Origin of the sequence: Polynucleobacter sp. IMCC 29146, assembly GCF_021395195.1 — a bacterium.
In the GTDB taxonomy this organism is placed as follows: domain Bacteria; phylum Pseudomonadota; class Gammaproteobacteria; order Burkholderiales; family Burkholderiaceae; genus Polynucleobacter.
In genome coordinates this window covers 1-57,671 of sequence record NZ_JAJVCR010000008.1, presented here as the reverse complement: position 1 = coordinate 57,671, position 57,671 = coordinate 1, and the positions used below count along the sequence as shown (strand labels likewise).

Below are 57,671 nucleotides of genomic sequence, written 5' to 3'. Positions count from 1 at the left end.
GCTGCAGTTTGGTACCCGAAGGACGTGGCGTATTTAAACGTATGAACGTCTTCGAGAATTTACAAATGGGCGCTTTTCTACAGGAAAATCCAGCTGAATTTAAGCGCCTTTTAGATCAGGTTTACACTTTTTTCCCGCGCTTAGAAGAGCGCAGCACGCAAATGGCTGGCACGCTTTCTGGCGGAGAACAGCAGATGGTAGCAATGGGCAGGGCGCTAATGGCGCAACCGAAATTATTATTGTTAGATGAACCATCAATGGGTCTAGCACCACTGATGGTGGAAACCATTTTTAATGTGATTCATTCTTTAACTAAAACTGGAATCACCATTTTATTGGTAGAGCAAAATGCGCGTTTAGCCTTGCAGCTTGCCCAACGAGCTTATGTCATGGAAAGCGGACTGATTACCTTGACTGGATCTGGTGCAGAGCTCATGGCCGATACCAGAGTCCGCCAGGCCTACTTGGGCGAATAAGGGCTTAAGCTAATTGCTTGAGTAATCCGCGTAGCATTGAAGCCATTAAGCGAATGTCGTCGTCACTGGTATTGAGGGCGGGCATAAAGCGCAATAAATCAGGCTGTGGAGAATTAATCAACAGTCCTACTGGATTTTGATCACGAGCCATTTCTACTAATTTAGGGCCAATCTCACGGCCCAACATTAAGGCCCGTAACAGACCCATGCCGCGCTCACCTTCTAACTGAAATTCTGCAACGAGTTGACGCAATTCATTACGCAATAACTCGCCTTTGGCCTGTACTTGCGCTAAAAATTGGGGAGCTAATAGTTGTTCAACCACACTAATACCTACCGCTGTCATTAGGGGGTTGCCATTGTAGGTGCCACCTTGATTGCCAGCGACAAAGCAAGCTACGGCATCGGTCGCCAAGAGGGCAGCAAGGGGTACACCACCACCAATCCCTTTACCCAAAGTCATGATGTCGGGCTTAATGCCAAATTGTTCATAAGCAAATAAGCTGCCGGTTCGCCCGCTGCCCGATTGCACTTCGTCTACTATCAATAAGATATTGCGCTCTTGCGTGAGTTGGCGTAAATTTTGCATAAATTCAGGCGTACAGGGAATCACGCCACCTTCACCTTGTACCGGCTCTACCATTACTGCCACGGTATTATCGGTAATGCAGGCAATGACCGAGCTCAGATCATTGAGATTGGCCTTCGGAAAGCCAGCGACCTGGGGAGCAAACATGCTATCCCAGCCCGGTTTGCCAGAAGCACTCATCGTAGCTAGAGTGCGCCCATGAAAGCCATGATCAAAGGTAATAATTTCAAAGGCGCCTGCTTTATTGAGTTGCCCCCATTTACGCGCTAGCTTAATCGCGCCTTCATTTGCTTCAGCGCCACTATTGGCAAAAAAAACTTTATCAAAACAACTATGTGCAGTGAGTAAATTTGCTAAACGCAGCATGGGTTCGTTGTAAAACGCCGGGCTAGGACTAATTAATAATTTGGCTTGGGTATTTAGCGCCGCAATCATGCCAGCGTTAGCATGCCCCAAGCAATTTACGGCCCAACCTTGCATAAAGTCGAGATAGCGCTTGCCGTTTTGATCGGTTAGCCAAGACCCCTCACCTTGCACCATCACCAATTCTGGGCGTGGGGTGATAAACATAACGGCGGCTGTATTAAGCGGTGTATTGGTCATGAGGCGAGAGCAGTAATTGAATTAAATAAAATTGAATTATGAAACGGTTTCATCTAAGCTGCGCGATAAATCGGCGGCACTGGTGAACGAGTCGGCAAAAAATTCGGCTTCAGGTAATTGGCATTGGGTAATAAAGTCACTTCGCGCTGCATTGACCATGATTGGTGCCCCACAGGCATAAACCTGCATGGCCTTCAGACTAGGATAATCAGCCATCACCGCACGGTGCACAAAACCCGTTCGCCCTTGCCACTGGTCGGTTGGTATTGCATCTGAAACAACGGGAATATAGTGAAAGTCGGGGATGGTGCTTGCCCAGCTTTTACACAGTGCATCAAGATAAAGATCGGTGGGTCGCCGGCCACCCCAATAGAGGCTGATAGGCCGCTGAATTTTTTTGGCAAGCATATGTTCAATGATGGCCTTAATGGGGGCAATACCGGTGCCTGCTGCTAAAAAGAGGATGGGTTTAGTCGATTCTTCACGCAAAAAGAAACTACCTAAGGGCCCTTCAAAACGTAAAATGGCTTTCTCTTGCAAAAATGGGGTAGGCAAGGCGCTGGAGCTAGTGGCGCCGCTACTAGGCTGATTGTGTCCAAACACAAAATCAGTAAAAATGCCGCCTGGCAAATGTCGAATTTGCACTTCAAGCGGTCCATCGTGTTCGGGAGCAGTGGCTAAAGAGTAAGCGCGGCGCTGACCATCTTTAAGTAAAAATTCAATATATTGGCCAGCTAAATATTGAAAGCGTTCAGCTGCCGGCAGTTGTAATTGCAAAATTGCCACATCAGTGGTGGGGCGGGTAATTGTGTTAACGCGACAGGGCACTTTACGAACGGGTAAATCACTACCCCCTTGTACTTCACGTACTTCAATCATGAGATCGGCTGTAGCTTGTGCACAGCAAAACAGACTCATACCCGCTAATTCTTCAGCGCGACTCAAAGCGCTCTCACTATGTTCGCCATGCTGTACTTGGCCTGAAATCACTTTTCCCTTACAAGAACCACAGGCACCATTCTTGCAGCCGTAAGGTAAGTTAATTCCTTGGCGTAGGGCGGCCTCTAAAATAGTTTCATCTTGGTTGACCATAAACTCCTTACCGCTAGCTTTCAGTGTGACGCGATGCCCCAAAACCCATTCCTTTCAATAAATCGGTACGATATAACTCATGCGTAAGGCCACCCACCCATTTGCTAAGCCTAGACTCCTGATCGTGGGATGTGGAGATATAGGGCTAAGAGTTGTTAAGCAGTTAGCACCGGCTTTTCATATTTTTGCGCTAACTTCTCAGTTAACGCGTTTTCCAGCATTGCGAGAAGCAGGAGCACTGCCTATTTTGGGTAATCTTGATCAGCCTGAGAGTTTATGGCGTCTGAGTGGATTAGCAGAAACCGTCATTCATTTAGCACCACCGCCTAACTCAGGTAATCAAGATCGCCGAACCCGCAATCTACTGCGAATTTTAGCCCAAGGTGGCGGTGTCGTCAGGCGCTTGATTTATGTCAGTACCACAGGGGTATACGGTGACGCCAATGGCTCTTGGGTGCATGAAACAAGCCCTATAGACCCACAAAGTGAGCGGGCTAAGCGCCGCGTCGATGCGGAGCAGGTATTGCGGACTTTTGCTTTAACTCAGCGGGCAAGGTTGACGATTTTGCGGGTGCCTGGTATTTACGACCTCAACCGATTGCCCATCGAGCGCCTGAAGGCGGGAACCCCCGCTTTATTAGCCGCTGAAGATGCTTATTCAAACCATATTCAGAGCGATGATTTAGCCCGCCTGATTTGCGCGGCAGTATTTCGTGGGCGTCCCCAGCGCATCATCAATGCTTGTGATGGTGAAGAGCTGAAAATGGGCGATTATTTTGATCAAGTTGCTGATGCTTATCAGCTTGAGCGGCCGCCTCGTTTAACCGCTGCCGCCGTTAGGGAAAAAGTAAGCCCAATGCTCTGGTCGTTTATGCGTGAGTCACGGCGGGTGAGTAATTCCCGGCTGAAAGAGTTAAGGATAGCCCTGCGCTATCCCAACGTCGCCAGTTTTATTTCCAAGTATCCTTTAGTGCCACCGTCCGATTAAAGACAGGCTTTCCAACTTGTGAGTCGATGGCATCCGCTATAAAGTAGCCATGACGTTCAAACTGAAAGCGCTCGCCGGCTTGTACATTTTTCATGCTCGGTTCGAGGTAAGCGGTAATAATCTGTTTTGAATGTGGGTTAAGGTAGTCGAGGAAATTATTTTCACCGCTGTCGGGTTGGGGGGTCGTAAACAGGTGATCATACAAGCGCACTTCAACTGGTAGGGCATCAAGCACACTGAGCCAGTGGATATTACCCTTCACTTTATAGTTGTCTGAGCCTGGGGTACCACTCTTGCTATCGGGAAAATAACGCGCGTTCACTTGTTTTACCTGGCCATTGCTATCCAATTCAACTCCAGTACATTCAATCACAAAACCATGGCGTAGTCGCACGCGCCCACCAGCTTGGTCATTGCTGGGCGGATAAAGTCGAAAAAAGCCCTTCACGGGTTCGAGCATAAAGTCATCGGCCTCGATCCAAACTTCACGCGTAAAGTTAAATTCACGTTTACCCCATTCAGGATGATGCGGATGACGTGGGGCCGAGCAGGCTTCAGAACCATTTTCAGGAAAGTTTTCGATCACTAGTTTTAACGGTTTTAGTACCGCAGTAGCCCGCGGCGCCTTGGCATCTAGGTCATCTCGTAAAGCCTGTTCTAAGGTACTCATATCGATCCAGCTGTCGGCTTTCGAGACGCTAATTCGTTCACAAAATAAGCGGAGACTTTCAGGGGTATAGCCGCGCCGACGAATACCCACAATGGTTGGCATCCGTGGATCATCCCAGCCATCGACACATTTTTCTGCGACTAATTGCAGTAATTTACGTTTACTAGTGAGGGTATAGGTTAAATTGAGGCGCGCAAATTCGTGCTGATGCGGTAGTGGATCACTAAAGACGCCGGCTTCTTTTAGGGTGTTCAGAATCCAATCATAGAGCGGTCGATTATTTTCAAACTCTAAGGTACAAATCGAATGTGACACGAATTCAAGGGCATCAGAAATGCAGTGGGTAAAATCATATAAAGGATAAATACACCATTGGTCACCAGTTCGATGGTGGTGCGCATGGCGAATGCGGTAAATGACTGGATCGCGCATGACGATATTGGGGTGTTGCATCTCAATTTTTAGACGAAGCACATGCTGTCCATCGCTAAACTCACCCGCCCGCATCGCGCGAAAAAGTTGCAAATTTTCTTCTACACTGCGATTACGATAAGGACTATTTTGTCCCGCTTGATTAAAATTGCCCCGTTTAGCATGAATTTCATCGGCTGTTTGGCTATCAACATACGCTTTGCCATGTTCGATTAAAACTTCAGCAAATTGATAGAGCTGTGCGAAATAATCACTGGCGTAATGCAAATGGGTTTGACCATTTGCCTCCCAATCAAAACCAAGCCAGCGTACCGCATCTAAAATGCTATCGACGTATTCAACATCTTCTTTTACTGGATTAGTGTCATCTAAGCGCATATTGCAACGCGCACCCCCTGCGCGTGCTTGATATTCAGCAGCTAGACCAAAATTGAGACAAATACTTTTAGCATGCCCAATATGTAAATAGCCATTAGGCTCGGGAGGAAAGCGGGTAATCAGTGGGGGTAAGGCATTACCGTCAGCATCGTTACGAAGTGGACGCTGTTGGTATAAGGGTTGCGCTAAATCGTGCTCGATAATTTGGCGCAGAAAATTAGAGGGTTCAGCGGCTATCGCTTTTGTCTTATTAGAGGTGGTATTTTTAGGGCTTTCTGGTGACATTCGCTAATTGTAGAGAAGATCGCTACTCGAGAAAGAAAAAAGCCCGCAGATGGCTGCGGGCTTGATGAGAAGGTAAGGATAAGTCAAAGCTCTTCGACGAAGACTTTTTCACGTCCTTTTTTGATCGCAGGTAGAGCAACAATCACGACCATTAAAGCTGCTGCCACCAAGAGGCCCAGCGAAAGTGGACGGGTAATAAAGGTTGAAAAATCCCCTCGCGAGAGTAATAAGGCGCGGCGGAAATTTTCTTCCATCATCGGGCCCAATACAAAGCCTAATAAAAGCGGCGCGGGTTCGCAACCCAATTTAAAAAATAGGTAGCCAATAATGCCAAAGGTGGCGGTGATGTACACGTCAAAGACTGTATTGTTAACGGTGTAAACCCCGATACAACAGAAAACCAAAATAGCGGGATAAAGAAAACGATACGGAATTTTCAATATCTGTACCCACATACCAATGAGCGGTAAATTGAGCAGAATTAACATCAAGTTACCAATCCACATCGACGCAATCAAGCCCCAAAATAAAGCAGGGTTGCTGGTCATCACTTGTGGACCTGGTTGAATATTGTGAATGGTCATCGCGCCCACCATTAATGCCATCACCGCATTGGGTGGAATACCTAAAGTCAGCAAAGGAATAAAGGAAGTTTGAGCTGCAGCATTATTCGCGCTTTCTGGGCCAGCAACACCTTCAATAGCACCTTGCCCAAATTCAGCTGAGTGTTTTGAGGTTTTCTTTTCAACCGAATAGGCTCCAAAAGCAGCTAAAGCAGCACCGCCGCCTGGCAAAATTCCCAAGACCGAGCCTATTGTCGTTCCCCGTAAGATTGACGGCACCATTCGCTTAACATCATCCCATGTTGGAATAAGGGTAGTCACTTTATTTAAAAAACTTTCCCGCTTTTCTTTTTGCTCTAAGTTCATCATAATTTCAGCAAAGCCAAATACACCCATGGCAATACTGACAAAGCCAATACCATCGCTCAGTTCAGGCACATCAAAGGCATAGCGTGACACGCCTGAATTTACGTCGGTACCAACTAGGCCCATGAGCAAACCCAAAATAATCATGCCAATCGCTTTAAGAAGTGAGCCCGACGCCAAAACCACTGCACCGATTAAGCCCAACACCATTAATGAAAAGTATTCAGCCGGGCCAAACTTAAAGGCTAGTTGTGAAAGGGGTGCGGCAAAAGTAGCCAAAATAAAAGTCGCTACGCAACCGGCAAAAAATGAACCCATACCAGCAGTAAAGAGCGCTACTCCAGCTCGCCCTCGTCGCGCCATTTGATAGCCATCAATTGCAGTTACAACCGAAGATGTTTCTCCGGGAATGTTCAATAAGATGGCTGTAGTTGAGCCGCCATACTGCGCGCCATAATAAATACCCGCCAACATAATGAGGGCAGCAATGGGGGGTAATGCATACGTTGCTGGCAATAACATGGCAATAGTGGCAATTGGGCCAAGGCCAGGCAAAATGCCGATTAAGGTGCCCAACAAGCATCCCAGAAAACAGTAAATTAAATTTTGAAAGGTTAATGCGGTTGAAAAACCCAGCGCTAAATTATTCAGCAGATCCATATCAGTGTCCTAGGCTTTTGCGGTTAATTATTAAGGAAGAAAGGCCACAGCGGAAACTGTAGCTTGAGCCCAACTACGAAAGCAAGATACGTGAAGACCAGTAAGATAAGGGCATTAATAACGGTACCTTTCCACTTAAATTCATGGCTAGCCGAGGCCGAAACAAAAACAAGGGCCAAGAGGGCAACAAAAAATCCCATAGTGCTTAGTAGTACGCCGTAAAGAACTACTGCACCTGTAATCCAAATGACGCTTTTCAGATCCCATTTTTTTAGTTTGACGTCAGCTGCCTTTTTGGTGACAGCACTCAGCAAAACGACTAAGCCAATTAAAGCCAAGAGCATGCCTAAACAAAAGGGGAAATAACCAGGCCCCATTTTGGCGGCAGTTCCCATTTGATAACCAGTAGCGAGGCTGGCAAAAAATAAGCCGACGACGATATACATAAAGCCAGCGGCAAAATCTTGTTGATTGTGTATTTTCAAAGTGCGCTCCAAGTTGGTCTAATTATCAAGTAACCATTTTTTATATATTGATGAGCGATTGTAAGGCACGCTGATGGGCGTTGCTAGCCAAAACATCTAGGGTTTGCCCTAATTTAGGGCGCGCGTGAACGCCAATGCGATAATTATTGTCATGAAAGTTTCCCAAATTCGCCAAGCCTTCCTTGATTTCTTTGCCAGCAAAGGGCACCAAATCGTTCCTTCTAGCCCGGTGGTGCCCGGAGATGATCCGACCTTACTGTTCACCAATGCCGGCATGAATCAATTTAAGGATGTTTTCTTGGGCTTTGATCAGCGCTCCTATAGTCGGGCAACTACCGCCCAAAAGTGTATTCGGGCGGGGGGTAAGCATAACGATTTAGACAACGTGGGTTACACCGCTCGGCACCATACCTTCTTTGAGATGCTCGGCAATTTTTCTTTTGGTGATTACTTTAAGCAGGATGCAATCCAATTTGCCTGGGAATTATTAACTGTAGTATTTAAGTTACCAAAAGAAAAATTGTTAATTACGGTTTATGCCGAAGATCAAGAGGCCTACGCTATTTGGCATCAACAAATTGGTGTCCCTGCAGAACGCATTATCCGCATTGGCGATAACAAGGGTGCGCGCTATGCGTCCGATAATTTTTGGATGATGGGAGATACCGGCCCTTGTGGTCCGTGTACAGAAATTTTTTATGATCACGGCGCACACATTCCTGGCGGGCCGCCTGGTAGTCCCGATGAAGATGGCGATCGCTTTATTGAAATTTGGAATAATGTTTTTATGCAATTTAATCGCGATGAAGCGGGCAATATGCATCCTCTACCCAAGCCAAGTGTTGATACGGGCATGGGTCTGGAACGGATTGCAGCGGTGTTGCAGAAAGTCCATTCTAATTATGAAATCGATTTATTTGTTAATTTACTGAAAGCGGCGAAAGCCGCAGTCGATGGGGCTGGCGGCCAAAATTGCGCTGCCAATAGCCCTTCACTGAAGGTTATTGCCGACCATATTCGCGCTTGTAGTTTTGTGATTGTCGATGGCGTGATACCCGGAAATGCGGGTCGTGGGTATGTGTTGCGCCGCATTGCGCGGCGGGCAATTCGCCATGGTTTTAAATTAGGTGCGCGGCAACCATTTTTATATCAGTTGGTACCTGCCTTAGTTGCTGAAATGGGCGATGCATACCCCGAGTTGCGTAATGCACAAGATAAAGTCAGTGATGTTCTCAAACAAGAAGAAGAACGCTTTTTTCAAACGATTGCCAATGGCATGGAAATTTTAGAAGCCGCTTTAGCAAACAATGCCACCAATATTGACGGTGAAACTGCTTTTCGTTTACACGATACCTTTGGTTTCCCCTTAGATTTAACTGCCGACATCTGTCGGGAGCGTGGCGTTACTGTCGATGTCGCTGGCTTCGAGTTGGCCATGCAGGCGCAACGTAATCAAGCCCGTGCGGCAGGGCAATTTAAAATGACGCAAGGTCTGACGTATGCTGGAAAGCCAACCGAATTTCATGGGTATGAGCAACTCCAACGTGATAGCAACACCATTACTGCCCTGTATCTTGATGGGGTTGCGGTGCAGTCTGTCGCTGCTGGCGATAACGCTGTAGTAGTGCTCGATCACACCCCTTTTTATGCCGAGTCGGGCGGTCAAGTTGGCGATCGTGGTGAGTTACGGAATGAACGTTCTCGTTTTGAGGTTACCGATACGTTTAAGATTCAAGCTAATGTATTTGGTCATCAAGGTGAGGTATTAGAGGGGCAATTGTGCGTTGGCGACTCGTTAAAAGCGCTAGTCGATATTGTCCATCGCCAAGACACCATGCGCAATCACAGCGCCACCCATTTATTGCACAAAGCATTGCGTGAAGTCTTAGGTGACCATGTAATGCAAAAGGGTTCTTTGGTTGATGCTAGCAAAACCCGTTTTGACTTCACTCACCATGCACCTATAAGCCCAGCTCAGTTAAAACAAATTGAAGCGCTCGTGAATCGAGAAATTCTTGCCAATACCGCAACCTCAGCACAAGTGATGTCACTCGAAGATGCGCAAAAAACCGGGGCGATGATGCTGTTTGGTGAAAAATACGGCGCTGAAGTACGGGTGTTGGAAATTGGTAGCTCAAAAGAGTTGTGCGGAGGCACCCACGTGGGCCGCACTGGTGATATTGGAAGCTTAAAGGTAACCTCAGAATCGGGTGTGGCCGCTGGAATTCGCAGGGTCGAGGCAGTCACCGGCAATAACGCACTCCACTTTTTACAAAACTTAGAAGATCAAATGTTCGCGGTAGCGCATTTATTAAAGACCAATCCCAATGAGCTTGCAACTCGGGTAGCACAACTGCAAGATGCTTTACGGCAAACCGAGCGCGAGCTTGAGCGAGTGAACTCTAAGCTGGCTGCTAGTCAGGGCGATGAACTTGCGGCCCAGGCAATTGAGATAAATGGCCTGATGGTTTTAGCGCTCCGCCTCGATGGTGCCGATGCGCAGGTATTACGTGAAACCTTAGATGCTTTAAAAGCCAAATTGAAAACTGCTGCGATCGTTTTAGCCTCGGTGCAAGGGGATAAGGTCAGTTTGATCGCGGGGGTCACAGCCAATACAATCAGTCGCATTAAAGCCGGCGATTTAGTGAATTTTGTGGCTCAGCAGGTGGGCGGAAAAGGCGGCGGTAAAGCCGAAATGGCGATGGCAGGCGGTACAATGCCAAGTGCCTTGCCGGCGGCCTTAGCCAGCGTACAACAATGGATTAGAGAGAAAACTGCAGAAAAAACTGTAGATTAAATAGTATGAGCGAAAATCAAGCCACTTTTAATGAGCTAACCCTCAATGAGCTGCCGATTGCCAATCGTGAAGTTGATGCCATTGGGATGAATTGCCCATTACCCATCTTACGCACTAAAAAAGCCCTGGCCGATATGCAGTCGGGAGAAGTCCTCAAAATTACCGCCACCGATGCCGGAGCAAAACATGATTTCCCAGCGTTTGCCAAACAAACTGGCAATCAATTAATTGCTACAGAGGTAGTTAACGATACTTTTGTTTTTTACCTCAAACGCCGCTAAATTATTTACCAGTCGCAGTGAAGCAAGAAGCCCTGTGTGAAGCTTAGCGTTGTTTAAGAAAGGCGGCAAACTCGCTACTGACTTCAGGATGGCGTAGAGCAAAATCTACCGTTGCCTTGAGATAGCCTAATTTGCTACCGCAGTCGTAACGTACCCCTTGATATTCATAAGCATATACGGGTTCCGCTTTTAATAAGGCAGCAATCGCATCAGTGAGTTGAAACTCACCACCAGCTCCAGGCTGAAGATTACGAATGTAATTAAAAATATTGGAAGAAAGTACATAACGGCCCACTACCGCTAAATTTGACGGCGCATCTTGCGGTAGCGGTTTTTCCACAATGCCCGTTAAGCGATGTACGCCAGGGTCAGTAAGAGTGCCAGCCACAATGCCATAAGAACTACTTTGCGCGGGATTAATTTTTTCTACTGCTAAAACAGAGCCCTGATATTTATCATGCACTGCCAACATTTGTGCCAATACGGCTGGCTCACCAACCAGTAAATCATCTGCCAAGATCACCGCAAAGGGCTCATCGCGTACTAATTTTTCGGCACATAGTACCGCGTGACCTAAACCCAAAGCTTCAGGTTGACGCACATATACACAATCGACATGACTCGGTTTCACATTACGTACGATTTCGAGTAAAGCAGTTTTATTTTTAGCCTCAAGTTCGGCTTCAAGTTCATATGCCTTATCGAAGTGGTCTTCAATAGCGCGCTTGCTGCGGCCAGTGACAAAAATCATTTCGGTAATGCCAGCTGCAATGGCTTCTTCAACCGCATATTGAATTAGTGGCTTATCGACAATATTGAGCATTTCTTTAGGACTGGCCTTAGTAGCGGGTAAAAACCGCGTGCCCAAGCCGGCAACTGGAAATACTGCTTTGCTAACGGGTTTTAACTTGGCATTGCTCATAAAGTTCGCTTCTAAAAAGTATTTAAGATGATTTTAAACGCAGCAGTTGGGCAGCCAATTTTTCATGGTTGAGTTCAAAGGCGGCAAGCCGCTGTTTTTCTTGCGCAACTACCTCGTCTGGCGCCCGCGCAACAAAACTTTCATTATTCAATTTTTGGTGACATTTATGAATTTCATTAGCAATGCGCACCAATTCTTTGCTAATGCGTATTTGCTCCGCAGCTAAATCAACTTCAATTTTAAGTAGTAATTTAATTTCACCAACTAAGGCAATAGGCGCACCCGCCCCTTCGCGTTCGAGACTAGCTTCATCAGCAAAGATGCGCACTTCTGATAATTTAGCGAGGGCCATTAAATAGGGGGTTGCTTGGTTTAAAAAAGCTGACGGTCCACAAATCCACAGGGGCACTTTTTGTGCCGGTGATATTTGCATTTCACCGCGCAGATTACGACAGGCATCCGTAATAGCTTTAACTTGCGCCATCCACGCTTCACTAGTGGCATCAATTTTTTCTGGCTGACTGATGGGATAGGGCTGCAAAGCAATCGATTGGCTGGCTTGCTGATTCAGTTCCTTACCAGCCTTTGGAGCAACGGATTGCCAGAGGGTTTCGGTAATAAATGGAATGAGCGGGTGGGCTAAACGCAAGATTGTTTCCAGCACCCGTAGGAGCGTACGGCGCGTAGCGCGTTGTTGGGCAGGCGTGCCAGTTTGTAACTGAACTTTTGCGAGCTCTAGATACCAATCGCAATATTCATCCCAGACAAATTGATAAATCGCGCTGGCGACATTATCAAAGCGATATATCGTGAAACCTTTAGCAACTTCTGCCTCTGTCTTTTGCAGTAACGAGACAATCCAGCGATCGGCGGGAGAAAAATCGAGATAGCCTTCGGGACCACATTGATTATCACAGGGCGCAAAACCATTGGCTGCGTCATCGCCAGGGCAGTTCATTAAAACAAAGCGGCTGGCATTCCAGAGTTTGTTACAAAAATTACGGTAGCCTTCGCAGCGTTTTTGATCAAAATTAATATTCCGTCCCAGCGACGCAAGCGAGGCAAAGGTAAAGCGTAAGGCATCAGTACCAAAGGCTGGAATACCATCGGGAAATTCCTTTTGGGTTTTTTTAGTGATGCTTGCTGCTTGCTTTGGGTTCATCAGGCCAGTAGTTCGTTTATCGACGAGGGCAGCCAATTCAATCCCATCGATGAGGTCGATTGGATCTAAGGTATTCCCTTTCGACTTACTCATTTTTTGGCCTTCAGCATCGCGCACTAAGCCATGCACATAGACCGTATGAAAAGGTACTTGCCCAGTAAAGTGGCAAGTCATCATTACCATGCGCGCAACCCAAAAGAAAATAATGTCAAAGCCAGTAACCAAGACCGAGGAAGGTAAAAAGTGCTTAAGCTCTGCGGTTGCTTGCGGCCAACCCAATGAACTGAAGGGTACTAGGGCTGAACTAAACCAGGTATCAAGTACATCGGAGTCGCGCTGCAGGGGTCCGGTGTAACCAGCAGCGCTGGCTTTGGCTTGCGCATCAGTAGCATTGCGCGCCACAAATATTTGCCCTTCAGAACCATACCAAGCAGGAATTTGGTGGCCCCACCACAACTGCCTAGAGATACACCAATCTTGAATATTTTCCAGCCACTGGGTATACGTGCTCTTCCAATTTTCAGGCACCAACTGAATTGTTCCGCTGGTGACGGCATGCAATGCGGCACTGGCCATTGACGCACCAGGTTGATAGAGGTTGTCAGCGCTCGGTTTAGAGACTGCAACAAACCATTGGTCGGTCAGCATCGGCTCAATAATGGTTTGGGTGCGATCACCACGGGGCACCATTAAGGTGTGCGGTTTCACTTCGGCCATTAAACCTGCAGATTCTAAGTCGGCAATGATTTGCTTGCGGGCGGCGAAGCGATCTAGGCCTTGGTAGATTTTGGGAGCATTTTCATTAATCTTGGCATCGAGCGTCAGAATCGTAATGAGCGGTAGTTGGTGGCGTTGGGCCACGGCGTAGTCATTAAAGTCGTGCGCAGGAGTTACTTTGACAACGCCAGTTCCAAAGGCAGGGTCAACATAGCTATCAGCAATGATGGGAATGGTTTTGTTACACAAGGGTAAATTCACCATTTGCCCAATGAGGTGACGATAACGTTCATCCTCTGGGTTAACCATCACCGCAACGTCGCCCAGTAAAGTTTCTGGTCTAGTTGTAGCGACGATTAATTCGCCCGACCCATCACTTAATGGATAACGAATATGCCACAGACTGCCAGCTTCTTCTTCACTCACAACTTCGAGATCGGAAACGGCGGTACCTAGAACCGGATCCCAATTCACTAAACGTTTGCCACGATAAATTAAACCTTGCTCATGAAGGCGAACAAAGACCTCAACTACAGCGGCCGACATTTTGTCGTCCATGGTGAAATATTCACGCGACCAGTCAATAGATGCGCCAAGACGGCGAATTTGCCGAGTAATGGTTGAGCCAGAGGTATCTTTCCATTCCCAAACTTTTTTTAGAAAGGCCTCGCGCCCTAGTTCATGACGTGAGATTTTCTGTGCCTCTAGTTGCCGTTCAACCACAATTTGAGTGGCAATGCCAGCATGATCGGTACCCGGTAGCCAGAGTGTATTTAGACCTTGCATACGGGCATGGCGAATGAGGCTATCCATCATGGTTTGGTTAAAAGCATGACCCATATGCAAAGTACCAGTGACATTGGGCGGTGGCAGTTGGATGCTGAAGTTGGGTTTCTGATCGTCTAAAGTGGTTTGGGAAATACCCCGGCGCTCCCATTCAGGGCCCCAATAGGCTTCGATGGGGCCAGGCTCATAGGATTTAGCCAACTCTAAATCAGCGGTGGGGTTGATGGGGCTTGAAGCAGAGGGATTTAAAGGGTTTGGCATAAGAGGCAAATTATAATTGGGCTAATGTACTCTGACTTGCTCGCCAACCTGAATCCCGAACAATGCGAAGCAGTCACACTGCCGCCAAGCGATGAAAAGGGCCGTTCACGCTCCGCTTTAATTTTGGCGGGCGCTGGAAGTGGCAAGACCCGCGTGCTCACCACGCGCATTGCTTGGCTGATTCAAACGGGTCAAGCTTCGCCCATTAGCGTGCTGGCAGTCACTTTTACCAATAAAGCAGCCAAAGAAATGATGATTCGCCTAGCGGCGATCTTGCCCATTAACACCCGCGGGATGTGGATTGGTACTTTTCATGGCTTATGTAATCGTTTATTGCGCGCCCATCATCGTGATGCGGGCTTGCCATCGACCTTTCAAATACTCGACACCCAAGATCAATTGTCAGCGATTAAGCGCCTGTTAAAGGGGCTTAAGGTCGATGATGAAAAATACCCGCCCAAACAATTGCAATACTTCATCGCCCATGCGAAAGAGCGCGGCATGCGGGCTAAAGATTTACATTCAGGTGACGCCTTTCAAGATCGGATGGCTGAGCTTTACGCGGCTTATGACGAGCAATGTCAACGCGAAGGTGTAGTTGATTTTGCTGAATTGTTATTACGTAGTTATGAATTATTACAGCACCACGAGCCAATTCGTACCCATTATCAAGAGCGCTTTCGCCATATTTTGATTGATGAGTTTCAAGACACTAATGCTTTGCAATATGCGTGGTTAAAGCTCCTTTCTGGCCATGAAGGTGGTCGTGCTAGCGCTAGTGCAAGTTCGGTCTTTGCGGTTGGCGATGATGACCAAAGCATCTATGCCTTTCGCGGTGCCGATGTAGAAAACATGCGTTTATATGAAAACCAATTTCATCCATTCATGGTGAAGTTAGAACAAAACTATCGCTCGCATGGCAATATTTTAGATGTCGCGAATCACTTAATCGCTAATAATACTGCACGCTTAGGAAAAAATTTACGCACGGATGCAGGTCATGGGGAGCCAGTGCGGATTTACGAAGCAGCGAGCGATGGTATGGAAGCCGCTTGGCTCATTGACGAAATCAAGGGGCTGATTAATGGCGGTATCAGTCGCAGCGAGATTGCTTTGCTTTACCGAAGTAATGCTCAGTCACGCATTATTGAACATAATTTGTTTTCTGCTGGTTTGCCCTACCGAGTTTATGGTGGCTTACGGTTTTTTGAGCGCGCCGAAGTGAAGCATGCGCTAGCTTATTTACGCTTACTTGAAAACCCCAATGACGATACCTCATTTTCTCGCGTAGTGAATTTTCCCACGCGGGGAATTGGTGCGAGAAGTATTGAGGCGCTACAAGATGCAGCGCAATTGCAACAATGTTCCTTGTACTCGGCCGCTAGCACCCTCGAAGGCAAGGCTGGCGCGGCCTTGGGTGGCTTTGTGCGCCTCGTCGATCACATGCGCGAAGCAACTCGGCACAACACCCTTCCAGAAACAGTCGAGTTTGTAATTCAACATAGCGGTTTAATTCAGCACTACTTAAGCGAACGCGAAGGTCAAGATCGAGTTGAAAACTTACAAGAATTAATAAATGCAGCCACTGCTTTTATTGCCGAGGAGGGTTTTGGGCAAAATGCGAAGGCCGCTTCACCGCCAAGTGAAAACGATGCCGGCACTTTAGAGATTTCGCCTTTAGCCGCTTTTTTAGCGCACGCTTCTTTAGAGGCTGGAGATAACCAAGCGCAAGCTGGGCAAGATGCTATTCAACTCATGACCGTCCATTCTGCCAAGGGCTTGGAATTTACTGCGGTTTTTATTACTGGGCTTGAAGAGGGTTTATTTCCTCATGAAAATAGTATTAATGAAAATAATGGTTTAGAGGAAGAGCGGCGCCTCATGTATGTGGCAATTACGCGCGCTAAAGAACGCTTATATTTATCACATACCCAATCACGCATGCTTCATGGTCAAGTACGTTACAACATGCCGTCACGTTTCTTAGAGGAATTACCGACAGCGTGTTTGAAATGGCTTACCCCCAAAATGAAAGATGCACGTTGGGGTGGAGGACGGAGCGGAGGGGGTACCTGGAAAAGCGGTTACTCGCATGATAGTGATGACAGTCAGGTGTTTGATTACGAAGAAAGCCCTACTGCGCGTAAGCCTCGGCTAGCGCATAGCGCTTTGAGTAGCAATATTCCCCGCATGACTGCACCAGCAAGAGATATTTATCCCTTTCGGGTTGGCCAGCAGGTTTTCCATACAAAGTTTGGTGAGGGGCGTATTACTGCCCTCGAGGGCCTAGAGGCTGATGCGCGTGCTCAAATTAATTTCAAGCGTCACGGTGTGAAATGGTTGCAATTGAGTATTGCCAAGTTAGCAGCGATTGATTAAGAATTCATGGCTAATGCTACGTTGCCGTTAGTTAAGCACCAATCTCATCGGGGTTAGCGGTAGCTGCACTATCAGTAAAACAATTTTTCCAAGTAGCAAATGCTGAACAATACAGCACTGTCATACAAGCCATTGAAATTGGGGCAATCACGAATGAGCCGACTTCTCTAATATTGAGCGCCTCAAACACGGTACTGAGAAGTAAAGGAACTGCCACTAGAAGCGCGCCCCAAATAAGCAGATAAATGATAAATGCGTAGCGATTACTCCAGCAAGCAATCCAACTCGAAAAAAGTGCTTGCGTTACAGGCATATCTTCCCATCCCACCAAAATTGGTGAGAACCACATCAGCATCCCAATCGGAATATAGAGAGCCACCACAATACCTAAGACGACATACATCTGCTTGATAATCTCGATGCCCAGAGGTTTATCGCCAGTAAGCGCAGGTAAGAGTAATTGAACGTCTACAAAGAAGCTGGCAATAAAACTCAAGACTAAAATTAAGCTAGTGTGAATCAGCCCAAGCTGTAAGAGTCTTTTTCGTACCACGGGCCCCGAAGAGCGCAGCCCAACTAAATAAACCAAAGGCGAAAGCCGAATTTTTTGAATTGTTTGGCGACAGCCGGTCATGAAACCAAACTGCAAGGAGGGGGTAATCAGTAAAATTGCAAAGACGCCAATAATCGGAATCAAAATAGCTAGCTGGACTAAGAAAATATATAAAAAAACTAGCATTAAAAAACCCAAGGGGTTTTGTTTAAACAGCCAAATGCCTTGACGAATCCAGACATAGCCTTGCTGGGCATTAACACGATTTAGTTTCATAAGAGATTATTTGTTTGCTTGCGACGACTATGTAAGATCAACTCAAAGTGATTAGGATTATGTGCGGTAAGCATTTGCGCGTTGCGGGGTAAATACAAATCCCATAAGCGCGAAATCCAAAAGCGTAATGCAGCAGCACGAAGCATAGCAGACCAGCTGCGCTTTTCGCCTGCACCCAAGGGGCGAATAGTTTGATAGGCATTCATCAGGGCAGTGAGGCGCTGTTCATCTAAATCGGCATGGTCGGGGCCAAGACACCAGTCGTTGGCGGTAACCGCAAGATCAAATAACCATTTATCAGTACCTGCAAAGTAAAAGTCAAAGAACCCACCTAACTGCGTTTCTTGTTGTTGCTCGACAAACAGTACGTTATCGCGAAATAAATCGCAATGGCTAGCACCCTGAGGTAATTGCGCATAATCAGTGCTGGAAAAAAATTCCTCTTGAAATTGCAATTCAGTTTTTAGTAGCATTTGCTGTTGAGCAGTAATATGCGGCAGTATTGCTGGCACAGTCTCTTGCCACCAAACTAAGCTGCGTAAGTTGGCTTGCTCTAGCGGAAAATCCACCCCAGCTAAATGCATCTTAGCAAGCATCACGCCCACCATTTCACAATTTTCAACAGTGGGCTGTAAGTGGGATTGACCGGCTAATTTAGTCACAATGGCAGCGGGTTTGTCATGGAGAGTCAAAAGCAGTTCTCCGGCGCGATTGGCGATAGGTTTAGGTACCGGAATGCCTTTGTTAGCCAAATGCAACATGAGCTCAAGATAGTAGGGTAATTGCTGAGCAGTTAAGCGCTCAAAAATCGTCAGTACATATTCTTGCTGATGCCCTGCTTGTGCCACTTCCAGAAAAAAATTAGAGTTTTCTATCCCCCCATGAATTCCGCGTAAACCTGTTACCTTGCCAATCGACCAATCGCGCTCGATTCTAGGTGCGATTTCTGTCATGGTAAGGGGGGTATAAACGGCCATAGTGACGAACGAATTTACTTTAGCGGCAGACTCAAGCTTGGCACACTGAGGATGGTGGTGGCAGGCTCGCGTGCGCCCGGCATTAATGAGGACGGGTGAGACATATCGTAGGTTCCTAAAGCGCCTTTAACCTGAACGCTGGTAGGGCTATGTGCGTCACGAAATTCGGTAATTTGCGTGCCATTTGAACTGGTATGGGTAAAAGCAGGCTGGTGGCTGAGCTTACCGCCAGTATTACTCGTATTTTTTGCATTGGCAGAGATGGGTTTTTCATTAATCTGCTGTAAATCATCAGCGCTAAGCGCTTGAGCAGCGTTTGGCTGCGCTAAAACTAGGTTTGGCACTACAAAGAACCCACCACAGAAAAAGCCTAAAAGGCATGCCAAGCTTGCTAGAAGGCGGGTCAAGCGATGTTGGCGCATCTTTAAAATCCTCTATTTATGAGTGTTAGGCAACTAGATTGTACGATTGCGGTATGACTAAACACAGACTCCTATTAATTGACGGTTCTAGCTACCTCTATCGGGCTTTTCATGCCATGCCCGATTTACGCAATGGGGCAGGTGAGCCAACTGGGGCTATTTATGGCATGGTCAATATGCTGCGGCGGGCGCGAACAGATATTGCGGCCGATCATCTGGCTTGTGTCTTTGATGCCAAGGGCAAAACTTTTCGCGATGAAATGTATGCGCAATATAAGGCCAACCGCTCACCGATGCCCGAAGACTTGGTAAAGCAAATTGAGCCAATCCATGCGATGGTGCGGGCGATGGGTTGGCCTATCTTGATGGTTTCAGGCGTTGAAGCTGATGATGTAATTGGTACGTTGGCAACCCAAGCCAGTGCAGCTGGTTGGGAAACAATTATTTCTACTGGCGATAAAGATTTAGCCCAATTGGTGAATTCTTCCGTCTCATTAATTAATACCATGACCAATGAAAGTTTGAATATTGCTGGCGTGATAAATAAATTCGGTGTTCCGCCGGAACGCATCGTTGATTACCTCACGATCATTGGTGATAGTGTGGATAACGTCCCTGGGGTCCCCAAAGCAGGCCCGAAGACTGCCAATAAGTGGTTAGCAGAGTATGGCGATTTGGATAATTTAATGGCTTCAGCCGATTTAGTTAAAGGCGTGGTCGGTGATAATTTACGCGCTAGCTTACCGTGGTTATTGCGAGCCCGTGAATTGCTTACGATTAAAACCGACTGCGATTTATCACCCCATTTACCAGGTTTAGATGATCTTCATGCAGGCACAGAAGATGCGTCAAAGTTACGGGAGTTGTTTGAGCGCTATGCTTTTAAAACGTGGTTAAGAGAGGTGGCCCCAGATACTGGCAAGTTAAGCGGCGAAGCCCTTGAACTTGCTGAGGGTGTGGTGGCTACAACTAAGACAGTGCGTGCCGATATTTTGCAAGGTCAGTACGAATGCGTGGTTGATAAAGTTCATTTTGAACGCTGGTTAGCCAAGCTTCAACAAGCTCAACTCGTTGCGGTCGACACAGAAACTACCAGCTTAGATGCGCTTGCAGCAGAGCTAGTAGGAATTTCCTTTTCAGTTGAGGCGGGGAAGGCTTGTTATATTCCCGTTGCGCATCGCACTGGCGAAACCCAACTCGACCGGGCTTGGGTATTAGAGCGATTATTGCCTTGGTTAGAAGATGCCAGCAAAGCAAAGGTAGGGCAGAACCTGAAATACGATGCACATATTTTTGCTAACTATGGCATTACCTTGCAGGGAATTGCATTCGATACCTTGTTGGAATCCTATGTATTGGAATCGCACTTACCCCACAATATGGATAGTATGGCCGAGCGGCATTTAGGCATTAAGACCATTCGCTATGAAGAAGTTTGCGGCAAAGGCGTACATCAAATTGGCTTTGATCAAGTCGATTTAGCCACGGCTTGCAACTATGCTGCTGAAGATGCTGACATCACCTTGCGCTTACACCAATTTTTATGGCCCCAAATTGCTGAAAATGCAGGGCTTTGCTATGTGTATCAACAAATCGAATTACCGGCGATGCGCGTGCTCGGCATTATGGAAACTAATGGCATCAAGGTCGATACAGCCTTATTGGCCAAGCAAGGGCAAACCGTGGGTAAACGCCTTTTATCCCTCGAGACAGAAATACACAAACTAGCAGGGCAGCCATTTAACATTCAGTCACCCAAACAAATTGGCGAGATTTTATTTGGCCAGTTGCAATTACCTGTGATTAAAAAAACGCCGGCAGGTGCACCATCAACCGATGAAGAAGTGTTGCAAAAATTAGCTGAAGATTATCCTTTGCCTGCACGTATATTAGATTACCGCAGTTTAGCGAAGTTGATGTCGACCTATATTGAAAAATTACCACGTATGGTCAATCCTAAAACTGGACGGGTACATACCAATTTTTCTCAGGCGGTGGCTGTCACAGGGCGCTTGGCCTCGAGCGAGCCCAATTTACAAAATATTCCGGTGCGCACTGAAGAGGGTCGACGTATTCGAGAGGCTTTTGTTGCTGCCGAAGGTTGCAAGTTGGTTTCTGCCGATTATTCCCAAATTGAATTGCGCATCATGGCGCATATTGCGCAAGATAAAAACTTACTCGCTGCTTTTGCTGCTGGCTTAGATGTGCATCAAGCCACTGCAGCCGAAATCTTTGGTATTCCCTTAGATACGGTTACCGCAGAACAACGGCGTTATGCCAAGGTGATTAACTTTGGGTTAATTTATGGCATGAGTGCCTTTGGCTTAGCAGGTAATCTTGGTATTGAGCGGGCAGCTGCGCAACAATACATTGATACTTATTTCGAGCGCTACCCAGGAGTAGCACAATATATGGAACGCACACGACTTGAGGCGCGAGAAAGCGGCTATGTAGAAACTGTCTTTGGTCGGCGCTTATGGCTACCTGAAATAAAAAGTTCAGGGCCGCGGCGACAGGGTGCCGAACGCGCTGCGATTAATGCACCAATGCAAGGTACTGCTGCCGATTTAATTAAATTAGCGATGATTGCCGTACAACAGTGGATCGAAACAGAGCAATTACAAACTCGTATGCTTTTGCAGGTGCATGATGAATTGATATTTGATACGCCATATGCCGAATTAGATCGTTTACGTGAAGCATTGCCAGATTTAATGGGCTCAGTGGCACAATTACGCGTACCCCTAGTGGTCAGTATTGGTATGGGCAATAATTGGGAAGAGGCGCATTAGGGAAGAGGCGCATTAAGTAGATAGATCAAGATAGTTGGTAACTAAATTTAAGGAAAGAAAATGCAAAATCAACGGCGGCAATTTATGCAAACTTCAGTAGCTTCTGCTGCTTCAGCAGTTTCAGCTGTATCCATCAGTGGTCTGGGTGTCGGTTTTGTGACCGCATCGCAGCCTGTGTTAGCGGCAGCGATTCAAACAGACTTTACGGGGATTGAAGCCAGCGAGCAAACAATTTTGGTTGCTGGTGCAAAGGTACCGCTCTATGTCGCACGCCCATCTAAATCCTCCGCTCCATTGCCGATTATCATCGTGACTAGTGAAATTTTTGGTGTGCATGAGCATATTGCTGATGTGGTGCGGCGCTTTGCCAAGCTGGGATACCTCGCGATTGCGCCAGAATTTTTTGCTCGCGCAGGTGATCCCAATACCTTTGGTACCGTAGCCGAAATTATGAGTAATATTGTTGCCAAGACGCCGGACGCAGAAGTAATGGCTGATATTAAAGCGGCTATAGCTTGGGCAGGAGCCCATGGTGGCGATGTGAAGCGAGTTGGTGTTACCGGTTTTTGTTGGGGCGGTCGCATTACCTGGCTCGCCGCTACTTTGCCAGAGGTGCGCGCTGGCGTTGCTTGGTACGGGCGCTTAGTCGGTGTACCCACGCCTAATAGTCCGCGTAATCCAGTGGATATTGCTGCTGAATTAAAAGCGCCTGTACTCGGCTTATATGGTGGTGCAGACACCGGCATTCCTCTCGATACGGTAGAAAAGATGCGTGCTGCTTTAACTAGAGCGGCAGCGACAAATGCCGCAGCTAAGGCTTCGCGAATTGAGGTCTATCCCGATACGCCACATGCCTTTCATGCTGACTATCGTGAGTCGTATCGCGCTGGGCCCGCTACCGATGGGTGGGCCAAATGTTTGGCTTGGTTTAAGCAAAACGGCGTGGCATGAATGGGTTGAGTACCCTCCAACTCATTATTGCAGTTACTGCTTTAGCGGGTTTAGCCAGCGTTTTAATTGCCGCTAGTTTGTCTTTAGGTTTTTTAAGCAAGATGATCGACACCATGGTCAGTTTTTCGGTCGGCATTTTATTGGCTACTGCATTTTTGCATTCTTTGCCAGAAGCCTTTGCCATGCCAAACAGTAACCCATCTATTTTATTTGCTGCCTTGCTAATGGGCTTGCTCGGGTTTTTTTTGTTAGAAAAAATTGCCTTATTACGGCATAGTCACCACCATGAAGGTGATGGGCATCATCATCATCAAGGTCATGATGCGGAAATGGCGGGTAGTAGTGGTTGGACCATTTTGGTGGGCGACGGTTTACACAATTTTGTCGATGGCGTGCTAATTGCAGCCGCTTTTATGGCGAACATGCAAGTCGGCATTTTTACAGCGCTAGCCATCATTGCTCATGAAATTCCGCAAGAGGTAGGCGATTTTATTGTCTTGCTCAATGCCGGTTTCTCTAAAGCTCGCGCTTTACTTTATAACTTAATTAGTGGTTCACTCGCAGTGTTAGGCGGGGTCTTAGCCTACTTTTTTTTAGAGCGTGCACACCATATCATGCCCTACCTTTTGGTGATCGCTTCGAGCAGTTTTATTTATATCGCTGTCAGTGATTTAATTCCGCAAATGCATCGCCGTCCATATTGGCGAGAATCCCTACGGCAAATTATGTTAATCGGCTGCGGTATTGGGCTTGTTATTCTGTTGTCGCGATAGGTCGCCGTGAATCTGCACACCATTCACTCCAACTACCAGCATAGAGTTGGGAGCCTCTTATGCCAGCTACTTCCATGGCTAAGAGATTATGACAAGCAGTGACGCCAGAACCGCATTGGTGAATAATACTTTTCGCTGATCTACCAGCCAATAAAATACTAAATTCGCGATACAGTTCATCCGCTGTTTTAAATTGTTTGGCCCGTAAGTTTTCTTTAAAGCAACGATTAGTGGCGCCTGGAATATGCCCACCCACGGGATCAAGGGTTTCATTTTCCCCACGAAAACGATCGGGTGTACGGGCATCTAAAACCAGGTGCGCCGCCGCAGATTCTGTATTAGCTAGATTTGCTACAAGCTCATCAACTAGCACTAAATCGCTATACGGTACGGCACTTGGCATACTTCCTAACGCAATGGGTTGGCGTGGCTTGCTGCCAATCGCACCATTCCAAGCGTCGAGACCGCCATCAAGTACTTGTACTTGAGTATGACCAATTGCTCTTAACATCCACCAAAGACGACTGGCGAACACTGAGCCCTGATTGTCATAGGCAACAACCTGAAGATTTGACTTAATGCCAAGGCGTTGGCGGGTTTTGGCCCAGACCTCAGGAGTAGGTAAGGGATGCCGGCCATTGGTACCAGTTTGCGGACCAGATAAATCCTGATCGAGATCAACATAGATAGCGCCAGGGATGTGACTCATTTGATACGCTTCACGTCCTGCAGTGGGCTTAGTGAGATCAAAGCGACAATCGCAGAGTAAAACGTCTGCCCCGGTATTGAGTAATTCTTCTAATTGATTGGCAGTAATTAAGGGTTGGCTCATGTTGGATTCTCCAAATTCATAGTCCGGCGGTACCATTCGTGAAAGTGTTGCATGCCATCTTCCATCGGGCTTTGATAGGGCCCAACCTCATTTATTCCGCGCGCCATTAAAGCCGCGCGACCTGCATCCATACGCTCAGCAATTTCGTCATCTTCAAGGCAGGTTTCCATATAGGCGGCGCGTTCAGCAGTAACAAATTCACGCTCGAATAAAGCAATTTCTTCGGGATAATAAAACTCGACAATATTGCGCGTGCGCTGAGGTCCAAGCGGTTGTAGGGTGGAAATACACAACACACCCGGATACCATTCAACCATCACGTTGGGAAAGTAAGTAAGCCAAATTGCTCCATATTGCGGCAACTTACCGTGGTGATAGCGCAAGACCGCTTCATGCCAGTCGCGGTAAGTTTGAGTGCCAGGAGTGCTGAGATTTTTATGAATACCAACAGTTTGTACGCTATGCCAATCACCAAATTCCCATTGCAAATTTTCACAAGCAACAAATTTTCCAAGCCCTGGATGAAACGGGGCTACATGGTAATCTTCAAGGTAAACCTCGATAAAGGTTTTCCAGTTGTAATTACATTCGTGTACCTCAACATGATCGAGCAGGTAGCCGCTGAAATCGAGATCAGCAGCGACGCCAAGACGGCCTAAATCGGCATGCACATCGCGTGGCCCTTCAAACAACAAGCCCTGCCAATTTTGCAAGGGTGATTTACCTAAGTGTAAACATGGCTTATTTTCAAAATGGGGTGCGCCTAAAAGCTCACCCTCTAAATCGTAAGTCCAGCGGTGCAAGGGGCATACGATCGACTCTACTCGACCTGCACCATTGAGCATCAGCGCTTGGCGATGGCGACAAACATTTGAAAGAAGTTCAACGCCATTAGCATTCCGCACTAACAAGCGACCTTCATTTTCAGCCCGTAAGGTTTGATACGAGCCTAGCTCGGGCACCATTAATTCGTGACCTACATATGCAGGCCCTTGCTTAAATAGCAAGTCGATTTCACGTTGATATAAATCAAGGTCAAAATAGGCCGTTACAGGCAATTGCAGTTTGGACGGCGCAAGTTGCTGCGCGGTAGCCAGATTAGTCATTCTCCCCACCCCCGAAAAAGTCAGCCGAAGCTAAGCGGAACAACCAATCCAACCATCGACGAATCGATATTGGAAAGGAAGGCATGGATTATACCTACGACTTTAGGGGCTTTGGTTTGGTTTACCTTTAAGATGGGGGTTTATTCACCATTATTTGCCTTATTTCATCAAGGGGAGCAAGTCATGCCTGCTAAAAAACCGGCTCATGCAAGTGCAGCATTGCAGAGTCCAATTGATCCCAATTTGCGCTACGAACAGGCCTTGAAAGATTTAGAAAAACTCATTGCCGATATGGAGTCTGGCAAGCTTTCTTTAGAGGAAACCTTGTTGGCTTATCAACGGGGTGCCGCTCTTCTTAAGCATTGTCAAGCTGTCTTGACGCAGGTAGAGCAGCAGGTGCGGGTTTTTGAGGACTAGAAACGAGTCGCATGAACCCATTTAATTTCGAGGCGTGGGTACAAACATACTCGGCTCGTGCTGAAGCAACACTAGTACAGCATTTAGTGGTTGCTCAAACCGTGCCACAGCGTTTACATGAAGCGATGCTATACGCCAGCTTAGGGGGTGGCAAGCGCATGCGACCACTATTGGTCTATGCTGCTGGTGAACTTGGCAAGCCTAGCGCGAGTGCAAGCGGGACTCAAGCCAATAGCGAACGCGCAAATCTGCTCGATGTTGCAGCTGCAGCGATTGAAATGATGCATGCCTATTCTTTAGTGCACGATGACTTGCCCTGTATGGATGACGATGATTTACGTCGGGGCCGACCTACAGTGCATAAAGCTTTTGATGAGCCTACCGCTCTTCTAGTGGGTGATGCTTTGCAAACCCGCGCTTTTGAAATATTGGCTCAAGCACCTGGCGATTGCGAGATGCGTCTGGCGTTAATTACTAGCTTAGCTAGTGCCGCTGGATCGCGCGGCATGGCTGGTGGACAAGCAATTGATTTAGATAGTATTGGCGCTAAACTCGATTTAGCGGGTTTACAGAATATGCATCAAATGAAAACGGGTGCATTACTTATTTGCGCGGTACAAATGGGGGGATTGGTTGCAAATTTATCTCAAGCTGAAATGGGTGCTTTGACGACATTCTCTAGCGCCTTGGGTTTAGCTTTTCAAATAGTTGATGACGTGCTTGATGCCACCGCAGATAGTCAAACCCTTGGTAAAACGGCTGGTAAAGATGCTGCGAACGATAAGCCGACCTATGTAACCCTGATGGGTTTAGACTACGCTCAAAGACAGGCTCAAGAGCTGCACCAACAAGCTTTAGCAAGTATTGATGCTTTCGGCTCGGCAGCAGATGCTTTACGTGGCTTGGCTGAATTCGTTGTAAATCGTAGAAAATAGACTAATGAAGATGATTTTGCCCACTATTAATGACCCCAGCGACCTGAGAAAATTGTCGCGCGAAGAACTGCCCCTAATAGCCGAGGAATTACGGCAATTTATTGTTGAGTCAGTCTCTAAAACAGGCGGACATTTTTCATCTAATTTGGGCGCAGTTGAGTTAACCGTAGCGTTGCATTATGTTTTTAATACTCCCGAAGATCGCTTGGTATGGGATGTGGGTCATCAAAGTTATCCCCATAAAATTTTAACGGGGCGCCGTGAGCGCATGCATTCATTGCGGCAGTTTAGTGGCCTATCGGGTTTTCCTCGGCGCGCTGAGAGTCACTACGATACCTTTGGCACTGGCCACTCTTCCACTAGCATTTCTGCTGCTATTGGCATGGCAAGGGCAGCGCAAACCAAAGGTGAAAAGCGCGTGGTAGTCGCGGTAATCGGCGATGGCGCAATGAGTGCAGGCATGGCCTATGAAGCGATGAACAATGCTGGTATTTATGAAGATTTACCCTTGATCGTGATTTTGAACGATAACGATATGTCGATTTCACCAGCAGTTGGCGCTTTAAATCGATATCTAGCGCGCCTTCTCAGCGGCCAATTTTATTCAGCTACAAAAAAGGGTATTGATCGCGCGCTTTCATCAATGGCGCCACCTTTACGGCAATTTGCCAAGCGACTAGAAGATCACGCTAAGGGAATGGTTTCTCCCTCGACAATTTTTGAAGAATTTGGCTTTACCTATTTCGGCCCAATTGATGGACATGATTTAGATACCTTATTACCGATGTTACAAAATCTGCGACGCTTAGCCCTAGAGGGCGGCGGCCCACAGTTTTTGCACGTGATTACGCGCAAAGGTCAAGGCTATGAATTGGCCGAGGCCGACCCCGTGATGTATCACGGCCCAGGAAAATTTAATCATGAAGAGGGCATTAAGCCGGCTGCGGTAGGCAAGCAAACCTTTACCCAAGTATTTGGTGAATGGCTCTGCGATATGGCTGAGGCTGACTCGCGCTTAGTGGGTATTACGCCAGCGATGCGCGAGGGCTCGGGCTTAGTTGAATTTGAAAAACGCTTTCCATTGCGCTATTACGACGTGGGCATTGCTGAGCAACATTCGGTTACCTTCGCTGCTGGTATGGCATGCGAAGGACTGAAACCGGTGGTAGCAATTTACTCAACCTTTTTACAACGGGCCTATGACCAGTTGATTCATGATGTTGCCATTCAAGATTTACCAGTCGTGTTTGCTTTAGACCGAGCAGGTTTAGTGGGTGCAGATGGTGCGACTCATGCGGGGGCGTACGACATTCCATTTTTACGCTGTATTCCGAACATGCTCATCATGACACCTGCTGATGAAGCCGAGTGCCGTGACTTACTAACAACGGCTTTTCATCAACCTCATCCTAGTGCCGTGCGTTATCCAAGAGGCGCTGGTGTCGGGCGTACGCCGCCGCAAGAGTTGCGTAGCTTGCCTTTGGGTAAGGGCGAGATTCGTCGGCAAACTGGCGCAGCAGTTGGTAATCGGCTCGCAATTTTGAGTTTTGGTACGTTGCTGTATCCAGCCCTGACAGCCGCAGAAGACTGTGATGCAACTGTAGTGAATATGCGTTTTGTCAAACCTCTAGATACTGAATTATTAAAAAAAGTCGCACTTGAGCATGATTTTCTGGTCACACTTGAAGATGGTTCAATTCAGGGGGGCGCAGGTAGCGCTTGCTTGGAGGCCTTAACCGCCATGGCAATCAATAAACCCTTATTGCAACTAGGCCTACCAGATGAATTTATTGAGCATGGCGACTATAACTTGTTAATGGCGAAGTGTGGCCTTGATGCAGCAGGCATTGGCGCAGCTATTGCCAAGCGCTTTCCCAGTACCATTAGGGCACAAATTCAGCCATTGGCACAGTCGCTTAGTAAGTAATCTGACGCCAGAGATGGCAAAGAACCCAATTTTCCTTGAAAATAGTGCAATGAATGATTTAAACCTCTCTTTCCTCAAAAATCGCACCATGCCTGATGTGCAGTCAACTGCTGATGAGCGGGCGATGCCGATTGAGCAAGTTGGCATTCGGGGAATTCGCCATCCCTTAACGATTCGTACTGCTAGCGGCACCTTTCCTACTGTGGGAAACTTTACGATGAACGTCGCGTTGCCAGCTGCTAGTAAGGGCACGCATATGTCACGTTTTATTGCGCTCTTACAAACCCAAAATACCGCGATGGATAGTAGCGCGTTAGTAACGATGACGCAGCAAATGTTACCGTTATTACAAGCCGAACAAGGCATGATTCAATTTACCTATACGCACTTTGTACAAAAACAAGCACCCGTTTCTGCCGTTGAGAGTCTGATGGATTATGAGGTGACGTGGACTGCACAAATCCAAAAAAATCAGTTGGGTACGCAAGCGGGCGCAGTAACCACGACTTTAATATTGCATGTCATCGTGCCAGTGATGAGCTTATGTCCGTGCTCAAAAGAAATTTCCGATTATGGTGCTCATAATCAACGCTCGCATGTCACCATGACAGTGGCACTAGATCCGCAAGCCATCATGACAGTAGAAGAGTTAATTACGATCGCCGAGACCGAGGCCTCGAGTGAGTTGTGGGGTTTATTAAAACGTCCTGATGAAAAGTGGGTCACCGAGCACGCTTACGATAATCCGAAATTTGTAGAAGACCTAGTTCGTGATGTGGCTGGGCGTTTGCAACAAGATGCGCGCATACGTGGTTTCACTGTTGACGCAGAAAATTTTGAATCGATTCACAATCACAGCGCTTTTGCCCGCATTACTTGTGTTGAGCCAAGTCCCAGCGCGGCTTAACGTTAAAGGCTCCAGCAAGGTCAGTTTGCGTTTCTGAGTGGGGCTGAGTGAGTAAGCGCATCGCGCCAGCAAAAGCAATCATCACGCCGTTATCAGTGCAAAGCTCAAGGGGGGGATAGAAAACTTGAAATTGCTGGTCCTTTGCTGCCGTCTGCAGAGCCATGCGCAGTTGGATGTTCGCGGCCACTCCGCCAGCTAAGACCAAATCACGACAGTTTGTTAACTCCATTGCTTTGGCAGTTTTACTAACCAAGACGCTGACTGCCGCTTCCACAAACGCATAGGCTAAGTCAGCTCGAAAGTCGTCTGCAGCAGTTGCACTTGCAAATTGTGAATGTTGTTTTATTTGATTAAGTACTGCAGTTTTAAGTCCTGAAAATGAAAAATCTAAATCACCTGAATGAAGCATGGGGCGCGGCAAGTTAAAGCGACCCGCTTTACCTAGTGTGGCTAATTTAGATACTGCAGCTCCTCCGGGGTACTCTAATCCTAAAAGAGTAGCTGTTTTATCAAAAGCTTCACCAACAGCATCATCGAGAGTTTCGCCTAGAAGTTCGTATTGCCCCACGGCTTTAACCCACATTAATTGAGTGTGCCCACCCGAAACTAAGAGGGCTACGAAGGGAAAGTTTGGTACGCCATCACTAGCGGCGCCCAAAAGAGGGGAAAGTAAGTGGCCCTCTAAATGGTGGATGCCTAATGCCGGCTTTTGTAGTGCCTGTGCTAGCGATTGACCAAAGGCGCTGCCCACTAAAAGTGCCCCCGCTAAGCCAGGCCCTTGGGTATATGCCACAGCGTCTATGGCCTTTAAATCTAGCTTAGCCTGCTCTAGGGCTAGTTCTAGAAGGGGCAAAATACGCCGAATATGGTCGCGCGAGGCTAGTTCAGGCACTACCCCACCATAATCTCGGTGCATGGCAATTTGGGAATGCAGCGCTTGCCCCATAATGCCCAGCGCCGCGGGGAGCCCGGCTTCGAGGGGGGCCGTGTCATAGACGGCTAGACCCGTTTCATCACAAGAGGTTTCGATACCCAAAACAATCATTTTTATGCCTAGTCGTGCTAGAATCCGTGATTCTGTAAATTTTCAATCATTTTCGAGCATAAACGAGTTAAACAGCATGACAACAGTCCGCCTCCGCGAAAACGAGCCATTTGAAGTGGCATTGCGCCGTTTTAAGCGCACCATTGAGAAAAATGGCCTCTTAACCGATTTACGCGCACGCGAATTTTACGAAAAGCCTACAGCTGAGCGTAAACGCAAAAAAGCCGCCGCCGCTAAACGCCATTACAAGCGTTTGCGCAGTCAAATGTTGCCCAAGAAGCTGTTCTAATAAGTCTTTATTCATCCATTTATTTGCTGAGTTAATTCTTCAAGTCGATGTTTTAAGCCCGCTGACGGTCATACGCAGCGGGTTTTTGCTTTGTAGTGCACTGGTATTACTATATTCATAGGTATTTAGGAGAGTGACAGCATGAGCCTTAAAGAACAAATTACCGAAGATATGAAAAACGCGATGCGGGCTAAAGAAACGGCTCGCTTAAATACTATCCGTCTTTTATTGGCAGCCATTAAACAGCGTGAAGTCGATGAGCGCGTCGTCGTTGATGATGCTGGAGTGGTGGCAATAGTGGAAAAATTAATCAAGCAAAGAAAAGATTCGATTGAACAGTTTCAAAAAGCGGGTCGCTCTGATTTGGTAGCAATAGAGGCGTTGGAGCAAACAATTTTGCAAGGCTATATGCCAGCTCAATTATCAACTGATGAAGTGACGGCAATTGTTCGAGCCACAATTGCCCAACTAAACGCCAGCAGTCCGCAAGAAATGGGCAAGGTGATAAGTGCACTCAAACCGCAATTAGCCGGTAAGGCTGATATGGGTGCAGTTTCGGCAATGGTAAAGGTCGCCTTAAATCCATCATGACCCTAGGCTAAACCGTGGGCTTAATTCCACAATCGTTTATCGCCGATTTACTTAATCGAATCGATATCGTTGATGTTGTTGGTCAACATGTGCAATTAAAAAAAGCGGGTGCAAACTATCAAGGTTTGTGTCCGTTTCATCAAGAAAAATCACCCTCGTTTTCTGTCTCACCTACTAAACAGTTTTATCACTGCTTTGGTTGTGGTGTTCATGGCTCGGCGATTGGTTTTCTGATGGAATATTCGGGTCTTGGCTATATCGAAGCGATTGAAGAGTTGGCACGCTCAGTTGGTTTAACGGTGCCACGTGAAGAACGCACATTGCTGGATGTAGCTAGACAAAAACAAGCGCTGGCCTTAAGCGAAGTGATGACTTTGGCTGCTGATTGGTATCAGCAGCAATTAAAAGTTGCTCCTCGTGCCATCGATTATTTGAAGGGCCGCGGCTTAACCGGTGAAATTGCCAAACGGTATGCGATGGGGTATGCACCTGATGGTTGGCAGGGCCTAGAGGCAGTATTTGGTGTGTACTCCAATGAAGAGATTGCCAAAATATTATTAGAGGGCGGTTTAATCATTCAAAGTGAAGGCGATGATAGTAAACGTTACGATCGCTTTCGCGAGCGCATTATGTTTCCCATTCGCAATCCGAAGGGACAAACTATTGCATTTGGCGGGCGCATCTTAGATCAAGGCGAGCCTAAATATCTAAATTCACCTGAAACGCCTTTGTTTTCGAAGGGTAATACCTTATACGGCCTATTTGAAGCGCGCCAAGCGATTCGTGCAAAAGAATTTGTATTAGTTTGTGAAGGCTATATGGATGTAGTAGCTTTAGCGCAATTAGGTTTTGGTAATGCTGTTGCAACCTTAGGAACGGCTTGTACTGCTAATCACGTGCGGGCTTTATTGCGCCAAACCGACCGCATTGTTTTTTCATTTGATGGCGATGCTGCTGGTCAGCGCGCAGCACAACGCGCACTCGAAGCTTCTTTGCCGCTGATGTCTGACGATAAAGAAATTCGTTTTTTATTTCTACCGACCGAGCATGATCCTGATAGCTATGTCCGCACCTTTGGTGCTGCAGCTTTTGATAAGGCGATTAAAGAGGCAATGCCTTTATCGAGTTTCTTTTTTAAAACAGTGAGCGAAGAGCAAGATCTGGGTACACCCGAGGGTCGGGCAAAAATACATCATGCTAGTAAACCATTGTTGTTATCGATGGCGCCGATTGCTTTACGTACGCAAATTTTACGTGAAGTTGCTTTACGTACGGCGACCACCCCACCTGAATTAGAGGCCTTTTGTGGTTTAGCGCAAGTTTCTAAAACAGCCCAACAAAATTCTAGTCAAGCGCAAGGTAATGCCCAAAGTCGCCCGCCTTATTGGCAGGCCAATATCTCAGGCACGAGACCAGGGCGCGACTCATTTGCCCCCTGGCAATCAGGTAAAGGTGGACAGCGCAAAAATGTTGCGCAAGCAGTGATGCCGCCACAAGCACCAACTGATTTAGCAGAGCAAATTTTGCGGGTCTTAATTCAGTTTCCGCACTTGGGTAAAGGGCTTGATTTAAGTCGTAGACAATTAATCCTTAAGTCAGCACAGCAACGCTCAGCGAAAACTTTAGGCTTAATGGAAGATCTACTGAAGCAATGTGATTTGGTTGAGTTCTTAGCGCAGGGCGACGCGGCTCCCGCTGCAGGTGCTGCGGCTTTTGCATTATTTCAGGAGCAGTTAGCTAGTAGTGAATTAGCCCCTTTATATGAAATACTGCGGCAGCGAGTAATGGGTTCTGACCTTGATTTAGAGGGAGCAAATGCCGATTTAAATGGCGCCGTGAAAAAATTGGAACTGCTGCACCTGAAAGAAGAAATGACCGAAATTGCCCAAAAAATTGCGCAGAATGTGGCGAGTGAGGATGACCGTAAACGCTACCGCGAGTTAGGGGAAAAACTGAGATTTGCGTAGGAAGATAGGCAAAAACCCGTCAATCGACTATAATGTAAGGCTCCCGAAAAAATTATTGTTGTAATTCAATGACTTGCATTGTAGTTTGATGAAATTTGGATATTTGCCCGCCGTCAGAGCCAATGGGTTACTGGCATCCCCTAACAGAATTGTAAGTAAACGCTAACCTATGCCAACCACTAAACCCAAAAAAATAATTAAAGCTACTGTCGCTAAAAAGTCAATTACGAAGAAGGCAGCAAAACCAGCAGCCAAATCGGTCAAGACTGTAGCAAAAACAAAACTGCAGAAAATCAGCCCAAAGGCTAAAAAGCCAGTGGGAAAGTCGCCTGTAAAGTCTGGCGTCAAAGCCAAGGCTAAAACACCATCAAAGGCTGTTGCTAAGGCCCCGATTAAAGGTAGCAGCAAGTCAAGTGCTAAGCCACACCCGAAGAAGCTGCTGGTAACAGCGAAGAAACCAGCAAGTAAGGTAGCTGTTCCCAAGGGTGGTGCGAAAGTAATTGCGAAGGGCGCAGCCAAGACGGCGAGCAAGGCTATTGCAAAACCGGCTGGTAAGGCTGTCGCTAAGGCAGTAGAGCCAGTAAAAAAAGGGAAGGCGGTTGCTGCAGTCGCTGTAGCAGCTTTGCCTGAAGTAGAGGCCGAGAAAAAAGTCCGTGGCCGCAAGCCTAAAATTGAAGAGGTAGTTGAGCCTGGTACTGATGTTCGCACAGACCGCCAAAAAGCGCGCGATCGTAAGGCAAAAGAAAAAGCCTTATTAAAAGAATTTGCCGCCCAACAATTAGGTAGCGAAGAGCAGCAGGAACTGCGGCGTGCACGCTTAAAAATGTTAATTAAGATGGGTAAGTCGAAAGGCTACCTCACCCATGGCGAAATGAATGATGTGATGTCAGATGAGTTATCTGACGCTGATGCTTTAGAAACCTTAATTGGTCTCTTAAATGATATTGGTATTACGGTTTACGAGCAGGCACCTGATGCAGAAACACTTTTATTAAATGAAAACGGCGTTGCAGGTGCATCTGAAGAAGAGGCTGAAGAAGAGGCTGAAGCCGCTTTATCAACTGTCGATTCAGAATTTGGACGAACAACGGACCCAGTACGGATGTATATGCGTGAAATGGGCACCGTAGATTTGTTAACTCGTGAAGGCGAAATCGTTATCGCGAAAAAAATTGAAGCCGGGTTAAAAGATATGGTCATGGCTTTATCAGCCTGCCCAGTAACCATTGGTGAAATTTTGGCAAATGCCGAAAAAATTGCTGCTGGCGAAATGGAGATTGATCAATTTGTAGATGGATTAGTAGATCCAAATGCCGAAGATATCAAGCTTGGCCCCGAAGAACCTGAAGTTGATCTCGATGCCATCGAGGGCGAGGAAGAGGGCGAGGAAGAAGGTGCTGGGGGCGCAAGTACGGCTAACACCAAACAGCTTGAAGAACTCAAAGAAATTTCATTAAAGAAATTTGCCATTATTCGCACGCAAACCGATAAAATGCGGCGCGCTTTTGATCGCGATGGTTATAACAGCCCAGCCTATATTAAGGCGCAAGAAAGTATCCGCAATGAAATGCTCGGTTTTCGCCTAACAGCCAAGAGTGTAGAAAAATTATGTGACACCATGCGTTCACAAGTAGATCAAGTATGGAAGCTAGAGCGGGGTATCGTTAGCCTCTTGGTTGATAAAGTCGGCGTTAATCGAGGTGAAGTGATTAATGCATTTCCAAAAATGGCAATGAACCTGAAGTGGACAGCAAATTTATTAAAAGAATCTAAGCCATATAGTGCACTGCTTGAACGTAATGTTCCCGCAGTACAAGAGTTACAGCAAAAGTTAATTGATATTCAAACGCGCGTGGTCTTGCCGCTGCCTGAGTTAAAAGAAGTTAATAAAAAAATGACTGCTGGCGAAAAACGTGCGCGTGAAGCAAAGCGTGAAATGACAGTAGCTAATTTACGTTTAGTTATTTCTATCGCTAAAAAATATACCAATCGTGGCTTACAGTTCTTAGATTTAATTCAAGAAGGCAATATTGGTTTAATGAAGGCGGTAGATAAGTTTGAATACCGCCGTGGTTATAAGTTTTCAACTTATGCCACTTGGTGGATCCGTCAGGCTATTACACGTTCTATCGCTGATCAAGCGCGCACAATTCGCATTCCTGTGCATATGATAGAAACTATCAACAAAATGAATCGTATTAGTCGCCAAATCTTGCAGGAGACTGGCCACGAGCCTGATGCTGCAACTTTAGCCCTGAAGATGGAAATCCCTGAGGATAAGATTCGTAAGATTATGAAAATTGCGAAAGAGCCAATCTCCATGGAAACCCCAATTGGTGACGATGAGGATTCTCATCTAGGTGATTTCATTGAGGATGGCAATACACTTGCGCCAGCTGAGGCGGCTTTGCATGATTCAATGCGTGATGTAGTGAAAGATGTGCTTGATTCTTTAACGCCCCGCGAAGCAAAAGTTTTACGTATGCGCTTTGGTGTTGAAATGAGCACCGATCACACGCTTGAAGAAGTGGGTAAGCAATTTGATGTGACCCGTGAGCGTATTCGGCAAATTGAAGCGAAGGCTTTACGTAAGATGCGCCATCCAAGCCGTAGCGATAAACTTAAAACCTTCCTTGAGGAAGATTGATCGTTTTCAAAGAATGATCGTGAATTCTTTAGGCAAAAGGATTCACGATTTGCAGTCTCTTATTGATGATTTGTCGATGCTGCATATCCTCTGAGTAAAGCCTCTCACATCCTGCCTGGAGTGCTGCAGCGATAATCATTGAATCGTAGTGTTGATAACCATATCGCCTGGAAATCATTAATCCTGTGTTGAAAGTTTCCACATCAAGCGTCATCACATTGAATGTGGATGTGAATAAATCTAAAAATTCATCTAGCTCGGCATTGGATATTTTTATTTTTCTGAGACTGGCAGATGTAAATTCATTTAGAACTTGAACGCTAATCACATTAGACTGCTGTAGATTTGAACTAATCCAATCTGCTTTTTTTGAATCAGATGAAAGTAAATACAGTAAGGTATTGGTATCAAAAAATATTTTCTTAGCGTTCATTTAGTTCAGATCTATCAAAGTGAAAATCAGCGGGCATACGACCACGAAATTTTCTCAAAGCTTGAAGCCTATCCTGTAATGAAGGTTTTTTCTTTACTTGGAAATGTTTTTTATCTGCAACATGAATTTCAATGTCATCACCTTCTTTAAGTTCTAAAAACTCAATCACTTGAGCAGGTAAACGAATTGCGAGACTATTACCCCATTTGGACACGATCATGATTTTTACTCCTGTAAGATATACATATTCTAATGTATATCTTTTTAAATGCAAAACTCATCAAGTCCTTCTGGGTTGAGTATTTAAAAGGCCTCTTCAATTACAATGGCAGGTTAGGGCCCATAGCTCAGTTGGTTAGAGCAGAGGACTCATAAGAAAGAAGCCCAAGGGGTGTTGTAACAAAGACCTCAATGATTTCAAGAGCTTAGTGGTGAAATAGGTGGTCAAAATTGCTTACACACCGCTTACACACCAGAGCAAAAACCGAGGTGTGTAGTAAATGCGGTTTTTATGTGGTTTTAACTAGTTAAGAATTGTAAAAAACACTGTGTATTAAGGTGTGTAGTAAATAAGATTAATGTACGAGTTTTAGGGCCCATAGCTCAGTTGGTTAGAGCAGAGGACTCATAGCGAAAGTTGTGCCTTATGCGTGGAAACTGCATAAGGGATGGTGTCAAATTCGGAGAAAGCTAAATCGCAAGACATGCTAACGCCGAGCCAAGCTTCAGTATGAAAGTGCTGTTGAAGGTGTAGAGACTAGACGGCACCCACCTAAGTTCAGAAATGAATACGGTGAAGGCATAGTCCAGGGAGTTAGGAAACTAACACAAACCGGAATCCTTTGGTCCCAGGTTCAAGTCCTGGTGGGCCCACCAAGAATCCAATACCAACTCTAGGGTTGGTATTTTTTTGAGCGTTACTTTAAGTACCACTAATAGAGGGTGACGGATGTTGACCGCAATGAGATGCTAAACCAATTAAAAATCTAGTGAAATTCCACCTTTTTATTCTATGATTACTATGCTAGGATTTAGTTATGGATCTTACATATTTCATTAAACCAATAACTAAGGGTGGGTGTATGAAAGTTAAATCAAAGGCTGTTGCATTAATAGGTTTTAGCTTTAGTGTATGCACTTTAGCGCAAACCAGCTCAGTTTCAATCGTGCCGCAATCAGCTTTTTTTGTTGGCTTAGGCGTTAGTGAAAATACGATTGGTTTTAGTAATCAAAATACTTATGGCAGAGGAACGTCTTATACACCTCCCACCCAAGATAAATTAGGAATTCCACAGGCCTCAATTACTGGATCAGCCGCAGGATCAACCGGAGTTACTTTAGGAAATCAAAATACAGCAGCCCCATCATTACAAGCTGGTTACTTTCAGCATTTTTCTGGAAGTAATTGGATGTGGGGTGGAAAATTTGCTTATAGCTATTTAGGTACAACCTCCACTGTAAATAATATGTTGATTCCTCAATCTGGGGGCTACTATCAAGCAGGCACATATACACCGTTTAATGGCAATTATGTTGTTCGTTCTTATCAGCAAACCATCAATCATCAGATGTCTCTAATGCCATTTATTGGTCGATCTTTTGAGAAAAGTTATGTCTACTTTGGCGCAGGCCCTACATTGGCTCAAACCAAATACAACATTAATCAAATTACTGGGTTTGCTGACATGAATGGTTTAACAACCAGCGTTACAGGACTTAGTACACCATCAAGTTATTCAGCTTCACAATGGGTGTTTGGGGCGGGTGCAGTGATTGGAGCCACATACTTTATTGACCCAACTTGGTTTTTGGATATGAGCTATACCTACTCGGTAACAGGAAATCAGACCAGTAATTGGGGCGGTGCGTGGGCCGATAATCCTGCCATTGGCGGAACAAGAACTGGAACAAATACTGGTACTAGTTCAGGCAATGTTACAACCCAGGCATTAACAATTACACTGAATAAAGCTTTTTAAATTGAAATCAATGATTAGATATGCGTTGCTGTTAATTGCAATTGCTACCTTAGGTTCTTGTGGAGGCGGATCATCTGGCTGCAATGTAAACTGCACGTCATCTTCACCGACATCGAGTTGGACTTGGGTGGGAGGCAGTAATCAGACGGGCGCCCCAGGTGTTTATGGCACTAAAGGGTCATCAAGCGCGACCAATATCCCAGGAAGTCGTTACATCTCTATTAGCTGGACTGATAGTAGCGGTAACTTATGGATGTTTGGAGGCTGGAATGGCACCACGACTTTTCTAAATGATTTATGGAAATATTCTCCAGGCACGAATTTATGGACTTGGGTAAGCGGCTCTTCTGCAGCCAATGCATCAGGTATTTATGGAATCCAGGGAATCTCTAGTGCAAGGAATGTTCCAGGCGCCCGGATGGGGGCAGTAAGTTGGCATGATTCCAGTGGTAATTTGTGGCTATATGGGGGATATGGTTTTGATGAGCTAAATTTGTTACCTGGCACATTAAATGATCTATGGAAATTTAGCATTACGACAAATGAATGGACTTGGGTATCTGGAAGTAAATCAACTGGCGCATCCCCAGCTTATGGCGCCAAAGATGTTGCTAGCACTTCTAATACACCAGGTGGATTACTTGGCGCAATTGGTTGGACCTCAAAGGATGGCCATCTTTGGTTTTTTGGTGGCGCAAGTGATCTTGCAACTACAACGACTTATAACAACTTATGGGAATTTAATCCAGGCGATAGCACCTGGACATTTAGATCGGGCGCCGGTAAGACAGGTTCTAGCTACAGTACAAATGTCTCGGGAACTTATGAGGTTCAGGGTATAGCAACTAGCACTACTGTGCCTGGCTCAAGATTAGATGCGATTAGTTGGCTCGACAGTAGCGGTAACTTGTGGTTATTTGGCGGTTCAGGCTTTGATGGTCTCGGTAATCCTCAAGGCATTTTGAATGATTTATGGAAATATAGCCCAACTACGAAACAATGGGTGTGGATGAGTGGAGATAGGAGATATAAGGCATATGGTGTATACGGATCTCAAGGGGAGGCTTCGCCTAATAACGTGCCAGGTGCTAGATTTCACCGCACCCCGTTTTCGTGGATAGATGCAGGTGGAAGCTTATGGATGTTCGGCGGGGATGGCAACGGAGCATCAACACCTCCACCACCTGTTCTTCCAGGTACTGCTAGCTATTTAAATGATTTATGGAAATACACTCCCACCAACAATCAATGGACTTGGATGGGTGGTAGTAGTGAAATCAATGGGGTCGGAGTTTATGGAAGCATGGGGATGCTGGCTTCAACTAACCAACCTGGCGGCAGAAAAGACAGTATCGGTTGGACAGATTTGAGTGGCAACTTATGGATATTTGGCGGCTTTGGGTATGACGCAACCAATAGCGCAGGTTACTTAAATGATCTGTGGAAATATACACCCTAAAGCAAGAGCATTTTAGTGGCAGTAAGACGGTATAAATTATTGCTTATTTAAATGCACTTGGGAGCCTAAGCTTGCGCCTTACGGATGAGAGCTATTAGGAATTTATTTTCTATTGGCCGTTCATTAAGAGTGGGACTAACAATCCAACCTTCTAGATTCCAGGTTCAAGTCCTCTTGGGCCCACCAATAATCTAATACCAATCTTCGGGTTGGTATTTTTTTGAGCGTTACTTAAAGTAACGCTTAGGTAGTAATGACACTTAATTAATTACTAAAGCAAGGGTATACCAGCACACCTTAAGTCATATATGTGTTGATTTGCATCTAAAACTGATCCACCATTTGTATCTAACTTTAATCCATCCAAATGATATTGTTATCTTTGACTGACAGCCTATATTGAGCGGATGTTGGTCTGAAATTGGTTGCAAATTAGGGCGCTAATTGGGTTAGTTTTGCGTACAAATCAACAAAGCAGGCCCAAAAACAGGAATTGGCTGCATACAATGAATAAAATGGTCTTTTATAAAGGTTCCCAAAAGGAACTTATTGCGCTATAATGGAACTACCTAATGGAGAACCATCATGTCTATTAACGTGAAATTGTCAGAAAACCTAGTTGAGCAAGCCAAAGTGTTTGGAAGTGTTGAGCATCGCTCAGTACCCAAGCAGATTGAGTATTGGTCGCAAATTGGCAAGATCGCTCAAGAAAACCCAGATTTACCGTTCTCTTTGATTCGCGAGATCTTGATTGCCGATCAAGAGCCAGTAGTTGGCGAGTACGTTTTTAGTTAATGCGCTTACTGGTTACGGCCACCTTTGCAAAGGCCACTAAAAAACTGCATGCTCCACAAAAACTAGAACTAGATGCTGCGCTAAAACTCATCTGCAAAGATCCGGCTATTGGCGAAGCGAAGGTTGGGGATTTGCTAGGTGTGTATGTTTATAAATTTAGAATATCACAGCAACAATGTTTATTAGCCTATCGAATTTTAGATACAGAAAGCATCAAACTATTAACTTTTGGCCCACATGAAAATTTCTATAGAGACCTAAAGCGCCAAGGTGAGTAGCGGTTTAGCTTTCTAGAGCTTTTCTTAAATACGAATCAATTTCCCCTTGCCCTAATGGCCACTGCTTATGGTCACTAGGCACATCAGCCAATAGCAAGTCTTTTTGGGCGTTACTTAAAGTAACGGTTAGGCCACAAGTAAAACCACTTTGGAGCAATGAAGTGCTAAATGGTTACTGTAAAAATCCTGTAGTTTCGAAAACCAAAGAGTTCGAGAGTATTTTTTAAAAGATGAATTATTTCACTACACAAAACGCTACACACCGATAAACAGGCGCTGTAACCTCTTGAAATCCTAATGATTTTCTTTGGATGTCTGCCTCATAAGAAAGAAGCCCTAGGGGTCTAGTAGCAAATACCTCAATTGAATCAAGAGGTTAGTGGTGAAATAGGTGGTCAAAATTGCTTACACACCGCTTACACACCAGGGCAAAAACCGAGGTGTGTAGTAAATAGGCTTTTTGTGTGGTTTTAACTAGTTAAGAATTGTAAAAAACACTGTGTATTAAGGTGTGTAGTAAATAAGATTAATGTACGAGTTTTAGGGCCCATAGCTCAGTTGGTTAGAGCAGAGGACTTAACTGCACTAAACCTACAGCATCAAAAGTGCCAGGGTTTATTGCTAGTGGGTTGCATATGAGTAAGTTAGCTCTGCTCATATGTAGAACTACTCAAATTCGGGGAAGCCTCTGTGTAACAGCGTGGTAATCCCGAGCCAAGCTAAGTAGTAATGCTTAGAAGGTGTAGAGACTGTACGGGTAGGTCGTAAAGACAAGAGACAGTCCAGACTACAAACTGGAAACAGGCAGTGAAAACTGTAGTGGTAAGCATAATCCTTTGGTCCCAGGTTCAAGTCCTGGTGGGCCCACCAGAAATAAAAAGGTCCGTACCGGACACATGCTTTACGTCCGGTACTGATCACATGGTTTACATATACCCAGTACTTTCATTCCACGGCATAGAGTGGTCCCTCCTATGCCAAAAACTGTTAAGTATGTGTCCGGTATAAAGTGTTAACTATGTGTCGAGTCGTACAACTGAAGAGCATTTACACTCTATATATGGAGGTAGTCCGTGATAACTTTTGTCGAAGAGGGATTATGAAATTTGCTATTGGGATGCTATGTACTGCTAGCGTCATTGCGCTTTCACCCATGGCCAATGCACATGAACAAGATACTAGCGGGCGACAGGATGTGCTAAACATTGAGACTTCGGATCTCCCGCAAGGCAAGGTGAAGATTACCGCTATTGAACGTACCCATCCTCCGGGTGCGCGTACGCCCTGGCATACAAGTGGGCCGAAGTTGATTCACATTATGCAAGGAACGCTAACAGCATACGGACTAGGAGGAAGGCTGCTCAATACATGTGGTCCAGCGCCGAAGGTCTGCTTCTTCAACCCAAACGAAGAGATGTGGTACTTTCGCAATAACGGTCAAACGCCGATGCGCTTCATGCTGATATCCATTGACGCATTGGACAAGCTTACGATACATGAAGAAGTGGGGCAGGTATCTGCCATAAAAAATCGCCAAGTGACACTAATGGCAGGTGACTTAATGAGCGGGCGATTAGCAGCTCCCGAAAGAGAGGTCATCGTAAATGTCGTAGATTTGCCCACAAACCTTGCAGTAGGAGATCGCGTAGTAACAGTTCGGCATGATGCAAAGAATCACAAAGCGCGTACCTTGGTGAAGCTCCAAACTGAATGGCAATAATTACGACCCACAGTGCGGCTAAGTTAGCGTAGCTTGATACGTCACCCGAGTTCCCTCAAACTCCTATTTTAGGTTCAAGTCCTGGTGGGCCCACCAAGAATCTAATACCAACTCAAGGGTTGGTATTTTTTTGAGCGTTACTTTAGGCAAAGTCAGTAATTAATTTTAGTCTAAGTAGTAATGGCATACTGTTTTGTCCTATCAGGAGAAGCCCATGAAGCGCTTAGTATTTTTAGTTGTATTTGTATCTTTCTACATTCTGACTACTACAGCATATGCTGCTGAATTCATGGGTCAAACTGATGCAGGAAAAGGGCGGACTTATTCACCGGCTGTAGTAACAGAGAGCGGCCGAACCATCTGGTTATCTAGTGAAACAGCCATTACTGATCTCAATGGGAAAGATATTAAAGGTGATTTCGAGGCACAAGTACGAACAATTTTTGCTTTAATGGAAAAAACCCTCAAACATGCTGGCGGTAGCCTTAAAGATATTGTTACTACCACTACATTCATTACCGATCCTCGCAATGGCCTGATCCTCTCTAAAGTTCGTGCTGATATATTTCCAGAGGGTAAGTTTCCCGCTAGCGCCATGATTACTGTTTCAAACCTAGCCGTACCAGGGATGTTGATTGAAATTCAAGGAGTAGCAGTTATCAATGATAAATGCTCAAAAACTAATTCCTGCATTAATCGCTAGAAGTAAAAATAAAACTTTAGTTAATTCTCCAATACTGCTTTCACATTTTTTTCTGGTAACCCGCCGTTCAGGAAGTTGCTCCACTACAAAAATAGTCAATCAAAGAGCCTTCACAATCCAGCCTCCTAGACCCAGGTTCAAGTCCTAGTGGGCCCACCAATAATCTAATACCAACTCTAGGGTTGGTATTTTTTTTGAGCGTTACTTTAAGTAACGCTTGTGGTTTAAGTACTCTCACGACCAACAGCTTTATTATTTAGGCCAGGAGGTCCATATCAAGCCGAATAAAATCAGCGCGATAAGTTAACTCTCCTAAATAAATCACAGTGCCATCAGGCGCACAAAATACTCGCCTAATTTCTGCAACAGGGGCGCTCACCGATATGTTTAATGCATTTGCAGCCTCTACACCTGCCGTAGAAATTGTCAAGATTTGTCTTGCCGATGCTATTTTGACTGATTTAAGATCCATTAGAACTGGGATTACAAGCTCATTTCTGAAACGCTTTGGAGCAAGTTTAAATATTCGCTCATCAATGTATGCTGAAATAACAGAGGTCAGCTGTTTTTCATAAGAGTGGACGCGACGCAATAGATGGTATTTTGGCGCTGGAATTCCATCATCTGATTCTATCTTTGGTTTTGCTATTCCTTCTGAGATTGGAATCAGTCGGGGTGTAAGCTCTCGGTACAGATCTGCAAGGGCAACTAGTGAGCTCACCACTTGCATTTGCGGGTGAACCAACGGTTTTGCTTTTACAAAAGTGCCGCGACCTTGCTCTGGCTGAAGCAAGCCCTCCTCCTTTAAAAGCTGTACAGCCTGACGAATTGTGATTGATGCAACTCCAAATTCTTTAGAGAGAAGGGGCAGCGAGGGGATGCGCATCCCAATTGGCCATACCCCTTTCACAATACGTTCCCGCATTGCATCGGCCGCTTGTGCATATAGTGGGCTGGCGCTGTATTGAAAAAAATGCCGCATTTTTTATCTGGCCCTATTCCCTTAATTTTTAATGTTTAATTATAGATTGACAAGTCTGATTAAATATAGAATGATATGCAGATTATAAAAAATCACTCTAACAGGTATTGAAAGGGGATAGATGTGCGCATATTGATTCGAAATACAGTACTGCTATTGTTCAATTTATGGATATCGGGCCTAGCAGTAGCTCAGGAATATCCAAATAAGCCAATTCAATTAGTGGTTCCATACCCCCCCGGAGGTGTTGTTGATATTACTGGCCGCTTGCTTGCTGACCAGTTGAGCCGTGAGCTTGGGAAGCAGGTGATTGTAGTTAACAAACCTGGGGCAGGCGGGACAATCGGCGCTGAATTTGTCGCGCGCGCACCTGCTGATGGCTATACGATCATATTAGGTGGCGCCGCAACCCATGCTTTTGCGCCTGCAATGTATAAGCAGTTGCGATATGAGCCTATTAAAGATTTTGTAGCAATTACGCAATTTACTGAGGGGCCTTTAGCGCTGACTGTAAACAAAGCCTCTGGCATTGCGTCAATCGATGAGTTTTTTAAAATACTGAAGAATAAAGGTGATAGTGTCAACTATTCTTCCAATGGCATAGGAACATTTCCACATCTTTCTGTTGAATTATTAAAGCAAAAAACAGGAACAAAAGCTATGCATATTCCATATCCCGGAGGTAGTCAGGCTGTGGTTGCGGTGCTTTCCAATGAAGTTCTATTTACACAAAATCATCTGCCAGTAGTCCTTACGCAAGCGCAAGCCGGCCGTGTTCGAATTCTAGCTACCACTGGCGCGTCTCGCTCCTCCGTTCTTCCAGATATACCCACGCTAAAGGAAATGGGTTATGACATTGTTGCCTCCGCTTGGTTTGGATTGTTTGCGCCCGCAGGAACTCCACAGCCTATCATTCAGAGGTTATATGAGGCAACTGCTGCAGCGGCAAAATCTCCAGCATTACGGGAAAAATTAGCCCTACAAGGTGATGAGATTTCAGTTACAGGGCCGACGAAATTTCTTGCATTTCAAAAAAATGAATTAGATAAATGGAAGACTGTGATTACAACTGCGGAGATTAAGCCAGAATGACAAAAGAAATGATACGTCCAAATATTATTTTAATCATGACCGATCAACAAAGGGCAGATACGATTGGAGCATTAGGCGCTCCATGGATGAAAACACCGAATCTAGATCGATTAGCAAATGAGGGCGCTGCTTACACGGAATGTTTTGTTACTTCTCCAGTTTGTGTTGGCTCTCGCGCTAGTTTGTTTACCGGAAGGTACCCTCATGGGTGTCAGGTTTTTAGCAATTTCCAGCCCTGGGAACCTACTTGGGTAAGCAGCTTAGCTAACCAAGGTTATCACTGTGTAAATATAGGTAAGATGCATATTAACCCTTACGATGCTCCAGGCGGATTTCATCAGCGTTTCATTATCGAAAATAAGGATCGCCCACTTTTTCTTGAAGAACGTGATCGTGCAATCTATGATGAATGGGATAAGGCCTTACATGCACGTAAATTAATTAAGCCGTCTCGCTATAATCGTTTTGAATCTGACCCAGAAAAATTTAAAAAAGCACTTGGAGCATTCGCCTGGGACCTTGATCCAGATATGCATCCAGATAACTTTATTGGTGAAATGGCTTGCTGGTGGATTGATGATCGAAAAAATAAAGACCCACTTTTCTTGCAGATTGGCTTTCCTGGACCACATCCTCCATATGATCCATTGCCAGAGGCATTGGCCGCTTATAAAGATACTGACATTCCATTACCAATTGTGAAAGAAGCAGAGATTGAGGCTCAGCCAAATGCCCAGCATCAGCTTCGAGAAAATATGATTGACTTTAATTTTGATTCAATTGCCTGGAGAAACCACCCCAGTCAAGATGATCTTCTTAATTTGCGTCGTCACTATGCAGCGAACGTAAGCATGATTGATCAGCAGGTAGGCCAAATAATGAAGTCGCTTGATGATCGAGGGTATCTTGATAATGCTCTAGTGATCTTTACGTCTGACCATGCTGATGCTTTAGGTGATCATGGCCATATTCAAAAGTGGACTATGTATGACTCTGTTGTGCGAGTGCCACTAATATTTTGGTCAAAAAATCTAGATATAAAGCCGGGTATTCGCAACGATCTAGTGCAGATGTTTGACATTGCTCCAACTATTCTAGAGACGGCGGGATTAAATATCCCTGAAGAATTTGAAGCTAAATCATTATGGGGGTCCTTGATGCGTTTGCCAGATTATGTGCCACGCGATGTAGTTTATGCAGAACTTGCGCGTGATCATATACAAACTGGTAGTGAGTTTATTCTGATGCGACGAGATACTCGATGGAAAATTGTTCTATATCTTGATGACAGCTATGGCGAACTTTACGATTTAAGCTCTGATCCGGGTGAAGTAAATAACCTCTGGGAAATTGAGGCAGTGCGAACGCTTCGGGATGAATTAAAAATAGACTGTCTGAGTTGGCTTTCACGTGGTTCGCTATCCGCAAACCGCCGAACAAGTCGCGCACCACAAAAAGCAATGCGTATTTAGGGTTTTAAGGGGAATCCTTTGGTCCCAGGTTCAAGTCCTGGTGGGCCCACCAGCAAAGCAACCCCTCATCAGAATGAACTGACCCCTTTTAGTTGGATTGGGTGTCCAACTTTTGTGGGTCAGTTCAGAAATGGTGGGGGGTTTTGTATTTTGAGTGTTACTTTAGGTAACGCTTAGTTAGTCAATGGTTACGTTAGCTGACTTTGCAACCTTACCCCACTTATCAGTCTCATCTTTAACATACTGAATAAAAAGTTTTTGTGTGCTGGGCCCAGTATCAGCCCCTTGGTTGGCCCAGAGAGTTTTAATCTCAGGAGAGTTGAGGGCTTTAGTTGTTGCGACGAAGAGCTTATCTTGAATGGTTTGGGGTGTGCTAGCTGGAACCCAAAATCCATACCAAGATATTGATTCAAATCCGAGTACGCCGGCTTCAGCCATTGTGGGTATTTCTGGAAATGCTGGAGATCTTTGTGGTGACGTAACTGCCAATGGACGAATGGTACCCGCGCGGATATAGGTTGCTGCGCTACCCAGACCCTCAAAGATTAGATCAACTTCACCACTCATGAGGGCAACCATTGCAGGGCCGGATCCCTTATAGGGCACATGTACAAGCGAAGTACCTGTCAATTTATTAAAAATCTCACCAGCAAGATGTCTCGTGGTGCCGTTGCCAGAGGAGCCGTAGTTGACTTTGCCAGGATTACTTTTAGAGTATTGAATTAATTCTTTTACACTTTGAATTGGCAGCTTATTGTTAACAACAAGGACATCTGGAACAAAAGCAACTCCTCTTATTGGAATGAGATCCTTTTCTAGGTTGTACGGTAGATTTTTGTAAATACTCTCGGCAACAGTATGGTGAACGGCACCCATAAAAATGGTGTAGCCATCTGATGGAGATTTAGCCGCTATTGCAGCCCCAATGGTTCCGCCGGCTCCCCCCTTGTTTTCAACAACAACTTGCTGCCCCAACTCTTTTGACAATTGCGCTGCTAAAGGTCTGGCGAAAGTATCAGTGCCACCACCAGGTGGAAAGGGCACTATAAGTTTGATTGATTTATTAGGCCAATCCGACTGGGCAAGCGCTGGCTGTGTAACTGTCAACATGACAATCACTAAAGTGATTAGGCGTATTACGTGCTTTGAAACTAGTACTAGGTTCATTGATGGTCTCCTTGGCCTCATAGCCTAACAATCATTTATTTCAATTTTATGATACTTTTACTGTATATTGTTGACAATATACCATAAAACTGATCTAATGACACAACTAATACGGCGGGAATGAAATGAATCGCACTGAAGAGAAGATTGGCTTAAGTATTCAAAATAGCGCATTTGAGCTATTGCGTGAGCATTCCTTAAGTAATCTAGTTGAAAGAGAGATTGAGCGTCAGATTATTTCCGGGGAGTTAACTTCTGGCGAAAAACTGACAGAGGCGGGAATAGCAAATCAGTTGCGAATATCTAGAGGCCCAGTACGCGAAGCATTACGCTCATTGGAGCAGGCTGGCTTGGTTGTTAATGAGAAAAATCGCGGAATGTCGGTAAGGCAAATCTCGCTTGATGAAGTTGGACATATTTACGAGGTTCGCGCAGCTTTAGATGGGTTAATTGGTAGGCTGGCTGCCGAGCGAATTACAAAGGCGCAATTAAAGAAACTCAAAGAGCTCATTAAGGAGATGAAAGTAGCGGCAGCACAAAATGATTTTGTTGCTTACTTTCCATTGAATATAGCCTTTCATGAACATCTTGCGTTAGCAGCCCACAATCCTGCATTGGTAATGAACTACCGCCGTGTAACGAATGAATTAACTCTATTTCGTAGAGCGACATTTGAAAAAAATGTTTCCAATATTCAGATCTCAACCAAAAATCATGAACAAATAGTGAAGGCTATTGAATCCGGTGATGTAGATTTATCAGAAAAGTTGCTCTTTGATCATGTAATGGATAGTAAAAAGCGTTTATATGAAGCGCTTAATTTAAATAGGTAGGAAGAAATGACTATGAATCAAGACTCCAAGAAGACTCAGGTAGAGGTTAATCAAAAAAAATATGCCTGGCCTATATCGCCAGCAGTCGTGGTATGTATAGATGGAGGCGATCCAGCGTATTTGAAACAATTTCTTGCGGATGGATCAATTCCTAATATTGCAAAATTTATTAAAGAGGGTTTTAGTGTGATTGCTGACGGCACTATGCCTAGCTTTACGTGCCCAAATAATATGTCCATCATCACAGGAACGCCTGCGTCTGCACATGGCATTTCAGGAAACTACTATTTAGATACCAAGACATGGGAGCCGGTTGTCATGACTGGACCAGATTTATTGCGTGGTGACACTATTCTTTCTGGATTTGCAAAAGCTGGAGCTAAGGTTGTTTCAATTACCGCTAAAGATAAACTTAGAAAGCAACTTGGAAAGAATTTAGATTTGAGTAACGGTAGCATTTCTTTTTCTTCAGAGTTTTCTGGTAGTTGCACCATGGCTGAGAATGGCATTGAGAATGTATTAGATCTGGCTGGAATGCCTCAGCCAGACATTTATTCAATGGAGCTTTCTTTGTTTGTGCTAAAGGCTGGCATTCAAATCTTAAAGCGTGACCGGCCTGATTTAATGTATCTATCACTAACTGATTGGGTGCAGCATAAGTTTGCGCCAAATGAAGAGGGTGCTCGCATCTTCTATCAAGAACTAGATAAATGCTTTGGAGAGTTGGATACATTGGGGGCGACTATTGCGCTGACTGCAGACCACGGCATGAATGACAAGTCAAATTCTGCTGGAAAGCCAAACGTTATCTGGCTTCAGGATATTTTGGATGCTAAGTTTGGCAAAGGTGATGCTCAGGTTATATGCCCAATTACGGATGCATATGTTGGTCATCACGGCGCATTAGGTGGATTTGTGCGTGTTTGGTGTAGGGGCAAAGCAACCCCAAAAGAGATCATTGAAGTCATTGCAGGTATAGACGGCATTGAACAGGTATTGAATAAAGATAGTGCTTGTAAGCTTTTTGAATTGCCCGCTGATCGTGAGGCAGATGTTGTTGTGATTTCAAGAGCAGATGTCTGCATAGGTTCATCTGCTGCAAATCATGACTTAAAGGGCTTAGAAGGCCATCGCCTAAGAACACATGGTGGCACTTCGGAGGCTAAGGTTCCCATCATTATCAATAAGCCAATGAATGAGGCCTATAAGTTAAAAGCCGCATCTGGAACGTTGAAAAGTTATGAAATATTTGATTATGTATTAAATGGAGTTTAGTCAGCAGACTTCAATGGCCAATGTAAGTGAATACATATTTGTTTAAAGGGTGGCAATGGATCAAACCTCGCTCCTAATCACAACAAACCTTCTTACCTCTTTGATTGCCGGAGGAATTATCGGCATGGAAAGAAGTCTCCATGGTCGCCCGGCAGGATTTAGAACGCATGCCCTAGTTTGCCTTGCATCTAGTTTGCTAATGTCGGTGACCGCATTTCAAAGCATTTGGATAACTGTAGATAACAGCGAGCTATTTAGGACCGATCCAACCCGTATGGCTCAGGGAATTATGACGGGTATTGGCTTTTTAGGGGCGGGTGTTATATTTAAGAAGGGCTTAAATGTTAGGGGCTTAACAACAGCAGCTTCCATTTGGATAACGGCTGCAATTGGTATTCTTTTTGGGATTGGATTTTATTTCCCTGCAATTATCGCAACTGTCTTGGCACTTGTTACCTTGTCATTATTTAGATGGATTGAGGCAAAGATTCCATCACATCACTATGTAAATAATACAATCACCTATTCAAGGGATAAAACACCCAGCCAAATTGTGGTGAAAGAATTGCTTTCTAAACATGGCTTTAAGGTTGAAGGAATTAGTTACCAGTTAATTGGCGATGGGTCATTATTTCAATACAAAATGACGATTAGAACTAATGACTCCAGTAACCTAATAAGGTTATCTGAATGTTTAATTGGCCTGGTGGATGTCAAACATTTTGAAATTTTACCTACAGGCGACTAGACGGCACCCACCTAAGTGCGCGAGCATATGGTGAAGGCATAGTCCAGGGAGTTAGGAAACTAACACAAACCGGAATCCTTTGGTCCCAGGTTCAAGTCCTGGTGGGCCCACCAATAATCTAAGGTCCGTACCGGACACATGCTTTACGTCCGGTACCGATCACATGGTTACATATACCCAGTACTTTCATTCCACGGCATAGAGTGGTCCCTCCTATGCCTAAAACTGTAAAGTATGTGTCCGGTATAAAGTGTTAACTATGTGTCGAGTCGTACACAAACCCTCATCAGCAATGGTGGGGGGTTTGGTCTTTTAAAGCGCTTTTAAGGTAATGGTTTATCCTCTCCAATATGCAGGAAAATTTATTGCGATTAAGTATTTGCAAAATAGGACCGCCTTGGATAGCGCGGCACTAATACGATGACATTATTTTTTAAAAAAACTAGGCATCTCAAGGTTCGCTTAAGGCCCAGTATCGTTTTTTTATTCATCCTATTAGTAGTCCCGATATTTATTTCGATGATCTGGTTTACTTATGCCTCGAATGAAAAAATGATTAGAGAAACTGCTACTAAGCATATTTCTAATCTACAAATTATTACTAATTTAAAAATTAAAGAGCTATTTGGGCCGGTAGAGCTATTGGTTATTTCTACAAGTCAATTAGCCTCAGCCGACCCCGCTTTTTTCGGGGCACCTAAATCGTGGAATTATTTATTAAGTCATTTAAATTCTTCGCCTAATATCTTGAGTGTTGACGTTGGCTTTGAGGATGGCTCATTTCGCTCTGTTCGGAGGGTTAAAGCTGATGATAAATTACAAGGTAAGCCTGTTCCGCCAACAGCAAAATATGCTTTACGATGGATTGATAAGCGCTCCAAAGAGCCAAATGTATATAAGTATGTTTACTTTGATGATAAAAATCAGGAAGTAGGATCTTCTTCAAGTGATGAGCCCTACATTCCTAAGACGCGTGATTGGTATAAGGAGGCTGCAAAAGCTGGAAAGCTGATTATTTCTGAGCCTTATATTAAAAAATCTGGTGCTTCGGGCCTTTCTATCGCAAGTCCATTTTACGTAGATAAAAATATTACTGGGGTAGTTGCAATTGATTTATCTCTTGATTCGATAGGCAAATTTTTAAATGAGCAATTAATTAGTAAAAATGGCTTCAATCTATTGCTTGATGAGCATGGGTTAATAGTTGCGAGTTCAAACCAGAAGGACGCAGCTAAGGAAATTGGTGGAGTATTGAATATGAATCAGATTTATTCAATGACTTCAAAAGTTCCATCAATCGCCATGACTCTTAAGCCAGACAATGTCTTGGCCCCCTTTATTTTTAAAGATCCCACATCACAAGAAGAATTCGTGGGCATCATCACTAGCTTACCTAAGGAATTTGTAAAAAAATGGCTCATCTTGATTGTGACGCCTTTAAATGATTTTGCTGGGCCGCTAAGAGAAAATAATAATCTCATTCTTTTATTGGGTATTCTTGCGGTTTTATTTCAGATTGGGGTAATTTATTTTTTAGCTAATTATATTTCTAGACCTTTAGAGCTTTTAACAAGGGAGATTGAAGCCCTAATTAATTTTAAAACCCATGAGAAATTTAAGATTCGCGAAAATATTACTGAAATTAATACCCTGGCAAATGCAATCACGAAACTAAAAAGCACAATTTCCGCCTTTACCTCTTACGTACCTCGGGACCTCGTCAATGATCTTCTAAGTTCAGGTAAAGATATTGAATTGGGTGGTGAGAGTCGTTATCTTACTGTTCTTTTTTCTGATTTAAAAGACTTCTCCACCCTTTCTGAAATCACTCCTTCCAGAGAGCTGCTATTACGAGTTTCATCCTATTTAGAGTTGATGACATATGCGATTAAGGAAGAGGGCGGAACAATTGATAAATTTATTGGCGACTCAGTTATGGCCTTTTGGGGCGCTCCTTTATTGAATCAAAATCACGCTTACCATGCTTGCGTAGCAGCTTTTAAGACCAAAAGACGCATGGTTTTCTTAAATGAAAAACTAGTCGCAGAAGAAAACCCCCCCTTAGTCGTGCGCATTGGTATTCACTCTGATGCAGTCTTGGTGGGTAATATTGGCTCAGCTGAGCGCCTAAGTTATACCGTCATGGGCGATGGGGTCAATATAGCGGCACGGCTAGAAGGAATCAATAAAGAATTTAATACCGATATTTGTATTAGCCACTCCCTGTTTAAAGAGGCGGGTGAAAGATTGTGGGTTAGGCCAATTGACCAAATTACCGTCAAAGGCCGTAAGGGCGAGTTAATTATTTATGAATTAATGGGCGTGAAGGATGGCGATGCTGAGACAGCCCCAACAGAGATTGAAAAAGAGCTTTGTATCTTTACCAAAAAAGCATTTGATCTCTATATGAATGGCTTATATGTTGAGGCACTAGTCATCTATGAGGATTTGGTGCTTAGGTTTAATGACGGCCTAGCCGCAGTGATGGTTAGTAAGTGTCGTTCTAAGATTAACCCCAATCTTAGCTAAAGGCATAGTCTAGGGAGTTAGGAAACTAACACAAACCGGAATCCTTTGGTCCCAGGTTCAAGTCCTGGTGGGCCCACCAATAATCTAATACCAATCTTCGGGTTGGTATTTATTTGAGCGTTACTTTAAGTAACGCTGGTGCAGGATCTATAAATCAGTGAATTGTTCCGCTCAGAGCGAATTCCCTAAGTGCATTACCAGGTGTGATTGTGCTTTTATAAAGTGGTCCACAGGGAGTATCGGCCATCATCATTGAGAGTGAGTAGCAATCATCTACATAATGCATGGACTGATAACCTTCTAGGTGATAGGTGAACATATTTAAAATACCAATGATGCTGCGATTAGTTGATTTGCAATAAATTACCTTCTCAAGATGATTTAATTCCTGTTGCATAAAAGATTCACTTACACCTTGAGATAGCAAGATCTTAAATAGGTATTGTGGGAATCGCTCTACTAAGTTCGATGCTGGGGCTAGAGGCATCAACACTGGTAGCAGGGTTCTTTCATTTACAAACAAGGCTACCTGTGGTTTTGAAAATATTGCCTTAGCATACCAATTACCCAAAATATTGTCTCCCTTTCCAGCGGGTTCGTTGACGCCTGAAGAGACTCGATCTAACAATTGTTTTGAGCAGTGTAAATAAAACATTGAAAAGTGTCTCTGATTAGGCTAAGACTGGAATCAATGCATGTGTGACTTTAGGTAGTCCAGATTTACGAACTTGCCATAAGTCATAGGCTGCCTGTAAAGCTAGCCAAACGCTTGCACTACCTCCATTTTTCTCGCCTAACCATGCCTCAATACGAAGAGCCATTTCTGGAGAAATACCAGCTTTACCATTGATCACTCTAGAAAAAGCAGCTCGAGTTACACCAAGCTGTTCTGAAGCTTCTGTTACGGCTAGTTCTAACGCTGGAAGAATGTCCTCTTTCAGAGTAAGGCCTGGGTGGGGTGGGTTATACATTTTAGTCATCATTATTCCTATTCTTTTAGTGATAATCTTGATAATCAACAAGTACTACATCTTCACCTTCAAATTTAAACGTCATTCGCCAATTTCCATTTACCGAAATTGAATAGTGATCCTTTAGCTTATTTTTTAAAAGATGCAATCCCCAACCAGGTATATTCATATCTTCCCATTTTTTTGCAACATGTAATCTAGCTAGCTGCCTACCTAGCTTATTCGCATGAGCCGCTTGGATTCCAGACTTTTTACCTGTTTCAAAAAAGAGCTGCAAGCCTGTTGATTTGCATCTAAAACTGATCCACCATTTGTATCTAACTTTAATCCATCCAAATGATATTGTTATCTTTGACTGACAGCCTATATTGAGCGGATATTGGTCTGAAATTGGTTGCAAATTAAGGCGCTAATTGGATTAGTTTTGCTTACAAATCAACAGTTTATCGCTTAAAAGGCTTATCTCGATTAATAATAGGTTTAAATTGTTGCATAAAAACAAACTAATAGTTTTTTTACATAGATAAAAATAAACTATTTCTAGTTTAAGTTTAAATTATTGTGTAAAATTAAACTATGAGTTTTATAAATTCCAAAAAAATAAACCATTTAATCAGTGATTGGCCATCTGGCGCAGTCTATCTATCTTCATGGCTAAAGCAATCTGGCATATCCGGCCAACTGCTCAATCGTTATAAGAAAAGTGGATGGATATCGTCGGTAGGAAGTGGTGCCGTTAAGCGTGTTGGTGACGAGGTTGGATATCAGGGCGCATTGTATGCATTGCAATCCCAGCGCAATTCTTCTATCCATGTTGGTGGAAAGTCAGCCTTGGAGTTGCAAGGCAGACTGCACTACTTAAAACTAAAAACTACGGCGGTTTGTTTATTTGGGGATTGGAAGGAGCATTTACCACTTTGGTTTTCAAGTACGGATTGGGGGGTGTCCGTTGAATACCATCGCACTTCATTTCTTCCATCCAATCTCGAACTAGTAGAGTTCGAAGTTAAAAATTTCACCATCAAAATATCTAGTCCACTGAGAGCATTTCTAGAGTGCTTATATCTTGCTCCAAAAAAGCAAGATTTGGTGGAGTGTTATGAGTTGATGGAGGGTCTTAATAATTTGAGACCATTGCAGGTGCAAAAATTACTAGAGGCTTGCGAGTCAATCAAGGTGAAAAGGTTGTTTGTTTTTATGGCCGAAAAAGCCGGACATGCTTGGTTTAAGCATGTGGATTTGAGTAAAGTAAATTTAGGCTCTGGAAAACGAAGCATAGTCATAGGTGGGCAATTAGATCCAAAATATCAAATCACGCTACCTAAGGGGCTTACTTGAATACAAGTAACTACAGAGACCAGATTGAGTTGCTGTTAGATGTGCTTCCTTTGGTGGCGCAGGAAGAGTTTTTGGCATTGCATGGTGGAACAGCGATCAACCTTTTTGTACGAAATATGCCCAGACTGTCAGTGGATATTGACTTAACCTATTTACCATTGGGGGATCGTCAAGAAAGCTTGTCACAAATTCATCTTGCGCTAGAAAGATTGAAAAATCGAATTGAGAAAATTTTAGGTGTAGCAGTTCAATATCAAACGGACACCCAGAAATTGGTTGCAACATCTTCAAAAGCCCAAGTCAAGGTTGAAGTTAATCCGGTAGGGCGGGGTTTAATTGCGCCAGCACAAAAAATGATTCTTTGCGATAAAGCACAAGAAGAGTTTGATCGGTTTGTTGAAATCAATGTTGTCTCAACTGGTCAACTATATGGCGGAAAGATTTGTGCCGCATTAAATCGTCAGCATCCTAGAGATTTATTTGATGTCCAATATCTTTTGGAAAACGAAGGTTTTACAGATGAAATCAAGCAAGGGTTTTTATACAACCTGCTTTCAAGTAGCGCTCCTATTAACGAGGTTTTATTGCCCAATTTATTGGATCAACGAAAAATTCTAGAAAGTCAATTTGAAGGGATGAGTGTTGAGCCATTTACGTATTCAGATTTTGAAAAGGCTAGACAATCTTTGCTAGAGGCAATTCAGGGTGGGCTAACTTTAGAAGATCGGAAATTTCTGCTTAGCGTCAAAGATCTAAGTCCTGATTGGAGTGTTTATGACTTTAAAGATTTCCCTTCGGTTAAATGGAAGCTGCAAAATATAGAAAGATTAAGATCTGATAATCCAAGCAAGTATCACGAGCAACGCGATCAGTTGAAAAACAAATTAGGCTTTTGAGAATTTTTTAACAGCCGTATCTGATTGATAAAAAATCACTTTGGAGTAACGAAGTGCTAGACGGTTGTTCCAAATATTCTTAGGTTTTGAAAAACAAAGAGTGAGAGAGCAATTCTTTTTGGAAACAGGCAGTGAAAACTGTAGTGGTAAGCATAATCTTTTGGTCCCAGGTTCAAGTCCTGGTGGGCCCACCAGAAAAAACCCTCACTAGCGATAGTGGGGGTTTAGTCTTTTGAGCGTTACTTTAATTAACGCTTGTGGGGGGGGGATTGGGCATCCCAGGCCCTGGTCGATTACGCACACCCAATAAATGTCAGGTTGAGAGTTGTGCAAGTCCTTTGCCGAATGACCAATTCTCTGGAGTGTTGTCAACAATAGTTACAAAGATATCCTCTTTTCTAACTCCTGGATTGACAGTCAACACTTTTACCAATTCACTATATAAATTCAATTTCATTTCTTTTGTTCTTAAAACAGAAGTGATGTGTATTACCACAACATCGTCAGAGCGATTTCCATTCCACATCATTTTATCGATCAGGAAATGGGATTTTTTATGTTCGGTGGATTCAACTACGAAGTGCAACTTTGAACAACTAAGCCTAGTGGCTAAGGATATCTTAGTATCCATAGCTTCTAGACCAGCAAGTCAAAGTAGCCATGACCTATCAACACCTTAGCCAAGAAGAACGATATCAGATT

51 protein-coding genes (1 of these 51 running past the window's edge) are annotated in these 57,671 nt (G+C 44.8%); 30 read left to right on the top strand and 21 right to left on the bottom strand.

All coding sequences use genetic code 11. The features are described from left to right. Positions 1–476 carry the 3' portion of an ABC transporter ATP-binding protein gene (locus LZT22_RS10050; RefSeq protein WP_233925068.1) on the top strand. It extends 235 nt beyond the left edge of the window, so only the last 476 of its 711 coding nucleotides appear in the window; the start codon falls outside the window, past its left edge; it ends in the stop codon at positions 474–476. A gap of 4 nt (positions 477–480) precedes the next feature. Here the strand turns inward: LZT22_RS10050 and LZT22_RS10045 are convergent, their stop codons facing one another. After that, a complete protein-coding gene (locus tag LZT22_RS10045) occupies positions 481–1,668 on the bottom strand; it encodes an acetylornithine transaminase (protein WP_233925067.1) in 1,188 nt (395 codons plus the stop codon). 36 nt (positions 1,669–1,704) lie between these two features. After that, the gene (locus LZT22_RS10040; RefSeq protein ID WP_233925066.1) at positions 1,705–2,802 is read right to left on the bottom strand and encodes a CDP-6-deoxy-delta-3,4-glucoseen reductase; all 1,098 of its coding nucleotides are present in this window, start codon (positions 2,800–2,802) and stop codon (positions 1,705–1,707) included. 37 nt (positions 2,803–2,839) lie between these two features. Between LZT22_RS10040 and LZT22_RS10035 the strand changes: the two genes are divergently transcribed. Next, positions 2,840–3,748 carry an SDR family oxidoreductase gene (locus LZT22_RS10035; RefSeq protein ID WP_233925065.1) on the top strand — a complete coding sequence of 303 codons (909 nt, stop codon included), beginning with the start codon at positions 2,840–2,842 and terminating at the stop codon, positions 3,746–3,748. Here LZT22_RS10035 and LZT22_RS10030 read toward each other — a convergent pair. From LZT22_RS10030 to LZT22_RS10020, 3 genes are all read right to left on the bottom strand, one after another. After that, on the bottom strand, positions 3,711–5,513 hold the full coding sequence (locus LZT22_RS10030) for a glutamine--tRNA ligase/YqeY domain fusion protein (protein ID WP_233925064.1): 1,803 nt from the start codon (positions 5,511–5,513) through the stop codon (positions 3,711–3,713). The genes LZT22_RS10035 and LZT22_RS10030 overlap by 38 nt on opposite strands. A gap of 83 nt (positions 5,514–5,596) precedes the next feature. Beyond that, positions 5,597–7,102 carry a tripartite tricarboxylate transporter permease gene (locus tag LZT22_RS10025; RefSeq protein ID WP_233925063.1) on the bottom strand — a complete coding sequence of 502 codons (1,506 nt, stop codon included), beginning with the start codon at positions 7,100–7,102 and terminating at the stop codon, positions 5,597–5,599. Between the two features lie 23 nt (positions 7,103–7,125). Beyond that, a complete protein-coding gene (locus LZT22_RS10020; protein ID WP_233925062.1) occupies positions 7,126–7,587 on the bottom strand; it encodes a tripartite tricarboxylate transporter TctB family protein in 462 nt (153 codons plus the stop codon). A 151-nt stretch (positions 7,588–7,738) separates the two neighbouring features. On the opposite strand from LZT22_RS10020, the gene alaS reads away from it, so the two are divergent. Next, complete coding sequence (alaS, locus tag LZT22_RS10015) at positions 7,739–10,384, top strand: alanine--tRNA ligase (protein ID WP_233925061.1); 2,646 nt, start codon at positions 7,739–7,741, stop codon at positions 10,382–10,384. Positions 10,385–10,389: 5 nt separating this feature from the next. After that, positions 10,390–10,665 (top strand): sulfurtransferase TusA family protein, encoded by a 276-nt coding sequence (locus LZT22_RS10010; protein ID WP_233925060.1) that lies wholly within the window; start codon positions 10,390–10,392, stop codon positions 10,663–10,665. Positions 10,666–10,708: 43 nt separating this feature from the next. Here the strand turns inward: LZT22_RS10010 and galU are convergent, their stop codons facing one another. Beyond that, a complete protein-coding gene (gene galU / locus LZT22_RS10005) occupies positions 10,709–11,587 on the bottom strand; it encodes a UTP--glucose-1-phosphate uridylyltransferase GalU (RefSeq protein ID WP_233925059.1) in 879 nt (292 codons plus the stop codon). Positions 11,588–11,609: 22 nt separating this feature from the next. Beyond that, a complete protein-coding gene (locus LZT22_RS10000; RefSeq protein ID WP_233925058.1) occupies positions 11,610–14,513 on the bottom strand; it encodes a valine--tRNA ligase in 2,904 nt (967 codons plus the stop codon). A 24-nt stretch (positions 14,514–14,537) separates the two neighbouring features. On the opposite strand from LZT22_RS10000, the gene LZT22_RS09995 reads away from it, so the two are divergent. Further along, positions 14,538–16,892 (top strand): UvrD-helicase domain-containing protein, encoded by a 2,355-nt coding sequence (locus LZT22_RS09995; RefSeq protein WP_233925057.1) that lies wholly within the window; start codon positions 14,538–14,540, stop codon positions 16,890–16,892. Between the two features lie 31 nt (positions 16,893–16,923). Here the strand turns inward: LZT22_RS09995 and LZT22_RS09990 are convergent, their stop codons facing one another. Genes LZT22_RS09990 through LZT22_RS09980 form a run of 3 tightly spaced genes read right to left on the bottom strand, consistent with a single transcriptional unit; the run spans position 16,924 to position 19,120 of the window. Next, positions 16,924–17,721, bottom strand: coding sequence for a BPSS1780 family membrane protein (locus LZT22_RS09990; protein WP_233925055.1), 798 nt, complete (start codon positions 17,719–17,721; stop codon positions 16,924–16,926). Further along, positions 17,718–18,698, bottom strand: coding sequence for a homoserine kinase (locus tag LZT22_RS09985; RefSeq protein WP_233925053.1), 981 nt, complete (start codon positions 18,696–18,698; stop codon positions 17,718–17,720). Before LZT22_RS09985 ends, LZT22_RS09990 begins: the two co-directional genes overlap by 4 nt. Before the next feature lie 14 nt (positions 18,699–18,712). Then, the gene (locus LZT22_RS09980) at positions 18,713–19,120 is read right to left on the bottom strand and encodes a hypothetical protein (RefSeq protein ID WP_233925051.1); all 408 of its coding nucleotides are present in this window, start codon (positions 19,118–19,120) and stop codon (positions 18,713–18,715) included. 53 nt (positions 19,121–19,173) lie between these two features. Here LZT22_RS09980 and polA point away from each other — a divergent pair, with 53 nt between their 5' ends. The 3 genes from polA (at position 19,174) to LZT22_RS09965 (ending at position 23,636) form a co-directional block, all read left to right on the top strand. Further along, complete coding sequence (gene polA / locus LZT22_RS09975) at positions 19,174–21,912, top strand: DNA polymerase I (protein ID WP_233925049.1); 2,739 nt, start codon at positions 19,174–19,176, stop codon at positions 21,910–21,912. 84 nt (positions 21,913–21,996) lie between these two features. Further along, positions 21,997–22,863 carry a dienelactone hydrolase family protein gene (locus tag LZT22_RS09970; RefSeq protein ID WP_370635223.1) on the top strand — a complete coding sequence of 289 codons (867 nt, stop codon included), beginning with the start codon at positions 21,997–21,999 and terminating at the stop codon, positions 22,861–22,863. After that, positions 22,860–23,636 carry a ZIP family metal transporter gene (locus tag LZT22_RS09965; RefSeq protein WP_233925046.1) on the top strand — a complete coding sequence of 259 codons (777 nt, stop codon included), beginning with the start codon at positions 22,860–22,862 and terminating at the stop codon, positions 23,634–23,636. Before LZT22_RS09970 ends, LZT22_RS09965 begins: the two co-directional genes overlap by 4 nt. Here LZT22_RS09965 and LZT22_RS09960 read toward each other — a convergent pair. After that, complete coding sequence (locus tag LZT22_RS09960) at positions 23,617–24,468, bottom strand: sulfurtransferase (protein ID WP_233925045.1); 852 nt, start codon at positions 24,466–24,468, stop codon at positions 23,617–23,619. The two genes, LZT22_RS09965 and LZT22_RS09960, sit on opposite strands and share 20 nt — an antisense overlap. Continuing rightward, positions 24,465–25,574: an aromatic ring-hydroxylating dioxygenase subunit alpha gene (locus tag LZT22_RS09955; protein WP_233925043.1), complete on the bottom strand. Its 1,110-nt coding sequence runs from the start codon at positions 25,572–25,574 to the stop codon at positions 24,465–24,467. The genes LZT22_RS09960 and LZT22_RS09955 overlap by 4 nt, the downstream gene beginning before the upstream one ends. 183 nt (positions 25,575–25,757) lie before the next feature. Between LZT22_RS09955 and xseB the strand changes: the two genes are divergently transcribed. From xseB to folE2, 4 genes are read left to right on the top strand one after another with little or no spacing between them, the layout of a single operon-like run. Then, entirely contained in the window at positions 25,758–25,991 is a 234-nt protein-coding gene (gene xseB / locus LZT22_RS09950; RefSeq protein WP_233925042.1) for an exodeoxyribonuclease VII small subunit, read from the top strand. Positions 25,992–26,002: 11 nt separating this feature from the next. Beyond that, positions 26,003–26,926: a polyprenyl synthetase family protein gene (locus LZT22_RS09945; protein WP_233925041.1), complete on the top strand. Its 924-nt coding sequence runs from the start codon at positions 26,003–26,005 to the stop codon at positions 26,924–26,926. Between the two features lie 10 nt (positions 26,927–26,936). Further along, positions 26,937–28,853 carry a 1-deoxy-D-xylulose-5-phosphate synthase gene (dxs, locus tag LZT22_RS09940; RefSeq protein WP_233925147.1) on the top strand — a complete coding sequence of 639 codons (1,917 nt, stop codon included), beginning with the start codon at positions 26,937–26,939 and terminating at the stop codon, positions 28,851–28,853. Between the two features lie 49 nt (positions 28,854–28,902). Then, entirely contained in the window at positions 28,903–29,760 is an 858-nt protein-coding gene (folE2, locus tag LZT22_RS09935; protein WP_233925146.1) for a GTP cyclohydrolase FolE2, read from the top strand. Here the strand turns inward: folE2 and tsaD are convergent. Then, positions 29,726–30,805 (bottom strand): tRNA (adenosine(37)-N6)-threonylcarbamoyltransferase complex transferase subunit TsaD, encoded by a 1,080-nt coding sequence (gene tsaD, locus LZT22_RS09930; protein ID WP_233925040.1) that lies wholly within the window; start codon positions 30,803–30,805, stop codon positions 29,726–29,728. The genes folE2 and tsaD overlap by 35 nt on opposite strands. Positions 30,806–30,881: 76 nt before the next feature. Between tsaD and rpsU the strand changes: the two genes are divergently transcribed. The 4 genes from rpsU (at position 30,882) to rpoD (ending at position 36,299) form a co-directional block, all read left to right on the top strand. Beyond that, positions 30,882–31,094 (top strand): 30S ribosomal protein S21, encoded by a 213-nt coding sequence (gene rpsU / locus LZT22_RS09925; RefSeq protein ID WP_233925038.1) that lies wholly within the window; start codon positions 30,882–30,884, stop codon positions 31,092–31,094. A 141-nt stretch (positions 31,095–31,235) separates the two neighbouring features. Continuing rightward, positions 31,236–31,685, top strand: coding sequence for a GatB/YqeY domain-containing protein (locus LZT22_RS09920; protein ID WP_233925036.1), 450 nt, complete (start codon positions 31,236–31,238; stop codon positions 31,683–31,685). A 14-nt stretch (positions 31,686–31,699) separates the two neighbouring features. Next, on the top strand, positions 31,700–33,652 hold the full coding sequence (dnaG, locus tag LZT22_RS09915; protein ID WP_233925034.1) for a DNA primase: 1,953 nt from the start codon (positions 31,700–31,702) through the stop codon (positions 33,650–33,652). 169 nt (positions 33,653–33,821) lie between these two features. Continuing rightward, positions 33,822–36,299 carry an RNA polymerase sigma factor RpoD gene (gene rpoD, locus LZT22_RS09910; RefSeq protein WP_233925032.1) on the top strand — a complete coding sequence of 826 codons (2,478 nt, stop codon included), beginning with the start codon at positions 33,822–33,824 and terminating at the stop codon, positions 36,297–36,299. Positions 36,300–36,327: 28 nt separating this feature from the next. On the opposite strand, the gene LZT22_RS09905 is transcribed toward rpoD, so the two are convergent. After that, the gene (locus tag LZT22_RS09905; protein ID WP_233925030.1) at positions 36,328–36,732 is read right to left on the bottom strand and encodes a PIN domain-containing protein; all 405 of its coding nucleotides are present in this window, start codon (positions 36,730–36,732) and stop codon (positions 36,328–36,330) included. Then, entirely contained in the window at positions 36,722–36,952 is a 231-nt protein-coding gene (locus tag LZT22_RS09900; RefSeq protein WP_233925028.1) for an AbrB/MazE/SpoVT family DNA-binding domain-containing protein, read from the bottom strand. The genes LZT22_RS09905 and LZT22_RS09900 overlap by 11 nt, the downstream gene beginning before the upstream one ends. Positions 36,953–37,814: 862 nt before the next feature. Here LZT22_RS09900 and LZT22_RS09895 point away from each other — a divergent pair. The 6 genes from LZT22_RS09895 to LZT22_RS09870 all read left to right on the top strand — a co-directional run bounded on the left by LZT22_RS09895 (position 37,815) and on the right by LZT22_RS09870 (position 43,666). After that, positions 37,815–38,711, top strand: a complete 897-nt coding sequence (locus LZT22_RS09895; RefSeq protein ID WP_233925026.1) for an outer membrane protein — start codon at positions 37,815–37,817, stop codon at positions 38,709–38,711. A 10-nt stretch (positions 38,712–38,721) separates the two neighbouring features. Then, positions 38,722–40,170, top strand: coding sequence for a kelch repeat-containing protein (locus LZT22_RS09890; protein WP_233925024.1), 1,449 nt, complete (start codon positions 38,722–38,724; stop codon positions 40,168–40,170). 585 nt (positions 40,171–40,755) lie between these two features. Next, positions 40,756–40,965, top strand: coding sequence for a ParD-like family protein (locus tag LZT22_RS09885; protein WP_233925022.1), 210 nt, complete (start codon positions 40,756–40,758; stop codon positions 40,963–40,965). After that, positions 40,965–41,243, top strand: a complete 279-nt coding sequence (locus tag LZT22_RS09880; RefSeq protein WP_233925020.1) for a type II toxin-antitoxin system RelE/ParE family toxin — start codon at positions 40,965–40,967, stop codon at positions 41,241–41,243. Before LZT22_RS09885 ends, LZT22_RS09880 begins: the two co-directional genes overlap by 1 nt. 1,099 nt (positions 41,244–42,342) lie before the next feature. Beyond that, entirely contained in the window at positions 42,343–42,963 is a 621-nt protein-coding gene (locus LZT22_RS09875; RefSeq protein ID WP_233925019.1) for a hypothetical protein, read from the top strand. A gap of 214 nt (positions 42,964–43,177) precedes the next feature. Further along, positions 43,178–43,666, top strand: coding sequence for a RidA family protein (locus LZT22_RS09870; protein ID WP_233925018.1), 489 nt, complete (start codon positions 43,178–43,180; stop codon positions 43,664–43,666). A 256-nt stretch (positions 43,667–43,922) separates the two neighbouring features. On the opposite strand, the gene LZT22_RS09865 is transcribed toward LZT22_RS09870, so the two are convergent. Then, positions 43,923–44,648: a GntR family transcriptional regulator gene (locus LZT22_RS09865; protein WP_233925017.1), complete on the bottom strand. Its 726-nt coding sequence runs from the start codon at positions 44,646–44,648 to the stop codon at positions 43,923–43,925. Positions 44,649–44,771: 123 nt separating this feature from the next. Here LZT22_RS09865 and LZT22_RS09860 point away from each other — a divergent pair, with 123 nt between their 5' ends. Then, positions 44,772–45,740 carry a tripartite tricarboxylate transporter substrate binding protein gene (locus tag LZT22_RS09860; RefSeq protein ID WP_233925016.1) on the top strand — a complete coding sequence of 323 codons (969 nt, stop codon included), beginning with the start codon at positions 44,772–44,774 and terminating at the stop codon, positions 45,738–45,740. Continuing rightward, entirely contained in the window at positions 45,737–47,212 is a 1,476-nt protein-coding gene (locus LZT22_RS09855) for a sulfatase (RefSeq protein WP_233925015.1), read from the top strand. Before LZT22_RS09860 ends, LZT22_RS09855 begins: the two co-directional genes overlap by 4 nt. Positions 47,213–47,389: 177 nt before the next feature. Here the strand turns inward: LZT22_RS09855 and LZT22_RS09850 are convergent, their stop codons facing one another. Beyond that, positions 47,390–48,379: a tripartite tricarboxylate transporter substrate binding protein gene (locus LZT22_RS09850; RefSeq protein ID WP_233925014.1), complete on the bottom strand. Its 990-nt coding sequence runs from the start codon at positions 48,377–48,379 to the stop codon at positions 47,390–47,392. Positions 48,380–48,504: 125 nt separating this feature from the next. Between LZT22_RS09850 and LZT22_RS09845 the strand changes: the two genes are divergently transcribed. The 4 genes from LZT22_RS09845 (at position 48,505) to LZT22_RS09830 (ending at position 53,764) form a co-directional block, all read left to right on the top strand. Continuing rightward, the gene (locus LZT22_RS09845; RefSeq protein WP_233925013.1) at positions 48,505–49,212 is read left to right on the top strand and encodes an FCD domain-containing protein; all 708 of its coding nucleotides are present in this window, start codon (positions 48,505–48,507) and stop codon (positions 49,210–49,212) included. 12 nt (positions 49,213–49,224) lie between these two features. After that, a complete protein-coding gene (gene phnA / locus LZT22_RS09840; RefSeq protein WP_233925012.1) occupies positions 49,225–50,487 on the top strand; it encodes a phosphonoacetate hydrolase in 1,263 nt (420 codons plus the stop codon). A 55-nt stretch (positions 50,488–50,542) separates the two neighbouring features. Beyond that, positions 50,543–51,235 (top strand): MgtC/SapB family protein, encoded by a 693-nt coding sequence (locus LZT22_RS09835; RefSeq protein ID WP_233925010.1) that lies wholly within the window; start codon positions 50,543–50,545, stop codon positions 51,233–51,235. 519 nt (positions 51,236–51,754) lie between these two features. Beyond that, positions 51,755–53,764 carry an adenylate/guanylate cyclase domain-containing protein gene (locus LZT22_RS09830; RefSeq protein ID WP_233925008.1) on the top strand — a complete coding sequence of 670 codons (2,010 nt, stop codon included), beginning with the start codon at positions 51,755–51,757 and terminating at the stop codon, positions 53,762–53,764. 154 nt (positions 53,765–53,918) lie between these two features. Here LZT22_RS09830 and LZT22_RS09825 read toward each other — a convergent pair whose 3' ends face one another. From LZT22_RS09825 to LZT22_RS09815, 3 genes are read right to left on the bottom strand one after another with little or no spacing between them, the layout of a single operon-like run. Further along, the gene (locus LZT22_RS09825; RefSeq protein WP_233925006.1) at positions 53,919–54,419 is read right to left on the bottom strand and encodes a hypothetical protein; all 501 of its coding nucleotides are present in this window, start codon (positions 54,417–54,419) and stop codon (positions 53,919–53,921) included. Positions 54,420–54,435: 16 nt separating this feature from the next. Beyond that, positions 54,436–54,744, bottom strand: coding sequence for a HigA family addiction module antitoxin (locus LZT22_RS09820; RefSeq protein WP_233925004.1), 309 nt, complete (start codon positions 54,742–54,744; stop codon positions 54,436–54,438). 16 nt (positions 54,745–54,760) lie between these two features. Continuing rightward, positions 54,761–55,135, bottom strand: coding sequence for a type II toxin-antitoxin system RelE/ParE family toxin (locus LZT22_RS09815; protein ID WP_370635216.1), 375 nt, complete (start codon positions 55,133–55,135; stop codon positions 54,761–54,763). A gap of 176 nt (positions 55,136–55,311) precedes the next feature. Between LZT22_RS09815 and LZT22_RS09810 the strand changes: the two genes are divergently transcribed. Next, positions 55,312–56,073: a type IV toxin-antitoxin system AbiEi family antitoxin gene (locus tag LZT22_RS09810; RefSeq protein WP_233925002.1), complete on the top strand. Its 762-nt coding sequence runs from the start codon at positions 55,312–55,314 to the stop codon at positions 56,071–56,073. Next, positions 56,070–56,969 carry a nucleotidyl transferase AbiEii/AbiGii toxin family protein gene (locus LZT22_RS09805; protein ID WP_233925001.1) on the top strand — a complete coding sequence of 300 codons (900 nt, stop codon included), beginning with the start codon at positions 56,070–56,072 and terminating at the stop codon, positions 56,967–56,969. Before LZT22_RS09810 ends, LZT22_RS09805 begins: the two co-directional genes overlap by 4 nt. Positions 56,970–57,282: 313 nt before the next feature. On the opposite strand, the gene LZT22_RS09800 is transcribed toward LZT22_RS09805, so the two are convergent. Next, positions 57,283–57,600 carry a tautomerase family protein gene (locus LZT22_RS09800; RefSeq protein ID WP_255700957.1) on the bottom strand — a complete coding sequence of 106 codons (318 nt, stop codon included), beginning with the start codon at positions 57,598–57,600 and terminating at the stop codon, positions 57,283–57,285. Positions 57,601–57,671 lie beyond the last annotated feature (71 nt).

Bases quoted from the DNA above. Each gene is read 5' to 3' on its own strand.
- LZT22_RS09990 (WP_233925055.1), bottom strand. From the start codon at position 17,721: ATGAAACTAAATCGTGTTAATGCCCAGCAAGGCTATGTCTGGATTCGT.
- phnA (WP_233925012.1), top strand. From the start codon at position 49,225: ATGAATCAAGACTCCAAGAAGACTCAGGTAGAGGTTAATCAAAAAAAA.
- LZT22_RS09980 (WP_233925051.1), bottom strand. From the start codon at position 19,120: ATGCGCCAACATCGCTTGACCCGCCTTCTAGCAAGCTTGGCATGCCTT.
- LZT22_RS09865 (WP_233925017.1), bottom strand. From the start codon at position 44,648: ATGCGGCATTTTTTTCAATACAGCGCCAGCCCACTATATGCACAAGCG.
- polA (WP_233925049.1), top strand. From the start codon at position 19,174: ATGACTAAACACAGACTCCTATTAATTGACGGTTCTAGCTACCTCTAT.
- LZT22_RS09830 (WP_233925008.1), top strand. From the start codon at position 51,755: ATGATCTGGTTTACTTATGCCTCGAATGAAAAAATGATTAGAGAAACT.
- LZT22_RS10010 (WP_233925060.1), top strand. From the start codon at position 10,390: ATGAGCGAAAATCAAGCCACTTTTAATGAGCTAACCCTCAATGAGCTG.
- folE2 (WP_233925146.1), top strand. From the start codon at position 28,903: ATGAATGATTTAAACCTCTCTTTCCTCAAAAATCGCACCATGCCTGAT.
- alaS (WP_233925061.1), top strand. From the start codon at position 7,739: ATGAAAGTTTCCCAAATTCGCCAAGCCTTCCTTGATTTCTTTGCCAGC.
- LZT22_RS09835 (WP_233925010.1), top strand. From the start codon at position 50,543: ATGGATCAAACCTCGCTCCTAATCACAACAAACCTTCTTACCTCTTTG.
- LZT22_RS09875 (WP_233925019.1), top strand. From the start codon at position 42,343: ATGAAATTTGCTATTGGGATGCTATGTACTGCTAGCGTCATTGCGCTT.
- LZT22_RS10030 (WP_233925064.1), bottom strand. From the start codon at position 5,513: ATGTCACCAGAAAGCCCTAAAAATACCACCTCTAATAAGACAAAAGCG.
- LZT22_RS09905 (WP_233925030.1), bottom strand. From the start codon at position 36,732: ATGAACGCTAAGAAAATATTTTTTGATACCAATACCTTACTGTATTTA.
- rpsU (WP_233925038.1), top strand. From the start codon at position 30,882: ATGACAACAGTCCGCCTCCGCGAAAACGAGCCATTTGAAGTGGCATTG.
- LZT22_RS09825 (WP_233925006.1), bottom strand. From the start codon at position 54,419: ATGTTTTATTTACACTGCTCAAAACAATTGTTAGATCGAGTCTCTTCA.
- dxs (WP_233925147.1), top strand. From the start codon at position 26,937: ATGATTTTGCCCACTATTAATGACCCCAGCGACCTGAGAAAATTGTCG.
- LZT22_RS10000 (WP_233925058.1), bottom strand. From the start codon at position 14,513: ATGCCAAACCCTTTAAATCCCTCTGCTTCAAGCCCCATCAACCCCACC.
- galU (WP_233925059.1), bottom strand. From the start codon at position 11,587: ATGAGCAATGCCAAGTTAAAACCCGTTAGCAAAGCAGTATTTCCAGTT.
- LZT22_RS09810 (WP_233925002.1), top strand. From the start codon at position 55,312: ATGAGTTTTATAAATTCCAAAAAAATAAACCATTTAATCAGTGATTGG.
- LZT22_RS09820 (WP_233925004.1), bottom strand. From the start codon at position 54,744: ATGACTAAAATGTATAACCCACCCCACCCAGGCCTTACTCTGAAAGAG.
- LZT22_RS10045 (WP_233925067.1), bottom strand. From the start codon at position 1,668: ATGACCAATACACCGCTTAATACAGCCGCCGTTATGTTTATCACCCCA.
- LZT22_RS09955 (WP_233925043.1), bottom strand. From the start codon at position 25,574: ATGACTAATCTGGCTACCGCGCAGCAACTTGCGCCGTCCAAACTGCAA.
- xseB (WP_233925042.1), top strand. From the start codon at position 25,758: ATGCCTGCTAAAAAACCGGCTCATGCAAGTGCAGCATTGCAGAGTCCA.
- LZT22_RS09970 (WP_370635223.1), top strand. From the start codon at position 21,997: ATGCAAACTTCAGTAGCTTCTGCTGCTTCAGCAGTTTCAGCTGTATCC.
- tsaD (WP_233925040.1), bottom strand. From the start codon at position 30,805: ATGATTGTTTTGGGTATCGAAACCTCTTGTGATGAAACGGGTCTAGCC.
- LZT22_RS09960 (WP_233925045.1), bottom strand. From the start codon at position 24,468: ATGAGCCAACCCTTAATTACTGCCAATCAATTAGAAGAATTACTCAAT.
- LZT22_RS09945 (WP_233925041.1), top strand. From the start codon at position 26,003: ATGAACCCATTTAATTTCGAGGCGTGGGTACAAACATACTCGGCTCGT.
- LZT22_RS09985 (WP_233925053.1), bottom strand. From the start codon at position 18,698: ATGGCCGTTTATACCCCCCTTACCATGACAGAAATCGCACCTAGAATC.
- LZT22_RS10035 (WP_233925065.1), top strand. From the start codon at position 2,840: ATGCGTAAGGCCACCCACCCATTTGCTAAGCCTAGACTCCTGATCGTG.
- LZT22_RS10025 (WP_233925063.1), bottom strand. From the start codon at position 7,102: ATGGATCTGCTGAATAATTTAGCGCTGGGTTTTTCAACCGCATTAACC.
- LZT22_RS09890 (WP_233925024.1), top strand. From the start codon at position 38,722: ATGATTAGATATGCGTTGCTGTTAATTGCAATTGCTACCTTAGGTTCT.
- LZT22_RS09885 (WP_233925022.1), top strand. From the start codon at position 40,756: ATGTCTATTAACGTGAAATTGTCAGAAAACCTAGTTGAGCAAGCCAAA.
- LZT22_RS09895 (WP_233925026.1), top strand. From the start codon at position 37,815: ATGAAAGTTAAATCAAAGGCTGTTGCATTAATAGGTTTTAGCTTTAGT.
- LZT22_RS09845 (WP_233925013.1), top strand. From the start codon at position 48,505: ATGAATCGCACTGAAGAGAAGATTGGCTTAAGTATTCAAAATAGCGCA.
- LZT22_RS09995 (WP_233925057.1), top strand. From the start codon at position 14,538: ATGTACTCTGACTTGCTCGCCAACCTGAATCCCGAACAATGCGAAGCA.
- LZT22_RS09880 (WP_233925020.1), top strand. From the start codon at position 40,965: ATGCGCTTACTGGTTACGGCCACCTTTGCAAAGGCCACTAAAAAACTG.
- LZT22_RS09900 (WP_233925028.1), bottom strand. From the start codon at position 36,952: ATGATCGTGTCCAAATGGGGTAATAGTCTCGCAATTCGTTTACCTGCT.
- LZT22_RS09965 (WP_233925046.1), top strand. From the start codon at position 22,860: ATGAATGGGTTGAGTACCCTCCAACTCATTATTGCAGTTACTGCTTTA.
- rpoD (WP_233925032.1), top strand. From the start codon at position 33,822: ATGCCAACCACTAAACCCAAAAAAATAATTAAAGCTACTGTCGCTAAA.
- LZT22_RS09920 (WP_233925036.1), top strand. From the start codon at position 31,236: ATGAGCCTTAAAGAACAAATTACCGAAGATATGAAAAACGCGATGCGG.
- LZT22_RS09870 (WP_233925018.1), top strand. From the start codon at position 43,178: ATGAAGCGCTTAGTATTTTTAGTTGTATTTGTATCTTTCTACATTCTG.
- LZT22_RS09855 (WP_233925015.1), top strand. From the start codon at position 45,737: ATGACAAAAGAAATGATACGTCCAAATATTATTTTAATCATGACCGAT.
- LZT22_RS09850 (WP_233925014.1), bottom strand. From the start codon at position 48,379: ATGAACCTAGTACTAGTTTCAAAGCACGTAATACGCCTAATCACTTTA.
- LZT22_RS09800 (WP_255700957.1), bottom strand. From the start codon at position 57,600: ATGGATACTAAGATATCCTTAGCCACTAGGCTTAGTTGTTCAAAGTTG.